This is a genomic window from Terribacillus saccharophilus (assembly GCF_046592595.1).
Lineage (GTDB): Bacteria > Bacillota > Bacilli > Bacillales > Amphibacillaceae > Terribacillus > Terribacillus saccharophilus_C.
In genome coordinates this window covers 111635-169305 of the sequence record NZ_JAWVPF010000005.1, presented here as the reverse complement: position 1 = coordinate 169305, position 57671 = coordinate 111635, and the positions used below count along the sequence as shown (strand labels likewise).

General features: G+C 44.0%; 61 protein-coding genes (2 of these 61 running past the window's edge). 43 read left to right on the top strand and 18 right to left on the bottom strand.

The window, feature by feature from the left end:
• Together SFC25_RS10140 and SFC25_RS10135 are read left to right on the top strand one after the other, a co-directional pair.
• Positions 1-315, top strand: partial view of an SDR family oxidoreductase gene (locus tag SFC25_RS10140; RefSeq protein ID WP_411215151.1) — the final stretch only. Its footprint begins 459 nt before the window's first position; the window shows 315 of its 774 coding nt (coding positions 460-774); the start codon falls outside the window, past its left edge; the stop codon is at positions 313-315.
• Positions 316-422: 107 nt separating this feature from the next.
• The gene (locus SFC25_RS10135) at positions 423-611 is read left to right on the top strand and encodes a hypothetical protein (protein WP_411215150.1); all 189 of its coding nucleotides are present in this window, start codon (positions 423-425) and stop codon (positions 609-611) included.
• Positions 612-1181: 570 nt separating this feature from the next.
• Here the strand turns inward: SFC25_RS10135 and SFC25_RS10130 are convergent.
• Together SFC25_RS10130 and SFC25_RS10125 are read right to left on the bottom strand one after the other, a co-directional pair.
• Complete coding sequence (locus SFC25_RS10130; protein WP_411215149.1) at positions 1182-1700, bottom strand: M15 family metallopeptidase; 519 nt, start codon at positions 1698-1700, stop codon at positions 1182-1184.
• A gap of 135 nt (positions 1701-1835) precedes the next feature.
• Positions 1836-2366 carry an HD domain-containing protein gene (locus SFC25_RS10125; RefSeq protein ID WP_411215148.1) on the bottom strand — a complete coding sequence of 177 codons (531 nt, stop codon included), beginning with the start codon at positions 2364-2366 and terminating at the stop codon, positions 1836-1838.
• 244 nt (positions 2367-2610) lie between these two features.
• Here SFC25_RS10125 and SFC25_RS10120 point away from each other — a divergent pair, with 244 nt between their 5' ends.
• Positions 2611-3570 (top strand): cation diffusion facilitator family transporter, encoded by a 960-nt coding sequence (locus SFC25_RS10120; RefSeq protein ID WP_411215147.1) that lies wholly within the window; start codon positions 2611-2613, stop codon positions 3568-3570.
• Between the two features lie 31 nt (positions 3571-3601).
• Here SFC25_RS10120 and SFC25_RS10115 read toward each other — a convergent pair whose 3' ends face one another.
• A complete protein-coding gene (locus SFC25_RS10115; protein WP_411215146.1) occupies positions 3602-4471 on the bottom strand; it encodes an SDR family oxidoreductase in 870 nt (289 codons plus the stop codon).
• A 155-nt stretch (positions 4472-4626) separates the two neighbouring features.
• Between SFC25_RS10115 and SFC25_RS10110 the strand changes: the two genes are divergently transcribed.
• The 10 genes from SFC25_RS10110 to SFC25_RS10065 all read left to right on the top strand — a co-directional run bounded on the left by SFC25_RS10110 (position 4627) and on the right by SFC25_RS10065 (position 12707).
• Positions 4627-4782, top strand: a complete 156-nt coding sequence (locus SFC25_RS10110; protein ID WP_176465788.1) for a hypothetical protein — start codon at positions 4627-4629, stop codon at positions 4780-4782.
• Positions 4783-4916: 134 nt separating this feature from the next.
• Complete coding sequence (nadE, locus tag SFC25_RS10105; protein WP_411215145.1) at positions 4917-5741, top strand: ammonia-dependent NAD(+) synthetase; 825 nt, start codon at positions 4917-4919, stop codon at positions 5739-5741.
• A gap of 110 nt (positions 5742-5851) precedes the next feature.
• Positions 5852-6247 carry a large conductance mechanosensitive channel protein MscL gene (mscL, locus tag SFC25_RS10100; protein ID WP_411215144.1) on the top strand — a complete coding sequence of 132 codons (396 nt, stop codon included), beginning with the start codon at positions 5852-5854 and terminating at the stop codon, positions 6245-6247.
• A 99-nt stretch (positions 6248-6346) separates the two neighbouring features.
• Positions 6347-7588 carry an MDR family MFS transporter gene (locus SFC25_RS10095; RefSeq protein ID WP_411215143.1) on the top strand — a complete coding sequence of 414 codons (1242 nt, stop codon included), beginning with the start codon at positions 6347-6349 and terminating at the stop codon, positions 7586-7588.
• Positions 7585-8172, top strand: a complete 588-nt coding sequence (locus SFC25_RS10090; RefSeq protein ID WP_411215142.1) for a DNA-3-methyladenine glycosylase — start codon at positions 7585-7587, stop codon at positions 8170-8172. The genes SFC25_RS10095 and SFC25_RS10090 overlap by 4 nt, the downstream gene beginning before the upstream one ends.
• Positions 8173-8259: 87 nt before the next feature.
• The gene (locus SFC25_RS10085; protein ID WP_411215141.1) at positions 8260-9189 is read left to right on the top strand and encodes a manganese-dependent inorganic pyrophosphatase; all 930 of its coding nucleotides are present in this window, start codon (positions 8260-8262) and stop codon (positions 9187-9189) included.
• A gap of 227 nt (positions 9190-9416) precedes the next feature.
• Positions 9417-10388, top strand: coding sequence for an aldo/keto reductase (locus SFC25_RS10080; protein ID WP_411215140.1), 972 nt, complete (start codon positions 9417-9419; stop codon positions 10386-10388).
• A gap of 94 nt (positions 10389-10482) precedes the next feature.
• On the top strand, positions 10483-11043 hold the full coding sequence (locus SFC25_RS10075) for a shikimate kinase (protein ID WP_411215325.1): 561 nt from the start codon (positions 10483-10485) through the stop codon (positions 11041-11043).
• Positions 11044-11220: 177 nt separating this feature from the next.
• Positions 11221-12093 (top strand): glycosyltransferase family 8 protein, encoded by an 873-nt coding sequence (locus SFC25_RS10070; RefSeq protein WP_411215139.1) that lies wholly within the window; start codon positions 11221-11223, stop codon positions 12091-12093.
• Positions 12094-12164: 71 nt separating this feature from the next.
• Entirely contained in the window at positions 12165-12707 is a 543-nt protein-coding gene (locus tag SFC25_RS10065; protein WP_411215138.1) for a transcription repressor NadR, read from the top strand.
• Here the strand turns inward: SFC25_RS10065 and SFC25_RS10060 are convergent, their stop codons facing one another.
• From SFC25_RS10060 to SFC25_RS10050, 3 genes are read right to left on the bottom strand one after another with little or no spacing between them, the layout of a single operon-like run.
• Positions 12708-13550 (bottom strand): SDR family oxidoreductase, encoded by an 843-nt coding sequence (locus SFC25_RS10060; RefSeq protein WP_411215137.1) that lies wholly within the window; start codon positions 13548-13550, stop codon positions 12708-12710.
• 20 nt (positions 13551-13570) lie between these two features.
• On the bottom strand, positions 13571-14191 hold the full coding sequence (locus SFC25_RS10055; RefSeq protein WP_411215136.1) for a flavin reductase family protein: 621 nt from the start codon (positions 14189-14191) through the stop codon (positions 13571-13573).
• 59 nt (positions 14192-14250) lie between these two features.
• Complete coding sequence (locus tag SFC25_RS10050; RefSeq protein ID WP_411215135.1) at positions 14251-14697, bottom strand: YueI family protein; 447 nt, start codon at positions 14695-14697, stop codon at positions 14251-14253.
• Between the two features lie 79 nt (positions 14698-14776).
• On the opposite strand from SFC25_RS10050, the gene SFC25_RS10045 reads away from it, so the two are divergent.
• The 3 genes from SFC25_RS10045 (at position 14777) to SFC25_RS10035 (ending at position 17496) form a co-directional block, all read left to right on the top strand.
• Positions 14777-15793 (top strand): LytTR family transcriptional regulator DNA-binding domain-containing protein, encoded by a 1017-nt coding sequence (locus tag SFC25_RS10045; RefSeq protein ID WP_411215134.1) that lies wholly within the window; start codon positions 14777-14779, stop codon positions 15791-15793.
• A 156-nt stretch (positions 15794-15949) separates the two neighbouring features.
• The gene (locus SFC25_RS10040; RefSeq protein ID WP_411215133.1) at positions 15950-16795 is read left to right on the top strand and encodes an ABC transporter ATP-binding protein; all 846 of its coding nucleotides are present in this window, start codon (positions 15950-15952) and stop codon (positions 16793-16795) included.
• The gene (locus tag SFC25_RS10035) at positions 16792-17496 is read left to right on the top strand and encodes an ABC transporter permease (protein ID WP_411215132.1); all 705 of its coding nucleotides are present in this window, start codon (positions 16792-16794) and stop codon (positions 17494-17496) included. Before SFC25_RS10040 ends, SFC25_RS10035 begins: the two co-directional genes overlap by 4 nt.
• Positions 17497-17526: 30 nt before the next feature.
• On the opposite strand, the gene SFC25_RS10030 is transcribed toward SFC25_RS10035, so the two are convergent.
• Positions 17527-18873 carry a sugar porter family MFS transporter gene (locus SFC25_RS10030; RefSeq protein ID WP_411215131.1) on the bottom strand — a complete coding sequence of 449 codons (1347 nt, stop codon included), beginning with the start codon at positions 18871-18873 and terminating at the stop codon, positions 17527-17529.
• Positions 18874-19060: 187 nt separating this feature from the next.
• On the opposite strand from SFC25_RS10030, the gene SFC25_RS10025 reads away from it, so the two are divergent.
• From SFC25_RS10025 to SFC25_RS10000, 6 genes are all read left to right on the top strand, one after another.
• Positions 19061-19945, top strand: coding sequence for a Cof-type HAD-IIB family hydrolase (locus SFC25_RS10025; RefSeq protein ID WP_411215324.1), 885 nt, complete (start codon positions 19061-19063; stop codon positions 19943-19945).
• 136 nt (positions 19946-20081) lie between these two features.
• Positions 20082-21797, top strand: a complete 1716-nt coding sequence (locus SFC25_RS10020; protein ID WP_411215130.1) for an ABC transporter ATP-binding protein — start codon at positions 20082-20084, stop codon at positions 21795-21797.
• Positions 21798-22022: 225 nt separating this feature from the next.
• Positions 22023-23462, top strand: a complete 1440-nt coding sequence (locus tag SFC25_RS10015) for a M20 family metallopeptidase (RefSeq protein ID WP_411215129.1) — start codon at positions 22023-22025, stop codon at positions 23460-23462.
• A gap of 22 nt (positions 23463-23484) precedes the next feature.
• Complete coding sequence (locus tag SFC25_RS10010) at positions 23485-25047, top strand: AbgT family transporter (RefSeq protein WP_411215128.1); 1563 nt, start codon at positions 23485-23487, stop codon at positions 25045-25047.
• Between the two features lie 165 nt (positions 25048-25212).
• A complete protein-coding gene (locus SFC25_RS10005) occupies positions 25213-25812 on the top strand; it encodes a nitroreductase family protein (protein ID WP_411215127.1) in 600 nt (199 codons plus the stop codon).
• Positions 25813-25967: 155 nt separating this feature from the next.
• Positions 25968-26114, top strand: a complete 147-nt coding sequence (locus SFC25_RS10000; protein WP_411215126.1) for a hypothetical protein — start codon at positions 25968-25970, stop codon at positions 26112-26114.
• A gap of 37 nt (positions 26115-26151) precedes the next feature.
• Here SFC25_RS10000 and SFC25_RS09995 read toward each other — a convergent pair whose 3' ends face one another.
• Both SFC25_RS09995 and SFC25_RS09990 read right to left on the bottom strand, forming a co-directional pair.
• A complete protein-coding gene (locus SFC25_RS09995) occupies positions 26152-27117 on the bottom strand; it encodes an AEC family transporter (RefSeq protein ID WP_411215125.1) in 966 nt (321 codons plus the stop codon).
• Between the two features lie 107 nt (positions 27118-27224).
• Positions 27225-28916 carry an NAD-dependent malic enzyme gene (locus SFC25_RS09990; RefSeq protein WP_411215124.1) on the bottom strand — a complete coding sequence of 564 codons (1692 nt, stop codon included), beginning with the start codon at positions 28914-28916 and terminating at the stop codon, positions 27225-27227.
• A gap of 349 nt (positions 28917-29265) precedes the next feature.
• Here SFC25_RS09990 and SFC25_RS09985 point away from each other — a divergent pair, with 349 nt between their 5' ends.
• Positions 29266-30627, top strand: a complete 1362-nt coding sequence (locus SFC25_RS09985) for an FAD-binding oxidoreductase (RefSeq protein WP_411215123.1) — start codon at positions 29266-29268, stop codon at positions 30625-30627.
• A 220-nt stretch (positions 30628-30847) separates the two neighbouring features.
• Here SFC25_RS09985 and SFC25_RS09980 read toward each other — a convergent pair whose 3' ends face one another.
• Together SFC25_RS09980 and SFC25_RS09975 are read right to left on the bottom strand one after the other, a co-directional pair.
• Positions 30848-31150, bottom strand: a complete 303-nt coding sequence (locus SFC25_RS09980) for a hypothetical protein (RefSeq protein ID WP_411215122.1) — start codon at positions 31148-31150, stop codon at positions 30848-30850.
• Between the two features lie 151 nt (positions 31151-31301).
• Positions 31302-31634, bottom strand: coding sequence for a winged helix-turn-helix transcriptional regulator (locus tag SFC25_RS09975; RefSeq protein WP_411215121.1), 333 nt, complete (start codon positions 31632-31634; stop codon positions 31302-31304).
• Positions 31635-31813: 179 nt separating this feature from the next.
• Here SFC25_RS09975 and SFC25_RS09970 point away from each other — a divergent pair, with 179 nt between their 5' ends.
• Entirely contained in the window at positions 31814-32284 is a 471-nt protein-coding gene (locus SFC25_RS09970; RefSeq protein WP_411215120.1) for a nucleoside deaminase, read from the top strand.
• Between the two features lie 18 nt (positions 32285-32302).
• Here SFC25_RS09970 and SFC25_RS09965 read toward each other — a convergent pair whose 3' ends face one another.
• A complete protein-coding gene (locus SFC25_RS09965; RefSeq protein WP_411215119.1) occupies positions 32303-34363 on the bottom strand; it encodes a bifunctional diguanylate cyclase/phosphodiesterase in 2061 nt (686 codons plus the stop codon).
• Between the two features lie 127 nt (positions 34364-34490).
• On the opposite strand from SFC25_RS09965, the gene SFC25_RS09960 reads away from it, so the two are divergent.
• A complete protein-coding gene (locus tag SFC25_RS09960) occupies positions 34491-35492 on the top strand; it encodes an NAD(P)/FAD-dependent oxidoreductase (protein ID WP_411215118.1) in 1002 nt (333 codons plus the stop codon).
• A gap of 9 nt (positions 35493-35501) precedes the next feature.
• On the opposite strand, the gene SFC25_RS09955 is transcribed toward SFC25_RS09960, so the two are convergent.
• The gene (locus tag SFC25_RS09955; RefSeq protein ID WP_411215117.1) at positions 35502-36350 is read right to left on the bottom strand and encodes a Cof-type HAD-IIB family hydrolase; all 849 of its coding nucleotides are present in this window, start codon (positions 36348-36350) and stop codon (positions 35502-35504) included.
• Between the two features lie 156 nt (positions 36351-36506).
• On the opposite strand from SFC25_RS09955, the gene SFC25_RS09950 reads away from it, so the two are divergent.
• The 4 genes from SFC25_RS09950 to SFC25_RS09935 are packed head-to-tail and all read left to right on the top strand — an operon-like array spanning position 36507 to position 41081.
• Positions 36507-37469 carry a glycosyltransferase family 2 protein gene (locus SFC25_RS09950; RefSeq protein ID WP_411215116.1) on the top strand — a complete coding sequence of 321 codons (963 nt, stop codon included), beginning with the start codon at positions 36507-36509 and terminating at the stop codon, positions 37467-37469.
• Positions 37447-37851: a GtrA family protein gene (locus SFC25_RS09945; protein ID WP_411215115.1), complete on the top strand. Its 405-nt coding sequence runs from the start codon at positions 37447-37449 to the stop codon at positions 37849-37851. Before SFC25_RS09950 ends, SFC25_RS09945 begins: the two co-directional genes overlap by 23 nt.
• Positions 37841-40453 (top strand): YfhO family protein, encoded by a 2613-nt coding sequence (locus tag SFC25_RS09940; RefSeq protein ID WP_411215114.1) that lies wholly within the window; start codon positions 37841-37843, stop codon positions 40451-40453. The genes SFC25_RS09945 and SFC25_RS09940 overlap by 11 nt, the downstream gene beginning before the upstream one ends.
• Positions 40437-41081, top strand: coding sequence for a lysozyme family protein (locus SFC25_RS09935; protein WP_411215113.1), 645 nt, complete (start codon positions 40437-40439; stop codon positions 41079-41081). The genes SFC25_RS09940 and SFC25_RS09935 overlap by 17 nt, the downstream gene beginning before the upstream one ends.
• Positions 41082-41090: 9 nt before the next feature.
• On the opposite strand, the gene SFC25_RS09930 is transcribed toward SFC25_RS09935, so the two are convergent.
• Together SFC25_RS09930 and coaA are read right to left on the bottom strand one after the other, a co-directional pair.
• The gene (locus SFC25_RS09930; protein ID WP_411215112.1) at positions 41091-41957 is read right to left on the bottom strand and encodes a MurR/RpiR family transcriptional regulator; all 867 of its coding nucleotides are present in this window, start codon (positions 41955-41957) and stop codon (positions 41091-41093) included.
• Between the two features lie 23 nt (positions 41958-41980).
• Positions 41981-42904, bottom strand: a complete 924-nt coding sequence (gene coaA, locus SFC25_RS09925) for a type I pantothenate kinase (protein ID WP_411215111.1) — start codon at positions 42902-42904, stop codon at positions 41981-41983.
• Positions 42905-43114: 210 nt separating this feature from the next.
• Here coaA and treP point away from each other — a divergent pair, with 210 nt between their 5' ends.
• Genes treP through treR form a run of 3 tightly spaced genes read left to right on the top strand, consistent with a single transcriptional unit; the run spans position 43115 to position 46944 of the window.
• Positions 43115-44524 (top strand): PTS system trehalose-specific EIIBC component, encoded by a 1410-nt coding sequence (treP, locus tag SFC25_RS09920; RefSeq protein ID WP_411215110.1) that lies wholly within the window; start codon positions 43115-43117, stop codon positions 44522-44524.
• Between the two features lie 19 nt (positions 44525-44543).
• The gene (gene treC, locus SFC25_RS09915; RefSeq protein ID WP_411215109.1) at positions 44544-46217 is read left to right on the top strand and encodes an alpha,alpha-phosphotrehalase; all 1674 of its coding nucleotides are present in this window, start codon (positions 44544-44546) and stop codon (positions 46215-46217) included.
• A 13-nt stretch (positions 46218-46230) separates the two neighbouring features.
• Complete coding sequence (gene treR / locus SFC25_RS09910; RefSeq protein WP_411215108.1) at positions 46231-46944, top strand: trehalose operon repressor; 714 nt, start codon at positions 46231-46233, stop codon at positions 46942-46944.
• 175 nt (positions 46945-47119) lie between these two features.
• Here the strand turns inward: treR and SFC25_RS09905 are convergent, their stop codons facing one another.
• Complete coding sequence (locus tag SFC25_RS09905) at positions 47120-47617, bottom strand: GNAT family N-acetyltransferase (protein WP_411215107.1); 498 nt, start codon at positions 47615-47617, stop codon at positions 47120-47122.
• 110 nt (positions 47618-47727) lie between these two features.
• Between SFC25_RS09905 and SFC25_RS09900 the strand changes: the two genes are divergently transcribed.
• The 7 genes from SFC25_RS09900 (at position 47728) to SFC25_RS09870 (ending at position 51950) form a co-directional block, all read left to right on the top strand.
• Positions 47728-47961 carry a hypothetical protein gene (locus tag SFC25_RS09900; protein ID WP_366248669.1) on the top strand — a complete coding sequence of 78 codons (234 nt, stop codon included), beginning with the start codon at positions 47728-47730 and terminating at the stop codon, positions 47959-47961.
• 118 nt (positions 47962-48079) lie between these two features.
• Positions 48080-48484 (top strand): MarR family winged helix-turn-helix transcriptional regulator, encoded by a 405-nt coding sequence (locus SFC25_RS09895; RefSeq protein WP_411215106.1) that lies wholly within the window; start codon positions 48080-48082, stop codon positions 48482-48484.
• Between the two features lie 81 nt (positions 48485-48565).
• Positions 48566-49741 (top strand): MFS transporter, encoded by a 1176-nt coding sequence (locus SFC25_RS09890; protein WP_411215323.1) that lies wholly within the window; start codon positions 48566-48568, stop codon positions 49739-49741.
• Positions 49742-49865: 124 nt separating this feature from the next.
• Positions 49866-50171 (top strand): antibiotic biosynthesis monooxygenase family protein, encoded by a 306-nt coding sequence (locus SFC25_RS09885; protein ID WP_411215105.1) that lies wholly within the window; start codon positions 49866-49868, stop codon positions 50169-50171.
• Positions 50168-50542, top strand: a complete 375-nt coding sequence (locus SFC25_RS09880) for a hypothetical protein (RefSeq protein ID WP_411215104.1) — start codon at positions 50168-50170, stop codon at positions 50540-50542. Before SFC25_RS09885 ends, SFC25_RS09880 begins: the two co-directional genes overlap by 4 nt.
• 12 nt (positions 50543-50554) lie before the next feature.
• Complete coding sequence (locus SFC25_RS09875; RefSeq protein ID WP_411215103.1) at positions 50555-51202, top strand: cobalamin B12-binding domain-containing protein; 648 nt, start codon at positions 50555-50557, stop codon at positions 51200-51202.
• Positions 51189-51950, top strand: a complete 762-nt coding sequence (locus SFC25_RS09870; RefSeq protein WP_411215102.1) for an STAS domain-containing protein — start codon at positions 51189-51191, stop codon at positions 51948-51950. The genes SFC25_RS09875 and SFC25_RS09870 overlap by 14 nt, the downstream gene beginning before the upstream one ends.
• Positions 51951-51964: 14 nt before the next feature.
• Here SFC25_RS09870 and SFC25_RS09865 read toward each other — a convergent pair whose 3' ends face one another.
• Positions 51965-52390 (bottom strand): pyridoxamine 5'-phosphate oxidase family protein, encoded by a 426-nt coding sequence (locus tag SFC25_RS09865; RefSeq protein WP_411215101.1) that lies wholly within the window; start codon positions 52388-52390, stop codon positions 51965-51967.
• A 127-nt stretch (positions 52391-52517) separates the two neighbouring features.
• Between SFC25_RS09865 and SFC25_RS09860 the strand changes: the two genes are divergently transcribed.
• Together SFC25_RS09860 and SFC25_RS09855 are read left to right on the top strand one after the other, a co-directional pair.
• The gene (locus tag SFC25_RS09860) at positions 52518-53375 is read left to right on the top strand and encodes a dimethylarginine dimethylaminohydrolase family protein (protein ID WP_411215100.1); all 858 of its coding nucleotides are present in this window, start codon (positions 52518-52520) and stop codon (positions 53373-53375) included.
• A gap of 107 nt (positions 53376-53482) precedes the next feature.
• Positions 53483-54649, top strand: a complete 1167-nt coding sequence (locus tag SFC25_RS09855; RefSeq protein WP_411215099.1) for an iron-containing alcohol dehydrogenase — start codon at positions 53483-53485, stop codon at positions 54647-54649.
• 44 nt (positions 54650-54693) lie between these two features.
• Here the strand turns inward: SFC25_RS09855 and SFC25_RS09850 are convergent, their stop codons facing one another.
• Positions 54694-55596, bottom strand: a complete 903-nt coding sequence (locus SFC25_RS09850) for an SDR family oxidoreductase (protein ID WP_411215098.1) — start codon at positions 55594-55596, stop codon at positions 54694-54696.
• 154 nt (positions 55597-55750) lie between these two features.
• Here SFC25_RS09850 and SFC25_RS09845 point away from each other — a divergent pair, with 154 nt between their 5' ends.
• Together SFC25_RS09845 and SFC25_RS09840 are read left to right on the top strand one after the other, a co-directional pair.
• Positions 55751-56860, top strand: coding sequence for a glycerol dehydrogenase (locus SFC25_RS09845; protein ID WP_411215097.1), 1110 nt, complete (start codon positions 55751-55753; stop codon positions 56858-56860).
• A 125-nt stretch (positions 56861-56985) separates the two neighbouring features.
• On the top strand, positions 56986-57671 hold the 5' portion of the coding sequence (locus SFC25_RS09840; protein WP_411215096.1) for a hypothetical protein. 100 nt of this gene lie beyond the right edge of the window; only the first 686 of its 786 coding nucleotides appear in the window; the start codon lies at positions 56986-56988; its stop codon lies beyond the right edge, outside the window.

Sequence of the window (57671 nt, the reverse complement as noted above, 5' to 3'; positions counted from 1 at the left end):
TCGGACAGTCATTATGCTGCGTCTAAAGGCGGTATCAAGCTGTTGACTGAAACGATGGCACTTGAGTATGCTGCTAAAGGTATCCGAGTAAATGCCATCGCACCAGGAACAATCGCTACGGAGCGGAACGAAGATACCAAGCCGGAAAACGAAGAAAAGCAGATGAAAAAAATACCGATGCAATCCTTTGGAAAACCAGAAGAGATTGCAGCAGCAGCTGCGTGGCTTGCATCTAAGGAAGCGAGCTATGTCACAGGCACTACATTATTCGTTGATGGCGGTATGACGCTGTACCCGTCTCAATTAGAGCTGTAAAAAGTGACAAAATCGTCACTTCCTGGCAAATGATGTTACCGGAACAACAGGAGCTTATGCTGCTTTCCTTCTATTATAAAGTGTATAGAAACAGAAGGAGAATCCAAATGGAGCATATTATCTTTCTTGGTGCGATGATGATGTTAGGAATTACCTTTGTGCTTACTATAGCAGCTATCTTGTCCAATGGATGGAAGGTATTGTTCGACCTGACGAGTAACTACATGCGAGTTGCTGTTTTTTGTTTTGCTATCTATATCATCAGTTTTAGCACCTATCTTGTCATAGCTAACTGAAAAAGCGTCCATGAGGGCGCTTTTTTTATTAAAAATAGGACGCGTAATATAACCCTGTTAGGATCGCGCTTATCAGAACAAATAGGAGAACGCCCATTATGACGGGAGATATTTGGAAACGAAAAAGTTGTATATCTCCTGTTTTATATACGAGAAAAGCTTTATTGTGAGCATGGGACTGATTGCTGGAATTTCTGACAGCTAAGGAGAGTATCCATATGACAGCAAAAACAAATATACCCGCCAAGAAAAGTATTTCTACCAGATTAATTGAAAAAGTGATTGCAATCAGCCAAATAAGCAGGAACTCTACTATAATTGTAAGACTTACGGCAATTGATTTTTTCATTTCATCCTTCCATATAAAATGTTCTGCATGCAGGGTCTAAAATAGTGGACTGATTTTTGTGTTCCGAAGCAGGATGGGGAAAGGAGTAAGGGCTATAGTGTAAGTGGTATTTAAATCGCAAAACGATTTCATTCTGATTTACCTAACTTTGTTAATGATGACCTATTTTTCAATGCATGCCTTTTATAAAGAAAAAAAAGCGCCATCAGGCACTTTTTCCTTTAATCGATATGCATCTCCAGATGAGGGTAATCCTTGAATCCTGGCCAGTCTCCGCCCCATTCGAAGCCGAGATCCTTGGCGATTTCGACTACTTCCATCCAGTCGGATTCGCCGTTTTTATTCCCGTCATACTCCATGTCCCAGATCACATTGCCTGGTTCCGGTTCCAAAGCGAAGTCAATAGCAAGTCCGTAATTATGCATGGACTCCCCGCCTTGGACTTGGGTGACAATCTGTCCCTCCGTTGTCCTGCCTTGGGCGTACAGCTTGTCTTGTTCTTCCTTGGATCGATAGTCATCCGTAATGATGATGGAGATGCCGACGTCAGAAGTTTTTTCTATCAATTCATTCATATTCTTTTCTACTGTTGGATGGAGTCCGGTAATGTCATCTGCATTCATGGAATCAGCGGGAGTGGATGGATTAGGCGGAAGCTGCTCTATATGCAAAAAGCCGAATAGGATCAACGCTGCAACTGTCATTAGCAAAGTAGTTACTATAATCCTTTTCCAGTGCAAATTCGCTATTCTCCTTTATAAATCTCATATATTATATTCTAGCATAGCGGAATGGGTGCTAGATTGCACGTTTTGAAGCGAAGTTTTGAAAGGAAGATCAGGAGATTTAAGGAAGGGGGGAGGAAGCGGACATGATCAGCTTGTCTGGACTTGTCTCATCATGCGCTTCTCGATGCTTGCGTCCAATTTCCGGATGCGTTTCAATGCTTCTTGCTGAGAGATGGTCTTGTAATGATGTGCACCGCCTGTTTCTTCATCTGCTGTATCTGCTTCCGCTACTACTTGCTGTAGTGGGTCAAGTTTTAGATTGTGCTCGGGAAGGTAAGAGTCTGTGTGCAAAAGGATAGCCAAGGATATCGCTTTGGCAGCCTGCGGATCTTCACCTAAACGGATCAAAAGCTTGTGTGCTCGAGCAGCGCCTTTGATAGCGTGAATATCATTTTGTTTATACAAATCATAATCCCATTTACCATCACTATACCATTCGTAATGACCGATATCATGAAGCAATGCAGCTTTGACTGCCGTGTCTGGATCAACCTTCTTTTTCTCACTGATGACGAGTGCGTGCTCTGCCACTGCAATGGCATGTGCCTGCCCGGAACGACCGAGGTATTTCTGTGCGATGGGATGTGTATAAATTTGCTCCAAAGTCACTTTTCTCATATTTATTTCTCCTTTCTCTGTAAAAGTATATTGTTCAAGATATTAACACGTTAAACGAAAGACTGCAAGTGAAAAAAACTCAGATTTCATGTATATGGAATAACCGTTTCTACTCAAACTAAAACATACTGTCTTCCCATTCCTTGAGCATAAGGGGGCGGCGTTGCATTCAATGTATGCTATGCTAAAAATATTGTTACCATAAACTGCTACATATAAAAATCACAAAGAAGGAAGAGACAGCATGAAGGAATATGTAAGCCTGTTACGTCAGGGAAGTAAATCAGCCGCATTGGCTGCGGTGGTCAATCTGGTCATTGCACTTGTCAAAGGAGGAGCTTTCTTATTGACGGGAAATGTGGCAATGTTTGCAGAAACGATGCATAGTTTTGGGGATGCCGCTAACCAGCTTTTCGTCTATGTCGGTTCAGCACTCAGTAAAAAAGCACCTACGGAGCGGTTCCCAGGAGGTTTCGGCCGGGCTGTCAACCTTGTGCTGCTTGGAGCAGTCTTAATCGTTGGTATCCTTGCTTACGAAACTATACGTGAGGGAATTACGCATCTTGCTCATCCATCAGAATCTGAGGGACTATGGATCAGTATTACTGTTCTTGCACTCGGCTGTATCCTTGAAGGATATGTGCTGTTGAAAGCAATGCGCGAGATTGCCCACGAAAGCGAGTCAGGAGCGAAAGGACTTGCGGTTATTCCAATGAGCTTTGTCCATGTGAAACGAGCAAAACCAGCTACAAAATTGGTATTCATGGAAGATTTGGTTGCTACTAGCGGCGGATTGGTTGCCATCATTGCCATATTGATTGCTGCTTACACACCGTTTTACCAAGCGGAAGGAATCGCTTCCATCATCATTGGTGCGATGATGTTTCTTGTCGTAGGGCGTGTTTTCCTTGATAATGCAGCTGGTGTCATCGGGGAAGCTGATGAAGAGATGGCTGATAAGATCGGGAACATCTTATTTGCGGATAAAGATGTACGAGATATCCAGGAAATGACAGTAGTGAAGGAAGGCGAGTCTTTCCATGTCGAAGCTAAACTGGAAATTGACCCAACAATCACGGTAGCTGCTGCTGATGATATCAAGGATCGCCTGGAAGCCCAGATAATGGAGCATAGAGGCGTAACGGATGTCATTATTGAATTTGATGAAGATGATAAAACACAAGCTTGGAAGAGCAAAGAATAAGGAAGCCGTATATGCGGCTTCCTTATTTTTATTAAGATGACATATAATCTCCGCCGTTGACGTGGATGAACTGTCCAGTAATGTAGGCCGATTCATCAGAAGCGAGCAGAACATAGCTGCCGATGAGATCGACAGGCTGGCCGGGCCTTCCGAGCGGAGTCTGTGTACCGAAGTTTTTTATTCCTTCTTGCGGCAAGGTTGCCGGAATGAGCGGCGTCCAAATTGGTCCAGGTGCAACGCCATTCACACGTATCCCTTTACCGGCCAAGCCTTTAGCCAATGATCGAGTGAAGGCAACGATTGCTCCTTTTGTGGACGTATAATCGATCAGTGTAGGGTTGCCGATATATGGTGTGACGGAAGATGTATTAATAATACAATTACCTTTTCCAAGATGCGGCAGGGCAGCACGAGTCAGGTAAAAGTAACTGAAGAAGTTGGTTCGGAAAGTCCGTTCAAGCTGCTCCGGCGTGATATCCGTCAAGTCATTTTGAACTTCCTGGCGTGCAGCATTGTTAACCAGTACATCAAGCTTATTGAAGTCCTGTATGACTTGTTTGATAAGATCTTCGCAAAAAGCAGCGTCACTTATATCTCCAGGATACAGCGCGCATTTGACACCTTCCTGTTCAATCCGCTTCTTCGCGTATTCTGCGTCTTCCTGTTCATCCAGATAGGAAATGGCTACGTCGGCACCTTCTTTTGCATAAGCGATAGCTACAGCACGCCCAATGCCGCTATCCCCACCTGTGATAAGGATGACCTTGCCCTGCAGTTTTCCGCTTCCCTTCCAATGTTCGAATTCTTCAATCGGTAGCGGATCCATTTCTTGCTGGATTCCTGGCTGGCGGTTTTGCTTTCTTCCAGGGTTGCCGTCTTTCATAAAATCATATAAATCCATTTTCTTAACCTCCTTATATTCCATAAAGATAGTTATTTGCAAAACAGCATGTTCTAAAACGCCAGGCCCGCGAATAAGTTCCTTTGGATGGGTTTTTTTCGGCAGGGATTTAGGCTAGAATAGACGAAAGAAGAATTGGAAAGGAGATGGTTGCGATGCGAGCTTATGAAAACTACATTGCAGAGCTTTTCACATTTGACGATCCATTCTTTCGTTCAACAGACCTTGATTTTGATATAGATGTCCAGCGTATGGAAAAGACAATGGAGGATATGGAAGCGTATCTGAACAGCAAGCCCGCGGAGAACTGATCCGCGGGTTTTATTTTTCGTCTTTTATGGTGTGATTGGTTTATACTAGAAAAAGAGAGCATGATACATAAATAGATTACGTTCCAGGCTGAGAGGGAAAAGAGTACTATCAACATTATCGAGGAGGCAAAATTATGTCTAATCAATCCAGAATTATTTCGGAGCTGCAAGTAAAACCAACTATAGACGCTAAACAGGAGATCCGCAGCCGAATCGACTTCCTGAAAGATTACCTGCTGAAGACAGGTGCAAAAGGATTTGTCCTTGGTATCAGCGGTGGTCAGGATTCTACTTTGGCTGGACGTCTTGCGCAATTGGCAATCGAAGAGCTGAAGAAGGAAGGCAAGGATGTGACCTTTGCAGCTGTTCGTCTTCCGCATGGTGAGCAAGCGGATGAAGAAGATGCACAGCTGGCACTTGATTTCATTGATCCGGCTGAATCTTATGTTTACAATATCAAATCCCCAGTTTCAGAAGCAGCAAAAGCGTACGAAGATGCAACTGGAGACAAGCTTGCAGATTATCATAAAGGAAATATCAAGGCGCGTATGCGCATGATCGCCCAATATGCTATCGGAGGTCAGGAAGGGCTGCTGGTGATTGGTACAGATCACGCTGCTGAAGCTATTACCGGTTTCTACACGAAGTACGGCGATGGCGGCGCAGACATTCTTCCGCTAAGCGGACTGAATAAACGTCAGGGTAAACAGCTTCTCATCGAGTTGGGTGCACCAGAACGTTTATATGAAAAAGCACCGACAGCCGACTTGCTTGATGAAAATCCAGGACAAGCAGATGAAACAGAACTAGGCCTCTCCTATGAGGATATCGATGATTATCTCGAAGGGAAGATCATCGAAGAAAAGACAGCTGAGTTGCTGGAAGACCGTTATTTCAAAACAACGCATAAACGGCATATGCCTGCCTCCATCCACGATGACTGGTGGAAGGAATTATAATGAAAAAGACGAGACTCCCGCGGGGTCTCGTCTTTTTTTGTAATGGCTATACTTGAAAAAGGGTAATAGATGCGTAAAAATGGTACTAGCTTTAAGGAGGTATACATACGATGTTCAAGGAATTTAAGGAATTTGCTTTACGCGGCAACGTCGTGGATTTGGCGGTAGCCGTAGTAATCGGTTCTGCATTCAGTGCCATCACGACTTCCCTCGTCAACGATATCATCATGCCGCTCATCGGTATCATTACCGGAGGACATGACTTTAGCGGGCTGCAGTTCACTGTTGGCAATGCTGTAGTGAAGTATGGCGTATTCATACAGACTGTCATCAACTTCTTCTTGATAGCCGCAGCACTATTCATGGTTGTCAAAGTCATGAACAGATTGAAGCGCAAGCAGCCTCAGACAGAAGAGGTTGTCCATAAGCTTACTGTAGAGCAGGAATTGCTGGCCGAAATCCGTGATTTATTGAAAAAAGAAGAGCAAATGAAGGATCAGACATGAGTCTGATCCTTTTTTGATTAATTTATAAGCAGTCCGGGAATGCAAAGAACAGAAGCCTTGTAATCTGCTATAATTTGGATTACGAGGAGTTGAGACAGCATGCATGTTTTACGCACACTCCATCCTTACAGCTGGACAATCATCATCGGAACGGTGTTCGGCAGGATGGCTACTAGTATGAGTATTCCTTTTTTAGCAATTTATCTGACGCAGGAGAAAGGGGCATCAGCAGGATTCACAGGTCTGATCATCGCTATCAGTTCCTTGGTGGGGATCTTGTCCAGCTTCTACGGCGGATACTTTTCTGATCGATTCGGCAGAAAGAAAATCATTGGTATCAGTATATTTGGCTGGTGCGGCGTATTTGTTGGGTTTGCCATGGCGGATGCTATCTGGGTATTCTTTGTCATGAATGCACTGAATGGGTTATGCCGTTCTTTATTCGAACCAACGTCCAAAGCTCTTTTATCTGATGTGACCGATCAAAAGAATCGTTTGCTCGTTTTCAATATGCGCTATACCGCAATCAATATAGGTGTCGTATTCGGACCGCTTTTAGGTCTGTACTTTGGTTCCGCTTCTTCTACAGCGCCGTTTTTGATTGCAGCCTTGGTTTATTTCGCCTACGGATTTGTACTTATTTTTCAATTTTTGCGTGTCAAAGTGGAAGAAACAGCTCCAGCAGGAGCAAACAGGATCAGTGTCCGCGAAGCCTTTGATGTGACACGAAAGGATACAATATTTATGTTCCTTCTGATCGGTGTCACCATCAGTGTGTTCGGGTATTCGCATTTCAGCGCCACCTTGCCTCAGTTTTTCGCAGCGACGCCAAGTATGGAAGATGGTGCTAAAGTTTTCAGTATGATGCTCACACTGAATGCTTTGACAGTACTGATTGTACAATATCCGATTGTTGCTATCGCGAAAAAGTATTCACTCGTATTATCGTTGATGCTTGGAAATGTACTGATTGCCCTCAGTCTGCTAAGTATGGCCTTTTTGCATGAAATCATATGGATTGCAGCTGCGGTCATTCTGTTCACGATTGGGGAAGTGCTGTTATTCTCCATGTCGGATATGTTCATTGATGAAATTGCCCATCCAGACATGAAGGGAACCTATTTCGGAGCAATGGGCTTTACGGGCTTTGGAAGTGTGGCAGGACCGCTGATTGGAGGAATGCTGCTGGACCATTTCGGTGCTGTTCATCCAATTCCGATATTTACGATTATAGCGTTCCTTGTCATTATTGGTGCCCCATTCTTATTCCGAGTTTGGGTAATGCTAAAAGGGAAGGAGCAAAATCCGAAACCTGTATTAAAGAAGGAGCATGTTAGATGACAAGTTATCCTCCGCTGCCGCAGTCATTTTACGAGCAGCCTACACTGGATCTGGCTCAAAGCTTATTGGGATGTCTGCTTGTACACGAAACGCCGGAAGGGATGACATCCGGTTATATCGTAGAGACCGAAGCGTACCGCGGTGCACTCGATCGCGCCGCACATAGCTTCAATAACCGGCGAACAAAACGGACGGAAATCATGTTCCATAGCCCGGGCCATATTTACACGTATACGATGCATCGTCAAGTACTGCTCAATGTAGTTAGTGCCGATGCCGAGATACCGGAGGCGGTCCTGATACGGGCGCTCGAACCAAAGGACGGTATAGAGCTTATGGAAACGCGAAGGCCTGGACGAAAGCCAAGGGAGCTGACGAATGGACCGGGGAAGCTGTGTCAGGCGATGGGCATCATCCAGTCGCACTACGGCGGTCATTTTACCAAGCCTCCATTGTATATAGCATCCGGCTATACACCAGAGCAAGTGGAAATCGGGCCGAGAATCGGGATTCCGAATGCGCAGGAAGCCAAAGATTTCCCGTGGCGCTTCTGGGTCCACGGGAACAGGTATGTTTCCAGGTGAGTCCCTTTTTAAAACGGCTATAATCATGTAAAATGAATACATCATGTCCGGCACTTGCCGGCAATGCAAAAAAAGGAGAGATAGGCAGTGGGTAAAGTACTCGTCTTCGGACATAAGAACCCGGATACAGATGCGGTTACATCCGCAATTGCATACGCGCATTTGAAAAATAAACTAGGTGTGGAAGCAGAAGCAGTCCGCCTGGGAGAATTGAATGAAGAAACAGCATTCGCTTTGAAGACTTTCGGAATGGAAGCACCTCGTGTAATTGAGGCAATTGATGGAGATGCTGATCAAGTCATCTTAGTCGACCACAATGAAAAACAGCAAAGTGTTTCAGATATCGATACAGTTTCTGTAATTGAAGTTGTTGACCATCATCGTATTGCCAACTTTGAAACAGCTGATCCGCTTTATTATCGTGCAGAGCCAGTCGGATGTACAGCAACCATTATCAAGAAGATTTACAAAGAGCATGATGTGGAGATTCCAAAAGAAATCGCAGGTATCATGCTGAGTGCTATCATCTCTGATTCACTATTGTTCAAATCCCCTACATGTACAGAACAGGATATTAAAGCCGCGAAGGAACTTGCAGAAATTGCGGATGTCGATGTGGATACATACGGCTTGGATATGCTGAAAGCTGGAGCGGATGTCAGCAAGAAAACTCCTGAAGAATTGATCACACTTGATGCGAAAGAATTCCAGATGGGTAATGCAACAGTGGAAATCGCGCAAGTCAACGTTGTGGATGAACAGGATGTCCTTGTACGTCAGGCTGAAGTAGAAGCTGCTATGAAGCAAAAGATAACAGATAAAGGCTTGAAGCTTTATCTCTTCGCTATCACGAATATCCTGACAAATGACTCCACTGCCATCGCAATCGGAGCGGATACAGAAGCTGTCGAAAAAGCGTTCCAAGTGAAGCTTTCCAATAACACAGCTACACTAAAAGGTGTTGTATCCCGTAAAAAACAAATCGTGCCAGTTCTGACAGAAGTCATGAATGGCTAATGTATGGTGAGCAGTCACACTATGTGATTGCTCATTTTATTTGCTGTAGGCATGGCTATAATGCTAAAGTGAATATACACACCCCAATAGGAACAACCCCGTAATAGCTTCTTCCAATCAAAGACTCTGTTTTTTCTGTATTAGCATAGGATATTTTTCTTATCAATAAGGGAATAAGAATGTAAACTGCTTACTTACTTTTCAGAATAAAAGGGAGGTTTTTCAGGATGAAATATACAGCTATACCAGGAATTGAGCGCCCGCTATCAAAATTGATCCTGGGAACAACAAAATTCTTCGAAGATAATAAAAATGATGTATTTGCTGTTCTGGATGCCTTCTTACAGGCAGGCGGCAATACGATTGATACAGGGCCGAAATACGCAAAATACCAAGCTGAGAAGCTGATTGGCCAGTGGATGCAGGAGCGTGGTAATCGTGAGGATGTAATTCTTATTTCCAAAGGCGGTCATTACCACATTGATAAGGATGGTACACATCACCCGGAAATGAAACGGGTCGATCCCGCCGAAATTACAAAAGACCTGCATGACAGCTTGGAAAATCTGCAGACGGATTTCATCGACATCTATCTCATACATCGGGATGATCGAAGTGTTCCTGTCCAGGTGCTGATGGATATGCTGCATGAGCATCAGCAGGCAGGAAAGATAGGCATCTATGGCGTGTCCAATTGGGAGTCCGACCGAATTGAGGAGGCTAATGCTTATGCGGATGCCAAAGGGTATGACCGGCTGTTCGTGAATAGTCCGAACTTGAGCCTTGCACAGCTGAATGAGGTGCGCTGGGCTGAGACAGTGGCTTTGGACAATGACGACCTCGCTTGGCATCGCCGTACAAGGATGCCGGTCATTTCGTGGGCGTCCCAGGCAGGCGGTTTCTTTACCGGTACTTACGATAGGAATCACGTGACAGATGAGGAGATTGCCCGAGTTTATTACAATGATGATAACTGGGAGCGCTATGACCGTGCAGCAGTAATAGCAAGCAGAAAAGGTGTGACGGCTAATCAGATTGCTGTCGCTTATGTACTGCATCAAGATTTCCCGACATGTGCCATCGTCGGATGTAAAAATGTACAGCGATTGGAAGAAGCGCTGCCGGCAGTTGATATCGAACTGACAGAAGAAGAAGTGAAGTGGCTGAATCTGGAGCTTGAGGATGCTGCGGTTAAGTAGGGTATTTCTCTCTTACGATTTTTTGATTTATCGTATACAATAGAACATAATGAAATGTATACGACGTAAGGAGAGGAGTTTCAGCGTGCGGACAATGAGCGGACAGCATATACCCGTGCGGGCGAAGAATATCGTCCTGATCGGATTCATGGGTGTCGGGAAAACGACCATCGGCAAGCTGGTTGCCGATAAACTATACAGGGACTTCATCGATGTCGATATCGAAATCGAACGCCGTTACAACAAGACAATACCAGAAATATTCGCACAGCATGGCGAAGGGTATTTTCGGGAGATTGAACGGAATACGGTTATTGATATTTGTAATAATAAACAATGTAATATCGTTTCTCTCGGCGGTGGTGCGTTCAAACAAGAGGCCATTCGTGAAAAATGTCTCGACAGCTGTCTGGTGCTTTTCCTTGATTTAAGCTGGGACCGCTGGAAGGAACGTATGGATTTGCTGATTGAAAACCGTCCTGTACTGCATAATAAGTCTGTCGACGAAGTCCAGCAGATCTTCGATGAACGGCAGGCGATTTATGCAGAACATAATGCGCGGGTCACAACCGATAATCTTAATCCAGAGGAAGTTGCGGATTATATCGTAGAAATATTGAAGCTGGGCTGGGAACTTCATCAGCCGCTATCCTGATCATTTCTGATCAAAGAGCTATTGCAATTACCTTGTTGTGATAGCTCTTTTTAACCAGAATAATTGTCCTAATTGTCAAACGATTAACGATTCTATCTGCTTATTTATGCTATGAAAGGTTTCCCGGAAGAAAAAGCAGGGTACAGGAATGTACGAATTTAAAGGAGGATGAACGTATTGCATCACAAAGATACGATCCATGTTGTTTCCAGTGCGGATGATAACTACGCCCACCACCTTGGTGTGATGCTGGCATCCCTGCTTACAAATGTCGATAAGAGCAGACGAGTCATGCTATATGTAATAGACGGGGGCATTACCAAGCCAAATAAAAGAATGCTCATGAAAACGACGATGCAATTCGGTGTTCCGATTCGTTTTCTTTCCATAGATACAGAATCCTATAAGAATGCAACTGAAAGCAGATATATTAATAAAACGGCGTACTATCGTATCTCCATTCCGGAGGTCATAACAGATCCAAGTGTAGAACGAGTCATCTATATCGACTGTGACACACTTGTATTGACGGATATTTCCCAGCTGCATGATATCGAGCTGGATGGAAATCTGATGGCGGCAGTAGAAGATGCCGGCCAGCTGCAGCGTTTGGAGAAAATGAATATTACCACAGAAGGTAAATACTTCAATTCCGGCATGATGATCATTGATATGGAAGGCTGGCGCAACCATAACATCTCGAACAGAGTGCTGCAATTCATTGATGAAAACAATGATCCGGAATTCCTTTACTTGCATGATCAGGATGCCTTGAATGCAATCCTTTGGGACAAATGGAAGCCGATCCACCCAAGATGGAATGCGCAATCCTTCATCATCCTAAAGACGAAAACGCCAAGGGAATTAGCAGAGCGGAAGCGTTATAAGGAAGCTTGCCAATCGCCGGCCATCGTTCATTTTACGGGTGCGAATAAACCGTGGAACTCAGATGTCGGGCACCCATTTGCGCCGCTTTACTTCGAATTCCTGCAGCAGACACCGTGGAAAGTACTTCCCGAAAAAAAGGAGCAGGAAGTGTACGCAGACTAAGGCACAGCCAGTATGGCTGTGTCTTTTTTATTTGCTATAATACAGGAAACGATAAAAAGGACGGATTTAAGATGGGCCAAGAAAAAAAGAAATTACTGGGAAGTACACGCAGAAAGTGGTTATTGAATAAGCTGCAGACAGCAAACGGTCCGCTTAAAGGGAGTGAACTGGCAGAGGAAGCTAATGTCAGCAGGCAAGTGATCGTAGGGGATGTTACGCTGCTGAAAGCAGAGCAGCATCCGATCATCGCCACGAGTGAGGGGTATGTACTACAGCAGCATCCTGTTTATTCAGTTGAAAGGATCGTAGCTTGTCAGCATGCGCCTGAACGGACAGAAGAAGAGCTGCAATTGCTTGTCGACTTAGGTGTGACAGTGAAGGATGTCCGGGTGGAGCATCCTGTTTATGGACAAATAACGGCTGCTATCATGGTCTCCAGCCGAAGGGAAGTAAAAAAGTTCATTGAAAGGATCGCAAACAGCAAAGCGGGTTACTTATCCGAATTGACGGATGGTATCCATCTTCATACATTGGCAGCAAATGATGAATCGATAATGACGGAAGCCATCGATTTGTTGAACCACCACGGCTTTTTGGTACCGGAGTGGGATTGATCATACCGTCAATCCCACTTTTCTTTCGCTGATTGCCCAAAGCTGCTTGGCTAGCTCAGCATCATCTGCTTGACCCTTCACCTCCTGGATTTGACGTTTATAAAAATATCCTCCAGATACATGCCGCACTTCTGTGCTTTCCGCTAAATACAGAGCTGTATCTGCCCCATTGGCAGGTGATTGGAAAAATGGACGGAGGACCTGATGAATTTTTTTGCCAAAGCCAGTCTGTCTGTCCACACCAAGACTAGTACTCACCGCGCCAGGGTGTACGGCATTTGCCGTAGCATTTGAATGATGCAGACGCAGAGAAAGTTCTTTGGTGAATAAGAGGTTAGCAAGCTTGCTGTGACCGTAGTTCTGCCAGGGGGTAAAGGATTCAGCTCCGCCTAGATCATCCAGATTGATTTTCCCGATTTTATAAGCGCCGGAAGATACAATGACTACTCGCCCCTGTGGCGCTGCTTTGATCTGTTCCAATAGCAAATTGGTCAAGAGGAAGTGGCCAAGATGATTCACACCCATCATCATCTCCAAGCCATCTGCAGTGAATTGTTTTTTTGTTGTTACAACGCCGGCATTGTTTATGAGTACATCGATAACAGGATGGTGTGATTTCAATGCTTCTGCACAGGCGTGAATACTATTGAATGACGCTAAATCGCATACATATAAATATATGTTCTCCGAGCTGCTATGCTGTTTAGCTTCCTTCAGGGCTTGCATGCCGCGCTCTTCAGAACGACAAAGCATACATACGCTATATCCTCTTCTGGCTAACGATACAGTTGTGGCAAATCCCATACCTGAGTTAGCGCCGGTGATTACGACTGTTTTCTGCATATTGTACACCACTTTCCTAGTTATTCTGGGCGTTTCAGTGTGAACAGCTCGCCAAGCTTACTGTAATCATTACCTGCCAAGCGGCTGATTGGTTGAATCGCTTTTGCATTCAGATAGCCTGTGCTGTCATCATAGACTTCGGGTGAAAGATGGTACCCAGCCACCTTTGCAAGCAGCAAGTCTGCCGTAATAGCTCCATCATCATCCTTTATCTCGATATGGTCGTACAAGGTGCATTCCATCCTGATGGATGCTTCTGCAATTCCAGGGACTGAGACATATGTGCTTGGAACGAGTGTCAAGCTGGTATGATCAAGCTCGCTTTCTTCAGGAGGAAGCGTTGCTGCGGTTTTGTTCAATTCCTCTGCGATCGGCTCTGTACTGATATGGACAACAAGTTCGCCGGAGCGAATAGCATGACGGGCTGTATCCTTTTGTTTGGCACCTGCACGCTGGATGGAAATACTGATGACAGGCGGGTTCGCACTGACAATCGAAAAGTAGCTGAATGGAGCTGCGTTGACGACTTCTGAATCAGCTGACTTTGTTGTTACGAAAGCTACAGGTCTCGGAATGATGCTCCCTGTGAGTATTTTATAATGCGTTTTAGCTGGTATGTCTTTTGCGTTGAATGTGAACATGATTATTGCTCCTCTCTGTCAGGCTATCATAGTAACCTTACATGCACTTAACAGTTCTATTACCTTTTGAAGATATTCTTAAGCATGTGTGTAAAGGAGGAGTGCTCCGATTTTTCAGGGTTTTCTGTTGGTTTCCCCAGCTCTTCGTGTAAGAAAATTTCCGGTTTATCTATCGCATGATCGGCATGCAAAACGAGCGCGATATCCACATCTGCACCTTGGTTTGTTACAGAAGTGTAGGGTATATGATGTGATGAAGCAAGTGTCTTGTACGGCTTGAAGAATCGCATCGTAACTTCTCCAGAAAATCGTAAAGATGCATCTGGATAGTTTTTCATCGCTTCTTCCAGCTGCTTTAAGCCCTTCTGCTGGACGACTTCTCCCTCAGTCAATGCGAGTATGGTCCTTTCCCGCAAAGTTCCCAGATATTCTTTCCTTTCATTTGCTTTTGTTTCTTTAATCCCATATATTCCTTCGTTCAGATAATCATCTATATCTTTTTTCAATGGTCTTCATCTCCGATTCGGTATTTCCAATTCATGGAGTTAGCTTTACAATAAAAGTAAAATAGGGGGCGAATACATAATGGCTACACTTCAATTCGAAAATATTAGTAAAACTTCCCATAATACGATGCTCCTGCCTCCAGTCGATATTGAAATGAACGCTGGTGAATGCTATGTCATTCGCTGTAATAAAGTGATTGGAAGCCAGCTGCTCAACATAATTAGGAAACAAGAAAACCCATCTACCGGTAGTGTACTACTATTCGGTGAAAATATCGAAAAACTGCATTCTGTGCATGATCGAATTGGTTTTCTGTACCTTCATGATGCGACGTATACAAGAATGAAGGTAAAGGAGTATTTGAACTTCTTTCGAAAGCTCTACGGCAGCAAGGTCGAAGTGGATGAGGTCATTCAGCAAGTCGGGCTGCGTGAGTATGAAAGTACAAAAATCAGTAAACTGACTTATTCACAAGAGCGAAGGGTGCAAATTGGCAGACTGATTGTCCAAGACCAGCCAATTTTCATCATGGAAGAACCAGAACAGAATGTGGATCTTGAAACCAGTTTGATCATTCATCGTATTATTAGTGAGCTCAAGGAAAGAGGTAAAACGATCCTTCTTACTACTATAGACTTGGAGAATGCGTTAGCGCTCACCAATTATGTCTATACTTTGTCGGATAAAAGCTGTAAACGGATAGCTGTGGAGGAGGAAAACGAAGAACCGACAGCTGCTGAAGAAACTATGGAGCCCGTAAGGCTGGAGAAGATTCCGGCAAAAATAGATGATAAGATCATTCTTTTCAATCCTTTTGATATTAACTTTATCGAGAGCAGTGAAGGAGTGGCGCAGCTTCATCTGCAAGACGGGGTCTATCCATGTACATATACGCTCCAGGAATTGGAGGAGCGGCTGAGAGCTTTTGGCTTTTTTCGCTGTCATCGTTCTTATCTTGTAAATCTTCAGCAGGTCAAGGAAGTGGTAACCTGGACGCGAAACAGCTTCAGCTTGATCCTTGATGATCATTCACGCAGCTCGGTTCCGTTGTCTAAAAACCGTTTTGAGGAATTAAAGGGTATGCTCGGTCTGTAGCCTGCTCCACTGAGCCTGGAATTCTGCATGATTCATCCTGCTATTTGCTCCATTCAGCGTTTTTTGGTTCTGTTAAGCCTGATTTTACAGTGTTTTTCTCAAAAGACTAGTAAGCTTTGACTATCAACCGTTATGAACGGAAAGGAGCATCATACTATGGACTATGCATTACAAGTGAAAGATTTATCCAAGGTATTCGGCCAGCAGCGGGCGTTACAGCAAGTCTCATTCAATGTGAAAAAAGGAGAGGTTTTCGGTTTCCTGGGACCAAGCGGATCGGGAAAGACGACGACAGTCAAAATCCTCACAGGCCAGCTTCTTCAAACAGCAGGAGAGGTTAATATTCTAGGGAAACCAGCCTCTAAGATGAAAGATGCTGACTTAGGAAGAATAGGTATACTGACTGACAACAGCGGACTATATGAGCGGATGACGGTACAGCAGAATCTGGATTTCTATGCAAAGCTATATAGAGCTGCACCAGGCAGAGTGGAAGAGGTGCTGCAGCTGGTGGGCTTGGCAGAAGATAAGAAAAAGCCGGTTAAAAAGCTGTCTAAAGGTATGAAGCAGCGTGTGCTTCTTGCTCGTGCTGTTCTGCACAAGCCGGAAGTTTTATTCCTGGATGAACCGACTTCTGCTTTGGATCCTGGAAATGTGCAAAAGATGCATGATCTATTGCGGGATTTAAATCGTGAGGGAACGACGATTTTCCTTACCACACACAATATGGAGGAAGCTGCGCAGCTTTGTGATCGCGTTGCGTTCCTGCATGAAGGACAAATCCGGGAAATGGATGCACCGAACCAATTGCAGCGTAAATATGCCAAAAATACAATCCATTTGGAATTGAAAAATGGTCGTAATGAAACGATCGACAATGATCCAGCTGGAGCAGAACGACTGTATCGATACATGCAGGCCGAGGAAGTCATAGCTGTTCATTCCGATCAGCCGACACTGGGAGATATATTCATTGAAGTGACAGGGAGGAAATTAGCATGAATGCTGCACGGATATCCGCAATGCTTGTAAAAGAGTACCATGATATGAAATCTAACGTTCAGGTGCTGTCCATTTTAATTGTACCTATATTTCTGGCGGTCCTTTATAGTCGGATGGATGGAGAACAGGAATTTGCAGCATCCTTTGTTTTTATCATTACTGTAACGTTTGTCACCATGTATGTTCAGGCGCTGTTGCTGGCAGAAGAAAAGGAAAAGAACACGCTGCAGGTCTTATTGCTTTCGCCTGCTAGTTCTGCTGATATTATGATCGGTAAAAGCATCATTTCAGTTATCTTGACAATTATTATGTTCGTGGTTTCTATGCTGATAATAAATACTAGTGTAGAAAGTCCGATTATACTCTCTATTATCCTGTTAATCGCTGTTATATTATTTGTTGCATTAGGTACCTTAGTCGGTTTGCTTAGTGATAACCTGGTTCAGACTACGGTGTATCTATTGCCGCTAAGCTTTGTATTTGGATTTGGTCCTATGATCCAGATGTATTTCTCTGAGGGTGTAATTGCAGATATTTTGGCTTATACACCAGGCAGTTTCATGATGGAAGCTTGTTTGGCAGCAATTGGCGGGGAAGCATTCCCTTCTTACCGAGAGGACATTATCTGGCTTGTTGGCTGGACGGCAGCGGCCTTAGTTGTAACTTTTATTACCTTCAAAAAGAAAAGTCTATCCAATTAAGAAAGCCGCCCATACCGGGCGGCTTTTCATTTATCCTGCAGTGCTGCGTTTTCGGAGATCTTGCTCGATTTGCTCCAAGCTCTTTCCGCGTGTTTCTGTTGTGAAGAATTTTACAAATAGGAAGGCAAGGACGCCGATGACAGCGAAAATATAAAATAGGTAGCTGATACCAATCGCATTAAGCAAAATCGGAAACAGCAAGGATACAATCAAGTTCGCACCATGCAGAGCGAAGGTTGCTACACCTGTACCAATTCCTCGAACCTTTGTTGGGAATAGCTCTGGAAGCATAATCCAGACAACTGGACCCCAAGTTGTTGAGAACGATACGATAAAGGTACCGAGGCAGATGATGATTGCCCATGTTGCAGCTGTAGAATCAGGTGCAAGCAAGTTAACGGTGGACAGAATGACCAAGCTGATTACCATTCCGATATTACCTGCCATAAGCAACGTTTTACGATTAATTTTATCCACAAAACGGATAGCGATGATTGTCATTAATACATTGACTGCTCCGATACCGACAGTACCAAGAATAGCAGCGGAGTCTGCAAATCCTGCATTCTCCAGTGTAATCGGCGTGTAGTAAATGATCGTGTTGATACCGATGAACTGCTGGAAGAAAGCGATACCCATTCCGGCAATCAATGCAGGGCGCACCCAGCTGGAAAACAGCTCTTTCATGCCGCCTTCATCTTCTTTTTCTGCTTTTTTAACTTCGGAGACTTCTTCATCAATCGAAGCATTTTCTCCTCGTACACGTTTCAGGATTGCGCGTGCTTGTTCTTCTTTTCCTGCTGTTAGAAGCCAGCGCGGACTTTCTGGCATGAAGAACATACCGATGATCAAGATGAGTGCTGGGATAACAGCCAGTCCAAGCATCCAGCGCCATGCGCCTGCATCAGACAGGGCATAGTTTACAAGGTAGGAAGACAAAATACCAATTGTAATCAAAAGTTGGTTCAAAGAAGCGAGTGAGCCGCGTTTTTCTTTTGGAGCAAGTTCTGATAAGTATAGCGGGACGATTGTCGTGGAACATCCGACTGCTAAACCAAGAATGACCCGTGCAATAACCATCATGGTCACATTGGCAGCAAGTCCAGCGGCTAATGCACCGATAAGGAATAAGATCCCGGCTCCTATTATCGTCTTTTTACGTCCGATTTTATCTGTTACACGGCCAGTGATGGCAGCGCTGATAATAGCTCCTACCAATAGTGAGCTTACAACGAGCCCCTCCGTGAAGGAATTCAGGCCAAGGTCTTCATCGATGTATAGCAGTGCACCAGAGATTACTCCAGTATCATATCCATACAGCAAGCCGCCGAGTGCACCAAAAAAATACAATAAGCCATTGGATTGCTTTTTCTGCATATATTGCTACCTCCTAAGTTGTGCGAAAACTATGTTATAATATGTAAGCCTTTTCCTCTTTCGGTATAAGATGAAACCTTTCCATCTGCTCTCGATTGAAAAGTCCCACAATAAACCATTATAATTTATTGGTAATAGAATTGACTACATAAAAATGTTAATAGGAGGTTTTTGCTTGGCTAAAAAAATGATAGCAATTGACCTGGATGGAACATTACTGAACACTGAGAGTCAAATCCCTGAAGAAAATAAAGCGGCAATCAAGCGTGCCATCGATGCGGATATGCTGGTTTCCATCAGTACTGGACGCGCAACGTTCGATGTGAAGTCCCTTGTTGGAGATGATTTGGATATCCCGATCATTGCTTCCAACGGCGGTACGATACACGACGTTGGCTATAAATTACTAAACACGATTACATTTGAAAAAGAACTTGCAAGGGAAATCGCGACATTCCTCATTGAACAAGATATCTATTTTGAAGTGTATACAGAAACGGAGCTGCTTTCCCCTTATAACGGGCAAGAGAAGCTGCAGGCAGAATTGGACAAAGTAATATCTGCCAACCCTGATGAAAGCCTGGAGAAGCTTTGGATTGGTGCCATGTCCCAGTTCAAGCAATCCGGCATACGCTTCGTACCGAATATTGACCATATTTTCACTGATGAGAATACGATATTCAAGATCCTTGTCTTCAGTTTCGATTTGCAGAATCTGGCTAAAGTGTATAAGGCAATCAGACAGAATACGAAAATAACGGTGACATCTTCTGGAGAGCATATTCTTGAAATATTGCCTGAGAAATCTGGGAAAGGCTATGCAGTTACGATGCTTGCAGAAAAATATGGGATTCAAAAGGAAGATATCTACGCGGTTGGAGACAGCCCGAATGATATCAGTATGTTTGAGGTCGCTGGCAACGGTGTCGCCATGAAGAATGCGATGACAGAGCTGATGGAAATTGCTACGCATGTTACAAAAACGAATGATGAGCTTGGTGTAGCATACTTTATTGATAAGCTGATCGCTGGCAAACAGGAAGAGCTTCGCCGAGTCGAAGAAGGCGTATGAGGAAGACCCGATGCATTGCTGCATCGGGTTTTATATTTCCCGCTAATTGTTATGAATTATCCAATAAAGGGGTGCGTAAGCTGCTTGTAACATGTAGAATAGAGTGATAATCATTCTCAGAAAGAAGTGTTGGTTCTTGTTAAAGGAGTTTTTCGCTTTTTATAAACCATATAAACGGCTGTTCATGCTGGACTTCGGCAGTGCTGTCTTTGTAGCCATATTGGAGCTGGCTTTCCCGATTGGCGTGAATATGATGGTCGACCGATTGCTTCCGACGCAAAACTGGAACTGGATTGTGACAGCTTGTATTTTGCTGTTCATTGTCTATGGTCTGAGTACAATCACGCAATACATAGTCACCTACTGGGGCCATAAGCTTGGCATCAATATCGAGCGGGATATGCGCAAACAGCTATTTGAGCATATCCAGAAGTTAAGCTTTCGCTTCTTCGATAATACAAAGGTAGGGAATCTGATTTCCCGGTTGACGAACGATTTGTTCATGATTGGAGAAATGGCTCACCATGGACCCGAAGATTTGTTTATTGCATTAATGACGATTGCTGGTGCATTGACAATTATGTTCTTCATCAATTGGCCTCTGGCGCTGATGACAATGCTTGTCGTACCGATTCTTTTCTGGATCGTTCTCTATTGCAATAAGAAGATGACGGAAGCTTCCAGAAGGATGAACGAAGATACAGCTGATTTCAGTTCCCGTATCGAGAATACAGTCGGCGGTATTCGCGTTGTTCAGGCTTTTACGAATGAAGCACATGAAGAAGCCCGATTTGAGGTCAACAATGAACGTTACCGTCTGACGAAATTACTTTCTTATAAAATCATGGCGCTGAATTTATCTGTCACGTATATGCTGATGCGATTCATTGCAGTGTTCCAGTTAGTTGCCGGAGCGTGGTTCATTATCGAAGGAAGGATGTCTTACGGAGATCTTGTAGCCTTCATTCTACTGACAAATGTATTCTTCCAGCCGATTCAGAAAATCGGTGCAATCATCGAGCTTTATCCAAAAGGAATCGCAGGATTCCAGCGCTATATGGACATCATGCGGCTTGATCCTGATATTAAGGATGCACCAAATGCCAAGCATGTTGATGGCCTTACAGGGAATATCCGGTATGATAATGTCTCTTTTGGGTACAAAGAAGGCAGTTCAATTCTAAAAAATATCAGTTTCTCTATAAATGCAGGGGAGACGGTCGCTTTTGTCGGTCCATCTGGAGCGGGTAAATCGACTATATGCAGTTTGCTGCCCCGCTTTTATGAGCGGAATGAGGGGGAAATCACCATTGATGGTCTTCCGACTGACGAGATGACATTGGCCTCTTTGCGCAGTCAAATCGGCATCGTACAGCAGGATGTATACTTGTTCGGCGGTACGATAAGGGAGAATATCGCATACGGCAAGCTGGGTGCTACTGATGCTGAAATCGAGGAAGCGGCTAGAAGAGCCCAGCTGACTGATTTTCTTGCTGAATTGCCGAAAGGCTTGGATACCGTCATAGGGGAGCGTGGAGTGATGATTTCCGGCGGTCAGAAGCAACGTATTTCAATAGCCCGCGTATTCCTGAAGAATCCGCCAATTCTTATACTGGATGAAGCAACATCCGCATTGGATACTGAAACGGAAGTCAAGATACAGGAAGCGCTGGATGAGTTGTCAGCGGGGCGTACCACTTTAGTAATTGCCCACCGTTTGGCAACAATCAAGCACGCTGATAAAATCATCATGGTGACCAAACAAGGTATAACGGAAGAAGGAAAGCATAACGAGCTTTTGGAAAAAGAGGGTGCTTACCGCCGCCTTTATGATGCGCAGTTCGCTCATTGATTCACTCAAAAACAGGAAGTTTTCTTCCATGAGGGAGAAGTAACTTCCTGTTTTTTTTGTAAGAAATGAAAGCGTTTTCCCTACCTTTATGTTAGAATATTTTACAATGAAATTAGAATTATTAGATTTTTTTGACGATATTCTATTGCGGATTTGCTTGTATTTAGGTAACATCACAGGGAAGGAAAGCTTACATGGATTTTACGTACATAGGAGGAAGAGCTAATGAGCACTATTTCGATTGATAGTCTTATAAGAAATAAAGCGGAAAAACTATGCACGGTAAGTGAACGTATTTGGGAGTTCGCGGAACTGCGTTTTCAAGAGAAACGATCAGCAGCGCTCCTTGCGGAAGTGCTGGAAGAGGAAGGGTTTGACGTCCAGCGCGGTATTGCAGGTATCGAAACAGCATTCGTAGCAAACTTTGGTACAGGAAAACCTGTAATTTCCTTTTTAGGTGAATTCGATGCGCTATCCGACTTGAGTCAGGAAGCTGGTGTGATTGAACAGAAAGCGATTGTACCTGGAGGTGCAGGTCATGGCTGCGGTCATAACTTGCTTGGTACAAGTGCACTTGGGGCAGCATTGGCAGTAAAGGAGTATTTACAGGAGAACGGATTGAGCGGTACTGTTCGTTACTATGGCTGCCCAGGAGAAGAAGGTGGATCAGGCAAAACCTTCATGGCTAAAGAAGGCGTCTTTGATGATGCAGATGCAGCTATTACATGGCATCCATTTACGCATAGCGGGGTCCAAAGAGCCGAGACGCTGGCCAACTATCAAGTCTATTTCAAATTCAAAGGTAAAAGTGCACACGCAGCAGGCGGGCCTCATTTAGGGCGCAGTGCGCTGGATGCAGTCGAGCTGATGAATATCGGCTCCAATTTCCTGCGGGAGCACGTTATACAGGATGCACGTTTGCATTACGCGATTACGAATGCTGGGGGTGTTTCTCCAAACGTTGTCCAGCCAGAAGCGGAAGTTCTGTATTTGGTCAGGGCTCCGGAAACAGAGCAAGTAGAAAGTATCTACCAGCGTGTAGTGAAGATTGCCAAAGGAGCTGCGCTGATGACAGAAACAGAGCTGGAGATAACATTTGATAAGGCTTGTTCCGGCTTCATCCGTAATACAGTCCTTGAACAAGTGATGCAGGAACAGGTGGAAAGAGTTCAGGTACCTGAATATTCAAAAGAAGAACTTGATTTTGCAAGAGGTATTCAAACGACGCTAAGTGAAGAGGATATCGCTTCCGATAAGCGATCCATCCTGCAGCTTATCGGCAAGGATGCAGGATTGTGGGAAGAGGAAATGGAGGCATCACCAATCCTTGCAACACCAATTCCTTATCATGATGCAGACAATTTCCAATACGGTTCAACTGATGTAGGAGATGTGAGCAGAATAACACCTACTATCCAGTTCCATGCAGCTTGCTTTGCCCTTGGTACACCATTGCATACATGGCAAGTAGTATCTCAGGGCAAAACGCCTCTGGCTCAAAAAGGAATGCTTTATGCATCTGAGGTAATGGCGGCTACTGCATTGTCTCTATTTGATAAACCGGAAGAGCTGGAAGCTGCGAAGCTTGAACTGCAAAAACGACTAGGGCCAAATGGATATACGAGTCCTATCCCGGATGGTGTCAAGCCAACCATTTTAGCTTAACTAACAGATTGGGGGTAAAGAGATGGAAAATCAAACACAGAATGGCGGCTCGCAAAAGCCTCAAAAAGAAGAGGGGAAGGTCTTAAGATTTCTCTCAGCGATAGAACGGGCTGGGAACAAGCTGCCTGATCCATTTATGCTTTTCATTTATCTGGCAGTTTTTATTGCCATTGTTTCCTGGATTATGAGCGCGCTTGGTGTATCCGTCACCACACCGGAAAATGAGGTAGTGGAAGTAAACAACATGATATCGGAAGAAGGATTGATTTTCGCTTTATCCTCTATGCTGGAGAACTTCACAGGATTTGCTCCGCTTGGTCTTGTGTTAGTTATGATGTTTGGAATCGGGCTTGCGCAGCATGTAGGATTCTTTGAGGTGGTAATGCGCGGGATGGTAATGAATATCCCGAAGAGTCTTGTAACGTATATGATTATTTTCACAGGTATTTTAGGAAATATTGCCTCGGATGCTGCAATGGTAATTATACCGCCGCTTGCCGCAATGATATATTATTCTATCGGAAAGCATCCGATTGCGGGACTCCTGACATCCTTTGTTGCTGTATCTGCTGGTTTTACGGCAAACTTCCTGATTGCGGGAACGGATGTCTTGCTCTCAGGTATCTCAACAGAAGTCATTCAAGGACAGTATCCTGATGCGCGTGCAGTTTCACCGCTTGATAACTGGTATTTCATGGCTGCATCTACTATCATGCTCGTCTTTGTTGTTTCATTTGTTTCTAAGAAATTGATTGAACCGCGTTTGGGCAATTATGATCCTTCTTTTGCGGATAAAGGCATCCTGAATGAGCAAATAGAAAAACTTCGTCCAGAGCAAAAGCGCGGTATTCGGAATGCTTTGGTTGCTGCCGGGATCTATATCATCCTTGTTTCTCTGCTCATTGTTCCGTCCAATGGTATTCTGCGTGGGGAAGAGGGCACGATTATCCCTTCACCATTTTTAAGTAATATCGTTCCGTTGATTTTAGTCCTCTTCATTATTTTGGCTGTTGCTTATGGATTTACTGCAGGTACCTTGAAGAAGATATCCGATATTCCGGAGAAAATGGGCATTGCAATGAAAGAGATGTCTGGCTTCATTGTCCTTGTTTTTGCTGCTGCGCAGTTCATCGCATATTTCGAATGGACAAATATAAGTACGATCATCGCGGTAAACGGAAGTATTGCTTTGGAGAATATGAATGTGACAGGTGTAGGAGCGATGGTTGGCTTTACATTGATCAGCGCGATCGTCAATCTGTTTATTACAAGTGGATCTGCACTTTGGGCACTGCTTGCTCCGGTGTTCTTGCCAATGTTCTACCAATTGGGTTATGATCCGGCTTATACGCAGGTAGCTTTCCGTATAGGAGACTCTGCGTTTAATATTCTGTCTCCGATGAGCCCTTATGTCGTAATGCTGCTCGGATTCATGAAGCGCTATGATAAACGAGCAGGACTTGGTACGTTGATGTCGCTCATGCTGCCATTTGCAGTTATCATATTGATTGCCTGGATCATTATGTTCGTCGTTTGGAGCTTGCTTGGGCTGCAGGTTGGTCCAGGGGTCGATATTCGCTTATAAGAAATTTAGGGTGCAGGTATATGCTGCGCCCTTTTTTATTGACGTTTTCTTTAGAATGCGATACATTAATTACCGAAAGTAACCAAATTATCATAGGTAACTAATAAGCTGTTGGCTACTTGGGAATGCTATCAAGCGGTAATACATTTTTTGGAGGGATATATAATGACTCAAGGTTTTTTCAAAGCGTTGGAAAACAGAAGATCCATCTACGGATTATCAAAAGAATCTCCGGTTTCTGATGATCGTATTCAGGAAATTGTGGAATTTGCAGTTAAATACACACCATCAGCGTTCAACTCTCAAAGCACACGTGTAATCGTGCTTCTTGGAGATAATCATGACCGTTTCTGGGATCTTACAGAAGAGCAGCTTCGTGCGGTTGTGCCGGCTGATAACTTTGCCCCAACTGAAGAAAAAATCGCATCTTTCCGTAATGGATATGGTACGGTTCTATTCTTTGAAGATGAGACTGTTGTAAAAGGTTTGCAAGAACAATTCGCGCTTTATGCGGAAAACTTCCCAATCTGGTCTGAACAGACTTCTGGTATGCATCAGCTTGTTGTCTGGACTGCATTGGAAATGGAAGGCCTTGGTGCAAGCCTGCAGCACTATAACCCGCTAGTGGACGAAGCAATTCAAAAAGAATGGGATATTCCATCCAATTGGAAGCTTCGCGGTCAAATGCCATTCGGTACACCGACCATGCCAGCTGGGGATAAGGAATTCAAACCGCTGGAAGAGCGCGTTAAAATCATAAAATAATAAAAAAGTGCTATTGTCATTTATGGACAATAGCACTTTTTTTAGGTATAATTATTTGAAAATTCTGTTACAAATATATTACATACGTTTTTCCTGTGGAAAGCCGGGGTATATAATAGCTACCACTATCAATATTACGAAAGGAAGGAAATAAAGTGAGTGCATATCCATACAAAAAGTTGCAGCATGCTGGTGACTTGTCGGAAGATGAACGAGATGAGATTCTGACTACCTTGGAGCGATACATGGATTACTTGCGAGATGAATTGTCGAAATCAGATGACCTTCCTGCTGTTAAATAAAAAAAGGAGTATCCCTTATTGGGATACTCCTTTTCTCTTACATGATTGCCGTAATCAAGAATGGCAAAGTGACGATAGACAAGATCGCACTGATAACGAAAGCAGATGCAACCTCTGTTTCCAAGCTCTTGAAACGAATTGCAATCATAGTTGCAACAGCAGAACCTGGGAAAGATACAAGCAATACTGCTTGAACGAAATCATTATGTGCCAAACCAAGCGCAAGTGCAATTCCCACCATTACAAGCGGTTGAACAACTGCTTTTAGAATAGCAATTGAAAATGCAGAGAAGCTAAGTTTGATTTTGTTGATACCGATTGTCACACCAACTGCGAATAGTGCAACCCCAGATACAACATCCCCGATTTGGTCAAGAGATTTCTCGCCTAGTTCCGGAAGATGGAAGTTGAATACTAGAACAAGAATAAGACCAATGATCGGTACACATGCAAGCGGTTCTGTAAGACCGTGTGCAATGGATTTCATTGTTACTTTGAATAGGCTCTCTTTGTTTTCAGCTGATTCAGCATCTTTATTACGAGTTCCGATAGTACCGAAGATAGTAGACATTGGGTCAAGCACAGCATTTACGATGATACCCATAAGGGCAATCGGAATTGCGATGGCGTCTGCACCAAAGATACTTCCCATTACTGGGATACCCATAAAGGCGAATGTCGGTTGTGTTGAATTCAGTGAGAACATCGTTGACGTAACAAAGTCATATTTAGTAGTCCATTTTGTGATAAGAAGCAAAACGATAAAGAATCCAATAACACCAATTAACAAAGCAACAAGGAATGAAGCTTTATCAAAGATTGTTTCACGTGAAGTTGTTGTAATACCAACGAATAAGTGTGCTGGCAACGCGATTTTAGTTACAAGTGTGTTAATCCCTTTAGATGTTTCTTTGTTGAAAATGCCGCGATTCCCTGCGATGAATCCAAGAAGGATAACGAAGAAAATCGGGACTAGTATGATGAAAATTTCACCAAAACTCATGTTCTTTCCACTCCCTACAGTAGTTATATTGCTCATGTTGTCAAAATTAATACAGGTGCCTCCTTTTGGAAGGAGTCACCTGCACCATTAGAAATACGTTTAAAGGCTTAGCCTCTGATGGATTTGTATTCTGGTTTCCAAACAGATTTAGCTATTAGGTCTTTGATTTCTTCAGGTTTTGCATCAGATACGCCATCTTCGATTGCAGCTTTGGCAACTGCTTCTGCAACAGCGGTTGAAACTGGTTGAAGCTCATCGATTGCTGGAAGCAAAGAGCCGCCTTGTGTGTTGCTGTTAACCATGTCTGCAATTGCATTCGCTGCTGCTGCGAACATTGGAGCTGTGATCAAGTTCGCTTTAACAGCGATAGATCCTAGTCCAAGACCAGGGAATGCGAATGCGTTGTTTGCTTGACCAATATGGTAAGTAGTACCTTTGTACTCAACAGGGTCAAACGGGCTTCCTGTTGCGATTAGTGCTTTACCGTCAGTCCACTCAAGCAAGTCTTTTGGAATTGCTTCTGCAAGTGGTGTCGGGTTGGACATAGGCATGATTACTGGATGCTCAACGTGTTTCGCCATTTCTTTGATGATTTCTGCACTGAAAGCACCAGCTTGGCCAGATGTACCAATCAAGATAGTTGGTTTCACTTGGCGGATAACTTCAGCAAGACCAATGATGCCATCTTCTTTATTCCAGTCCTTCACTTCATCAGCGGAACGAAGGTAAGGTTTCTGGAAGTCAGCAATGCCGTCCATGTCATCAGTCAGAAGACCACGCTGGTCGATTGCCCAGAAGTTTTTCAATGCGTCTTCTTTAGAGATACCGTCAAGTACCATAGTAGCCGCGATTTGGTCTGCATTACCGATACCAGCAGAACCAGGTCCGAAGACAACTACACGCTGCTCGCTGATTGGTGTGCCAGTAACTTTGGAAGCACTCATAACAGCTGCAAGTGTGATTGCGCCAGTACCTTGGATATCATCGTTGAAAGTAAGGATTTTGTCGCCGTACTTATCGATGATGTTACGTGCGTTACGATTACCGAAGTCTTCCCAGTGAAGAAGTACGTTAGGGAATTTCTCAACTGTTTTGCTGATGAAGGCATCGATGAACTGATCGTATTGCTCACCGCGTACACGTTTATGACGGTTACCGACGTAAAGTGGATCGTTAAGCAATGTTTCATTGTCTGTACCAGCATCAATTACGACAGGAAGTACGCGGTTAGGGTCGATACCAGCAGCAGCTGTGTAAACAGCCAATTTACCAATAGCGATATTCAGACCGCCGACACCCCAGTCACCAATTCCAAGAATGCTCTCAGAGTCAGTTACTACGATCAAATCGATTTCATCTGTATTAAGCAATGTATTGTCGTAAGCTTGCTCAATGTTGTCCGGGTTGTTGATATCAAGATAAACACCGCCTGGACGTTGGTACTCATGGCTGTATTCCTGGATAGCTTGTCCTACAGTTGGAGTATAAACGACTGGAAGCATTTCGCTTAGATGATCAGTCAATAGACGGTAGTAAAGAACAACGTTACGGTTGTACAGCTGGTTCAAAGTGTTGTTTTTCAACAAATTGTTAGGCTGTGCATTGAACTGTTCGTAAGCGCGTTTTACTTGCTCATCCAATGTTAGAACGGTTGCTGGCAAAACACCTTCAAGACCAAGCTCAGCTCGTTCTTCTTTAGTAAAAGCAACACCTTTATTTAGAAAAGGATTTGAAATTAAGTTCTTACCTCTTAGAGAAGTGGATATAGATCCATCTTCGTTATTGCGATATGTGTTCATATCTGATTCCACCTTTTCGAATGATTACTTACCTTTTGTAACTGCCACAATCAATTCTATCACTAATCAATTGTTAATCAATTTTAACAAAGTATTTAAAATAGCTATTGCATTTAATTAGTTTGTGTGATATTTCACATACTAAATAGCCGTCAGGAAAACCGCGGTATCAAAGTATTTTACTGATGTGAAGTAAATTTGATTTTTACTTTTTTATTGTTTTTTTTATTTATAAAAATATACATCTTGCGGTTTGATTTATTATATTTAATTATTCTGACTGTTCGGCTTTTTAAAATGTTACCTTCATGATAAGCTTGTTTGTAGAAGATTGAAGGGGGATATAGTCATGGACATTGTGAAAGAATTGAACAAATTGATTCACCCAGGGAGGATATCGACAGCGGCAGCAGTTATCAGCCAGCATAACCATGATGCATCCTATCACCCGGCGGCCAATCCGGATGTCGTCGTATTTCCGGAAAATGCACAAGAAGTCAGCGCAATCCTCTCGTTTGCCAACGAACATGGAATACCGGTTACTCCTTTTGGAAAAGGCTCCAGTCTGGAAGGTCACGCAATACCATATGACGGAGGAATCTCTCTGGATTTAGGTTTGATGAATGACCTCAAGACAGTCGGAGATAAGGAGGGTATTGTCGTTGTCGGAGCAGGTTTGACACAGTTTCAATTGAATGATGCCCTGAAAAAGCATGGATTATTCTTCAGTGTAGATCCTGGAGCTGAAGCAACACTCGGCGGGATGGCAGGCACGAATGCAAGCGGTTCGTACACGGTCAAATACGGCACTATGCGGAACAATATATTGGATATGGAAGTTGTATTACCGAGTGGGAAAATCATACATACAGGTTCAAAAGCTGTGAAGTCCTCTTCCGGACTGCATCTATCAGGTTTATTTGCCGGTTCAGAGGGTACGCTAGGCGTCATTACAGAACTCACTCTCCGCGTGTATCCAATACCTGAGGCAAGTGTAGCGGCCCGTGCTGTATTCAATGATTTTGAAGAAGCCGTTAATGCTGTAGTAAGACTTCGTACCGCAGGACTCGATCTTGCAAGGATTGAGTTTGTTGATGCGGCTTCCGTGGCCCATGTCAATCGGTTCGCAGATACATCTTATATCGAGCAGCCTACCATTTTTTTCGAATTGAATGGAGAGGTCGAGCATCTTGAACATCAAGTCAAGCGGATGGAGGAGTTACTGAAACCATTCCAAGTGGCGGAATTCCTTACAGAAACCGATCAGGCATCGCAGGAACGGTTATGGGATGCAAGGCATAATCTTGCTTATTACTACATACAGGCTGCACCAACAAAACGAATGCTTGTCACAGATGTATGCCTGCCGATATCAGAGCTTGCGGAGGCAATTTTGCACGCAAGGCAGGCGGTTAAAGAAAGCGGCTTGGAAGCAGGTATTGTCGGGCATGTAGGCGACGGAAATTTCCATATCATTGCGATGGCGGATTTTGATGATGCAGATGAAGTGACTGCAGCGAAGCAGCTCCATAAAGAAATAGTGGACTATGCGCTTTTGCATGATGGAACATGCACAGGTGAACATGGAGTAGGAGTGGGTAAGAAGAGCTATCAGCCTAAAGAACACGGCACAGCTTACGAATTGATGCGGACCATTAAAAAAGCAATTGATCCTCGAGGTATCATGAATCCTGGCAAATTAGTTGATTGATATAGAAAAAGAGCGTATTCCCCCTCAAGAATACGCTCTTTTTTGTTTATCCTTTTTTGCTGAATAGGTCTGTTACTGCGTGCACCAATTCAATGCCTTGGAAAGCAAAGATGGATAGCGCGCTAATGGAAAATGCTACGACGATGATCGCTCTTGCCACAAACATTTTCGTCCCCTCCTTTGGAATGCTAAGAAACCTTCAAGCAAAAGGGAAGACTATTCAGCGGTAACTCGATTGATAGAAGACGGCCAGCAGGAAATGCCGGACCGCCTGTTTAGTCTGCATCATACGTGCTTGCGTCATACTTATGACAAGCAGTACAGGCAGAAAAGTCAGGACTGCTGTTTGTGCAATAATCGGGAACCAGTGTTTTTCATCATCCGGCAAATCGGCCTTATGGATGACGACGTGCTGTGCCTGTATATCATTTGCTTCCCAATGATACATTGGATGCAGTACCATTACTTGCACCATGATGGACAGCACGAGTCCGCTAAACAAAAGAGCAGCTTTACGTTGCATTTCCTCCCCACCTCCTATCCGTTTTGATTTCTTTACTATATACCCATTGTGGGAGATTGTAAATGGTTATTTATTAATATTCTTACTATTCGGACATTGTGGTGAATAAAAAAACCTGTCCTATCAAAAGGGCAGGTTGCTTGGAATAATATTATTTTGTTGGGGCTGGTTCGTCCGGTGTAACCCATTTTTCCGCCCATTCTCTTATGGAAGTAATCACAGGGCGCAATGCATGACCCTTTTCAGTCAGTTCATATTCAATACGGACTGGAGTGTCCGGATATACTGTTCTTGTTGCAATGCCAGCTGCTTCCAGCTCTTTAAGACGTTCGGAAAGCAAACGGCCGCTGATCGGCAGGGACGATTCTAATTCAGAGAATCGCTGTGATCCTTCTAAGAGGCGGAAAATGATAAGGCCAGTCCAGCGTTTGCTTAAAAGCTCCATTCCTGACTCAAAGCGTGGACATAATTCTTCGGATTTCATCTATCATCACCTCTGTAAAAACACTGTATACTTCATCTGTTGTTTTTCATTATATATGAGGTTACGAAAAGTAACAAGTATATTGTTCCTACAAGCAGAGGATTCTATACAGACTTTCTGGCTAAAAATTAAGAAAAATTCTATAATTAAAAGGAAAGTATGATGTAGGAGGAGATAAGATGGATCATCATTATTACATAGATTATGCGTGTAAATTAGCAGTCGCGAATGTGAACAGCGGTAAGGGCGGCCCCTTTGGTGCTGTCATCGTCAAGGATGGGAAAATCGTCGGTGAAGGAACCAACTTGGTGACGAGCTTGCATGATCCAACGGCACATGCGGAAATACAAGCTATACGGAATGCGACAAGCAACTTGGATCACTTCGAGCTAGAGGACTGTATCATTTATTCCAGCTGTGAGCCTTGTCCGATGTGTTTGGGAGCAATTTATTGGGCTCGCCCGAAAGCATTGTACTTCGCTTATACGAAAAAAGATGCTGCAGCAATTGGTTTCGATGACGATTTCATCTATCAGGAAATTGAAAAACCGTATGAGGAACGAAAGATTTATACGGTGCAGCTTCGTGATGATCAGACCGCTGATCCAATGAAAGCATGGACGGAGAAAGAAGATAAGGTGGAGTATTAAAAAAGGAAGGCGACCCCTCTATACAAGGGTCGCCTTATTTTTATGTGCTGCATTGAAAGCGTCAAGATAGGTTAGAAACTCTGATACTTGCAGCGGTTTGCTGAACATATAACCTTGTGCATAATCACATTGTAAGTTTTGCACCCACGTCAGCTGTTCTTGGCTTTCCACCCCTTCTGCCACTATAGAAAGCTGAAGCTTTTTTGCTAACGTTACGATAGAAGAGACAATGGCCTGATCCTGAAAATCCTCAGGGAGATTAGCAATGAAGGCACGATCGATTTTTAGTGTGTCGACAGGCAATTGTTTTAAGTAGTTTAGGCTGTTGAAGCCTTTGCCGAAGTCATCCAGCGCGATTCGGATGCCTAATTTCTTCAGTTCCATAATTGTATGGGCAGCACCTTCCACGTCCTGAATAGCAGTTTCCTCCGTTATCTCGATTTCCAGTTTCGTTACATCTACTTCCGGATATTTCTCTATTTGTTTGCGAATGAAGCTTAAGAAGCGATTGTTATAAAATTGCTGGGTGCTGATGTTAACCGCAACATGCAGATCCCTGAACGCCTCTTTATCCATTTCATCAAAGACAAGTTCAATCATCTTCTTATCTAGTGCGATGATATCTCCATTCTTTTCTGCCAGAGGAATGAACTGACCGGGCGGAATAATGCCATGCGTCGGATGAACCCAGCGGCATAGGGCTTCAACACCATATACTCGGTCGCCGGAACTTGCCATTTTGGGCTGAAAGTACACTTGTATTTCTCCATTGGCAATGGCGCTGCATAATTCTGATTCCAGTAAAAGAGGCTGGGAGTCATGCAAGCTGTCATTGGCAAAGAACTTGTAATTCGACCTGCCGCTTTCTTTGGCTAAATACATGGCGATATCGGCAAATCGCATCACTTCCTTGCTGGTTGTTCCGTTATCTGGAATCAAAGCGATGCCGATGCTAGTGCTGACAGTTACTTTTCGGCCTTCAATGAAAAAGGGCTCTTCTACACTTTGTATGATTGCTTGTGCCAGCTGTGTTGCGCCTTCTTTTTTAGCATTTGGATAAAGCAGCGTGAACTCATCTCCGCCAAGCCGAGCCAGCATGCTCCGTTCCGGGAGCATTCGTGAAAGTCGTAATGTGACAAGCTGCAGCAGCTTGTCACCGAATTTATGACCAAGCGTATCATTCACTGCTTTAAAACGATCCAAATCCATGAAGAACAAAGCGGCGGGTTCACTTGTACGCTCTTCTAAATAGCCAAGCAGCTGCTGTTCGAAATAACGGCGGTTCGGAATATTCGTCAACTCATCATGATTTGCGATATATTGTAATCGGTCTGCTTGTTCGGCCAGCTTTTGATCAGTTGAAGTGGAAACAAAAGCTAATACCTGTGTCAGCAGGATAACGAGCATCACGCTGATCGCTAGGTTTATATTATTAGGTGTGAACACCGGTTCCGGCAAAATAGAGCCGCTATTCACGTGTACGACAGCTGCTTTCATTGCTGTATAGTGCATGCCGCAAATGGCAGTGCCCATTGTAATTGCGCTGGCAAACTTCAGTAGATGCTGTGTTTGTCCAGTTTGGTTTTGGAAGTAGTGGAACAATAGCAGTGCGACGCAGGATGCTATAATAGCAATTATGATAGATAAGTAATAGTATGGTCCGCCATGATGCATCATGCCGTCCAAGCGCATGGCCATCATGCCTGTGTAATGCATACTTACGATGGCCGCTCCCATAGAGATGCTTCCTGCAAAGAGCCGGAACGCAGTCAGTTTTATGGTAGCCAGATAAAATGCAATGGATGTCCCGGCAAAAGCGAAAATCACAGATAAAATGACAATGCCGGGATCATAAGTAACTACCACGGGCAGCTTATATGCCAGCATAGATAAGAAATGCATCGACCAGATGCCTAGTGCCATCAGGAGTGAGCTGGAAATGAACCAAAAGAATTTTCGCCAGCCTGTTGTACGGTTTATCCTGGAGCACATATCCAGGGCGATATAGGATGAAAGAATGGCAATAAATATAGAAACGACAACAAAGGTGACGTTATATGTACCAGTGACTTCCTGCATGGAAAACCTCCGAGTTGTTATATAGTCAAATAGTCATAGGGATATTGTATACCCAAGGTTTGAAAAAGCAAACCAATATCATTGAAATTATAGTAAATATTTCTTAAGCATCAGGGAGGATTTGTCATTGCGAAATGATTTTATATACGATGTTATCATTGTCGGCGGCGGAACAACTGGACTGTACACGTCCTTTTATACAAAGCTGCGGAAAATGACAACTTTATTGATCGAAGCTACGTCGGATTTCGGTGGGAAAGTAGCACAATTTTATCCGGAAAAACACATTTATGATGTGGGTGCTTTTCCTGTTGCAACCGGCGAGGAAATGGTTGGTAAATTGCTTGAGCAAAGCAGGAAGGCAGAACCGGAGATTATAACAGGTGAGTTTGTCGAGCAGGTAAGGAAGATGGAGAATAATGTGTTCGAAATCAGAACTTCTGCCGGCAAGCTGTATATGGCTCGGACAATCATCCTTGCCAGCGGAATGGGAACTTACCAGATGAAGCCATTGCGGCTTGAGGAAGCCCCTTTATATGAAGGGAAGAATCTTCATTATTATTTGAAGTCACCTGAGAACTTCCGTGATAAGCGTGTAATGGTTTATGCCATGAACCGGACAGGAATCGATTGGGCGATGGCACTTGAAAAGACTGCGAAAGAAGTGACGTTGATTAACCAGCGGGATTATTTCCTATATACACCGCCGCAAGTGATTGAAGCACTTGAAGAGACTTCCATACGCGTAAAATACAATCATAAAGTAACCAAATTATTAGGGAACAGCCAAGGCTTGCATACACTATTAGTCGAACAGGATGGACTGCAGATGATGTATGAGACAGATGCGCTGTTATATTATGAAAATGTAAATCTTACACAGACACCATTTGCAAGCTGGGGTATCGATACAGATAAGAATAAGGTTGTCGTGGATCATAGTATGGCAACGAATGTACCGGGAATCTATGCAGCAGGAGATGCTGTACATTATGACAATAAAAATATGCTTATTGCCACAGGGTTTGCGGAAGCAATTACTGCAGTAAACAGTGCGAAGCTGTATCTGGATCCATCAGCAAGTGCCCAAGTATATAGTACAATTGAATACCAAAAAAATAGAGGCTGATAACAGCCTCTATTTTTGTAGTATTTCGCGTTCCAGCATACGGGCAACGCCATCTTTCTCGTTCGTCTCGGTTGTATAGTCGCAATGCTGTTTTACTTCTTCTGTTGCATTGCCCATTGCTACCTTCGTTCCTGCTACTTCGAGCATTGGCAGATCATTCATGCTGTCTCCGATTGCAATGATATCCTCTTGTTTCACGTCTAATTTTTTTGCTAGTTTCTTCAATGCATGTCCTTTTGAAGCTTTGCCATCAACTATTTCTAAATTGAAATCGGCCGATGAAAATAAATTCAGCCCTTTCTTGCTTAATGTGTCTGCCGCAACACGTCGTCTTTCTTCGTCAAAGCTGACAATCGTTATTTTGAATATTTCTTCTTCCGATTGGAAGACATCGATATAGTCCGCAATCTCTTGGAGATTCGCCTGACCCAGCTGTCGCTCACGGGCTCTTTCCATCTCACTTCTGTCCATGTCCCGGACGATATCCATTTCATCCTGGAGCAGCTGTTTTGCTTTACTCGTGATGAAAATGTGATTCTCTGTAACAATCTCATAATAATAGTTCTCTTCATTAAGCCAAGTGATAATTTCTTTTGCGTATATGGTTTCCATAGGCAAGGCAACTGTCAAATTTCCTTCTGGATCGTAAGTGGCAGCCCCGTTTGCACCGATAACCCAAGTGGAAAGCTGCTCATTTCGGAAGAGTCGCCGCACGTCAAAGTTTGCTCTGCCTGTTGCTATGACAATCTCAGCTCCTTTTTGCTGCGCTTTTTTAACAGCGTCTGCATGCAATGAAGATATCGTGTAATTCTGATTAAGAAATGTTCCATCTAGGTCTATTGCTACTAATTTGCGCATTTTCTTCTGCTCCTTTACACCTTTTTTACACATATTCCCTCTATTAAACAGGATGTAAACTGACGAAATAAGGGTAGTAAAGTATAATAAGGAGTCAAGCCGCTCACAATTTTAACAATACATATAGAATGGTTCATACCTAATGGAGGGAAAAGAATGGCTGGGAAATTACTATCCGTAATTGTGCCTTCGTTTAATGAAGCGGAAAATGTTAAGCTCTTCTATGAAGAACTTGCCAAAGAATTACAATACTCATCTTATGACTACGAAGTGATTTATGTAGATGACGGCAGTTCTGATACGACACTACTGGAACTGAAAGAATTGGCTCATACCTATTACAATGTGCAGTATGTGTCCTTCACCCGGAATTTCGGAAAAGAAGCGGCAATTTTGGCCGGATTCCAACATGCGAAAGGTGACTGTGCTGTCGTCATCGATGCAGATTTGCAGCATCCTGTTGCACTGCTGCATGAATTGCTGGCAGGATTTGAAGAAGGCTATGATCAAGTTATCGCACGAAGAAACAGGAAAGGGGAAAGCCTTCCACGCAAAGTGCTTTCGACTATGTACTATAAGATCATCAATCGGTTCATCGATGTCCGTATCCAAAATGGAGTCGGGGACTTCCGCTTGCTCAGTCGCCGCGCTATCGATGCCCTGCTGATCTTGAGTGAGGGAAACCGTTTTTCGAAAGGGTTATTCTCCTGGATCGGGTTTGAGCAGAAAACGGTTTATTATGACAATGTCAACCGTCAAAACGGTGAATCAAAATGGTCGTTCGGAAAACTTTTCGATTATGGTATAGATGGTATTGTTTCCTTCAATACAAAACCGTTGCGTGCCTGCTTGTATGCTGGTTTTATCGTGCTGTTCCTGTCACTTGCGTATATTCTATACACGTTCGTTGAGGTGCTTATCAGAGGAGTAGTCACACCTGGTTATTTCACAATGATTACCGCTATTCTGTTCTTAGGCGGTGTACAGCTGGTTAGTCTTGGCGTGATTGGGGAGTATATTGGAAGGATTTACAATGAAACAAAACGCAGACCGCATTACCTAGTTAAAGATACAAATATCGAGGCAAGGAAACATTATGAAAAAAATATGGAAGCTTGAATTCACACGTTTTATCATAGTCGGTGTGCTGAACACGCTCTGCTATTATCTGGTATACCTGCTCTTTTATCAGCTGGCAGATGTTTATTATCTCGTATCTCACTGGATCGGGATCATAATCAGCATGATTTTCTCGTTTTTCTTGAACAGTTATTTCACATACGGTGTACGACCGACGTGGCGGAAGTTTTTACAATTTCCGCTGACACAGGCAGTCAATATAGCCGTGTCTTCTGTTTTGGTGTACATATTCGTTGAAGGCTTCGGTTGGAGCGGCACAGTGGCGCCGATTGCAGCTGTTTTCTTCACTGTGCCGATCACGTTTGTCATCACAAGTAAAATCATGAAGAATGGACGTGAGGATGTAACACATGAAGCGTAGTTGGAAAGTGGTGCTGCTCGTTTTAGCAGCACTCACATTTGCTATTCTGGTACATATACATTTCATCCAAGAATATTTTGATGGCCGTTTCATGTTGGGACCGAATGATGGAATGGCGCAAATGCTGCCATTTAAGCAGCACTTATATGAACAATATACGCAGGGGAATTTTTTCTACTCCTTCTCCTTTGGACTTGGCGGCGGCATTTACAGTCAGTTGGCTTACTATTTCTCAACGAGCATCGTTTATCTGCTCACATTGCTCGTGATAAGGCTCCTGGATATCGTCAATGTGGTTGGAAGTCCTGATGTCATCACGTGGGCAAAAGCCATCCTGCCTGTCAGTATCATCAGACTTTCAGCGGCGCTCTTATTGGCAGTTGGTGTGTTTCGATACTTGCGGATACCGCTTGTACCTGCATTTATCGGTGCGTGCTTTTATGCCGGCAGTGCTATTTATTTCCGGCATGTCGTATATTGGGAGTTTTTCGCCAATGCTTTTCTTTGGCTGCCGCTCCTGGTGCTTGGAGTGGAGAAGATTATCCGGGAGCGGAAACCGTATTGGTTCATTAGCGCTGTGGCCATATCCGTTTTCGATAACTTCTATTTTTCATACATAAGCTTTGTTTTTATTGGAATCTATGTGATAGCTCGATGGTTCATCAAGTTATCAGAAGATGAGCTGCCTATCAAATCCCAGCTTCTCTATTTCATCCCGGCCGTACTTCTTGGTTTCGGGATCGGTTCTATTTCATTCATCCCGTCTGTCTATGCCTTTTTAAATAATTACCGACCGGCATTTGATGACCCGATACCTTTTTATGGGAATGATGATAACATCTTATTCACCAGCAGAACATTACTTCTGCCAGTATTATTTGTATTTTTAATCTGTGTAGCCGGATTTTATAAGAACAAGCTGTTCCGATTGTTTGCGCTGTTGAGCATCTTGTTCATTTTCTTCCAGGGAAGTCCTCGAATAGCGAGTATCTTCAACGGTTTTTCAGCCCCGCAATACCGTTTTGAGTACTTATCGATGTTCGTTGTTGCTGGGACTATCGCTGTAGGACTGACACTATTGCATAAAGTGAAGAGATGGCATCTGCTGATCGCGATAGGACTTACAGTTCTGTTATACAGTCTTTATCTGCACCATGATACAACACTCGATTTGACAGATGATTGGGCGAAGTATGTCTGGACTGGAGCGGCGCTTGTGCTGCTTACTTTCCTTTTCTATAGTTTAAAAAGAAAAGCTTGGATGTTAGGAATTTGTATGGCCGTTGTATTTGCAACATATATACCGCTGATCAATGCCCATCAGGAAAAGCAGCTCTCTGGTGCGGGGAATGTAGAGAATTCCACGCTACAGCTCCTGACAAGCGATAAATATGCCAGCAAGGAACAGCAGGAACTGATACACGAAGTGCTTGCATCAGATGACAGCTTTACCAGAATCGAATGGAAGACAGATGATAGCAATAATACAAATATGGTCCAAGGTTTTCCGGGGATCAGTATTTATTCGAGCATTTTGAATAAGGAGCTGCTGTTTTTCTATTATCATGATTTGAACATTGATATGAAGCGGGAAAGCGTCAGCCGCTATTCCGGCTTTGGAAACAGAGCGAATTTGTACAGCATGCTGAACGGAAAATATATAATGTTCGATAAACAAGAAGCAATTGCTGCACCGTATGGCTTTAGACCGTATATGGAAAGCAGTAATTATATTGTTTACCAGAATGAAAACTTACTGCCATTCGCTAGAGTTACTGCGAATGTGTTCCAGGAGGATGATCTGGAAAGTCATACACCGCTTGAACGGGAGCATAGCATGCTCGATGGTATCGTTCTTTCAGAAGGCACATCGACCGAAGAGGCCGAATCACTTCCGAATCTGATGGATAAAGTGTCAGTGGAAGCAGCTGGCGGTACCTACAAGGATGGTCAGCTCCAAGTAGAACAAACAGAAGGCGGCCTTGATCTGCAGCTTCATGATGATTTACCGCAGACAGGCGATTATTATATTAGTTTCTATTTGAAAAACAACGATAGCAGCGCACCTTTATATGCGTTGACTGTCAATGAGTTTGAAACAGACCGAAAATCGCAACAGTCCATTTATCGTACAAAAGTCGATGAATTGACAATTCGAGTGCAAGCAGCTGATACAATACGGATACGTGTACCGGAAGGAAGCTATACTATCGAAGATTTTCGTCTGCAGCATGAAGACTATCAAAAGCTCGATTCAGCTGCAGCTGACGCGGAAGATATTCCGTTTTCCATCGGACGCAGTCAGGTGACAGTGGATTATGACAATCAACAGGAAAACAGCTATTTAAAAATACCAGTACCTTACGAAAAGGGCTGGCAAGTATCAGTCAATGGTGAAGAGCAAGAACTTTTGAAAGCAGACTACGCATTCCTTGGCGTGCAGCTGCAAAGCGGGGACAATCACATCGTCTTCACGTATCGACCTCCTTATTGGAATTTGCTGCTGGTTATATGTATCGGAAGTCTGCTCATTTCATTAACATGGGGAATCTTCTTACGAAAACGTCGTATGGCGGGTGAGAAAGGTGAAAAAGAAGCGTAAAAGAAAACAGCAATCTCTTTTTACAGCATTCAGAACCGTACTTTTATTTGGGCTGGGTCTCTTCTTTCTGTTGTTCGTGCTGTCTGTTGTTGTAGAGAATGACAGCGATGAGCAGCAGGGAAGAAGAGTACTATCTGGGGATGTATTAGCTTATCGGGATACGATTGAACAGGAATTGGCTAAGTCGGGTCAGGAGTCTCTTGCACCGCTCGTTCTCTCTATCATGATGCAGGAATCCGGCGGCAGGGGAAATGATCCGATGCAGTCTTCTGAAAGCAGATGCGGTGAGGTTGGCTGCATCGAGGACCCAGAAGAATCAGTCGCCTACGGAATTGACCATTTCCTCCGTATGCTGGAAGAAGCAAATGGAGAGGAAGCTGTCGCTATACAGGCTTATAATTTCGGCAGGGGTTTCATCGGTTTTGTTTTAGAAAATGGCGGCGAGTTCAGTGAGGACTTGGCAATTCAATTCGCTCAGCAGCAATATGAAAAAGTGGACAATCCAGAAGACTACCGCTGTATACGCCCTGAGTCAGAAGAGCTGGATGCATGTTACGGAGACATTCATTATGTGGAAGCGGTCTACAGCTACTTGTCCGCTGCCGAAGAGGCATATCAAGAAAAATAACCCCCATGCTTAAGCAGATGGGGGCTTAAAATTAGAAAATACATTAAAATCACGCCACGCCTCCTCGATTGTCCGGAGGCGTTTTTTTACGTCGGCAGCCTTTTCTTTTCCGATCAAGGCGATAAAGGCATGAATCAAACTGATCGGAGCAGTCAAGGAGTGCGTCAGTGATGGAGACTTACTGGAAGCCATGAATGAATAATCAGCCGCTGTAAGCAATGGGGATGACAGCCCATCTGTAATGGCAATTGCTTTGGCACCACGATCCTTGGCCATTTGGAACAAGCGCAGCGTGTGATTGGAATAACGCACAAAGCTTAATGCAATAAGCGCATCATCCTCCCGTATCGTGGAGATCTGATCAATTGCTCTGTCAGATGGTTCTACAATCTCGACATTCTCGAAAATGAAAGAGAGATGATAATGCAATAGATCGGCTACACTTACGGCACTGCGGTTCGCTAAAATGAAAATTCGTTTTGAGTTGATCACCGTATCAGCAGCTTCGTGGAAGGCATGCATATCGATTGCCTCCATCGTTTCCTGGATGTTCGCTTGATCACGCAGGAAGATGGCGTACAAGTCCTGGTCCTCTGACTGAGCTTCTTCTGAAGGGAGTTTGAATCGTTCGGTTGCATTCAGCTGTTCCTGCATAGCATTCTGCAGGGCGAGCTGCATCTCCGGAAACCCACGGTAACCCATAAAAGCAGCAAAACGAACAATCGTTGCATCACTCACTCCTGCTGCATTCGCCAGTCCCTCAACATTGAGGAAAGGTGCCTGATTCGGATGTTCGATAATGAAATTGGCAATTTTCTTCTGGGACTTCGACATCTGCTCCCGCTGACTGGAAATACGATGGTATATATCCGGCATGACGGAAAAGACCCCTTTCGCTATCAGAGTTTACGTAAATATACGTCTTCGACCTCGTGATTGTTTCCCTTGCGGAGAATAAGATCGGAACGGCCTTTTGTCGGTAGTATGTTCTCATGTAAGTTTTTCGCGTTGATTTCCTCCCAAATTTTATCCGCTGACTCCAATGCTTCTTCAATGGAAACTTCTGCATAATGGCGGAAGTAGGATTTGGGATCCTGGAAGGCTGTGGCGCGCAGCATGAGGAAACGCTCTTTATACCATTTTTCAATGTTAGATTCGTCAGCATCGATATAGATCGAGAAATCGAAGAAGTCGCTGACAAAGAATTGATATTCTTTCTTCACTTGCAGTACATTCACACCCTCAACGATCAGAATATCCGGATCGGATACCAATTCTGTCTGCTTGGGAAGCACATCGTAAGTGAGATGGGAGTACTGCGGCCCCATGATATTTGTGTTTCCGGCTTTCACTTGTCCCATAAAATCGATTAAAGCCTTTATATCGTAGCTCTCTGGAAATCCTTTACGCTGCATCAGCTGCTTTTCCTTAAGAACGGCATTCGGATACAGAAATCCATCGGTCGTCACAAGCTCCGTTTTCTTATCAGGCAGGGCACGGGAGAGCAGTAGTTGAAGCAGTCGTGCAATTGTGCTTTTCCCAACAGCTACACTTCCGGCAATACCTATGATGAAAGGAACTTTTTTCTCGTTTGTACCAAGGAAGCTACCTGCTTTTGCGTGAAGCATTTCAGCTGCCTCAAGATAGTAGGAAACCAGCTTTGTAAGCGGCATATAGGCAGTTTCTACCTCGGATAAAGAAATTCTTGTATTTATTCCCCGGATCTCTTCCAGCTCTGTTTGTGTCAGGGGCAGTGTTTTTGTCTCTGATAGAGATGCCCACGCCTGCCGGGGGAAATGATAATAAGGTTTATATGTATGCATGATTACCCTCAACTTTTGTCTGCGGATTTGAGAAATAGTGCAAAGTAAAAACGTTTACAAATACTTTTCCATTTTACTACGACAAAATTTAATAATCCAGAACAGAATCTTGGGGTATAGAAGAGTAGGTATTTCTTGCATAACTTGTATATACAAGTTATGCTATCATTGTATTCGCTTACATTACAAAACTAAGATGAGGTGACAGAGGTGGATCTAAGACAGCAGGCAGAAGAAATACTGGCAGCGCTTGGAGGAAAAGAGAATATCCAGGCTGCGACACACTGTGTCACGCGGCTGCGGCTGGCGTTGGCAGATGAAGGGAAAGTAGACAAAGAAGCACTGCAAAATATTGATGTTGTAAAGGGTTCTTTTTCAGCAAATAACCAGTACCAGGTTGTTATCGGTCAAGGTACAGTTGATAAAGTATATAAGGAATTCATTCAGGTTGCCGAAGTCGGGGAATCTACAAAGGATGAAGTAAAGGCAACAGTGAGTAAGAGGGGCAATCCACTGCAGCGTGCATTAAAAACGCTTGGCGACATTTTCATTCCGATTTTGCCGGCCATTGTAACTGCGGGTTTATTGCTAGGTATTCATAACATCTTAAATAATCCAGGTATCTTCTTCGACAGTGCATCTATCATTGAGGTTTATCCACAATGGGCTGGTATTGCTGATATGATTTATGTAATCGCTAACACGGCTTTTGCCTTCCTGCCCGCACTGATAGGCTGGTCGGCAGTCAAGAAATTCGGTGGAAGTCCATTGCTCGGGATGGTACTCGGTTTGGCTTTGATTCACCCATCCCTGTTGAATCCGACAGATTATGCCAGTGCAGCCTTGGAAGGAAATGCGCCGGTATGGAATTTGTTCGGGCTTGAAATTCAGCGTATCGGCTATCAAGGGCAAGTACTGCCGGTACTCTTCGCGGCTTGGGTTTTAGCCAAGATAGAGATATTCCTTCGGCGTAAAGTGCCTGACAGTTTTCAACTGCTCGTTGTTGCCCCTGTCGCGCTGCTGCTTACCGGTATTGTAAGCTTCATCGTGATCGGACCTATTATGTTCATCGTCGGGAATGCCATCACTGATGGATTCGTAGCCGTATTCGATACAGTCGCACCGGTTGGCGGATTGCTGTATGGCGCTTTGTACGGGGCTTTGGTCGTTACCGGACTGCATCATACATTCCTTGCACTGGATCTGCAGCTGATCGCTAATACAGGAGCAACCTTCTTATGGCCGATACTGGCACTGTCCAATATATCCCAAGGCTCCGCAACACTTGGTGTGATGCTGGCAACGAAGGATGAGAAGCTGCGGGGATTGTCACTGACATCCTGGATCAGTGCTTGGCTCGGTGTAACAGAACCAGCAGTGTTTGGTGTCAATTTGCGATTCCGCTATCCATTCTTCCTTGCTCTTGGAGCTTCGGCTGTTGCTGGGACATTCATAGCTTGGAGGGGTGTGGAGGCAAGTTCGGTAGGAATCGGCGGCGTACCTGGTATCTTTTCTATCCTGCCGGGAAGCTGGGGGGCATTTGCCATCGGAATGGTAATAGTCATTGTCGTACCGTTTGTCACAACGTATTTAGTAGCTAAAAGAAAAAAGAACGTGTAACCAAGGAAAGGAGATTATAATGCGCGAACCATGGTGGAAAAGAAGTACTGTTTATCAGATTTACCCGAAAAGCTTTTATGATACCAAAGGTGACGGAACCGGGGATTTGCAGGGAATAATCAAAAAGCTTGATTATTTGAAGGAGCTTGGTGTTGATATGGTGTGGCTGACGCCAATCTATCAATCTCCGCAGCGAGATAATGGATATGATATTAGTGATTATTACGAGATAGAGCCGGCTTACGGCACGATGGAAGACGTGGAGCAATTAATAGAAGAATTGCATGATCGAGATATGAAGCTGATGATGGACATTGTCATCAATCATACGTCAACAGATCACGAGTGGTTCCATCAGGCGAAGTCTTCAAAGGAAAATCCTTACCGGGACTATTATATCTGGCGAGATCCGAATGAGGGTGCCGAACCGAACAACTGGGTATCCAAGTTTGGCGGCAGTGCCTGGAGTTTGGAGGAACATACGAATCAGTATTATTTGCATCTTTTTGACAAGACACAGGCAGATCTTAACTGGGAAAATGAAAACGTACGGAAAGATTTGTACGAAATGATGAATTTCTGGGCAAGGAAAGGTCTTGATGGTTTCCGTCTGGATGTTATCAATCTTGTTTCAAAAGTCCAGAACTTCCCAAATGACCATGATGCTCCAGATGGTCAATATGGGAAAGCATACTACACAGACGGACCTCGTATTCATGAATTTATGCATGAAATGAATCAAGAAGTATTCACACCTAACAGTCTGGTAACAGTCGGGGAAATGTCGTCCACAAGCTTGGCTGCCTGCCAGCAGTATACCAAACCCGATGCCCAGGAGTTGAGCATGACATTCAATTTCCATCATCTGAAGGTGGATTATGAAAACGGCATGAAATGGACAGATGGCAAGCTGGAATTCATTAAGCTGAAGCAGATTTTATCAGACTGGCAAATAGGTATGCATGAAGTAGGCGGATGGAATGCCCTCTTTTGGTGCAATCATGATCAGCCGCGCATTGTCAGCAGGTTTGGAGATGACGGTCAGTATTGGAAAGAATCAGCAAAAATGCTGGCAACAGTCCTGCACATGATGCAGGGAACTCCTTATATCTATCAAGGAGAAGAGATAGGAATGACTGATCCGAAGTTTTCCAGCATTAATGATTATAATGATGTGGAAACCCACAATGCATTCCAGGCGCTGAAGGAAGAAGGTATGGACAGTGAACAGGCTTTAAGAATTATTCAGCGCCGTTCCAGGGATAATTCACGGACGCCGATGCAGTGGAATGAAAGCAAAAATGCTGGCTTCTCTGACGGGAATCCGTGGCTTGCAGTTGCTTCGAATTATGCAGATATCAATGTTGAAAAGGCGCTGCAGGATGATGGTTCGATTTTTTATCATTATCAAAAGCTGATTCGCTTGCGGAAGGAATATGCTATCATAACCAATGGAGACTATGAACCGATATGTATGGATGATGAACGTCTCTTCTGTTATGAGCGGAAGTGGAATGGGGAAAAACTGCTTGTCGTTGCGAATTTTTACGGAGACACAGCGGAATTTTCCTACCCGAAAGAACACATGGCCAAAGCAGAAATATTGCTTTCCAATTATGAAGACAGTCCGTCAGATTACAGAAAGATACGGCTTCGTCCATTCGAAGCGGTCATTTACCATAGTAAAGCGTAAAGGCCTGATGTGGATGGAGAAGAAATTTCAAGCAATCTATGATTTGTTGGCAAAAGAAATCCAAACAGAAAAAATCAAGGCGGGACAGCTGCTTCCTTCTGAAAATGAACTGACGGAGAGATTTGCGACATCCAGGGAAACTGTTCGGAAAGCCTTGCAATTGCTTTCCCAGAATGGGTACATCCAAAAGCTGCAAGGAAAAGGCTCGATCGTTCTTGAACAGGATAAGCTGCCTTTGCCGGTCAGCGGACTGACGAGTTTCAAAGAGCTGGCCCGCTCAATGTCGCAGAAGGTGGAAACATGTGTAACGTCACTTGATTGTAAGGAAGCGAGCGGTTTTATCCAGCAGATGCTGCAATGCGAAGAAGGTGTGCCTGTATGGGATCTGCATCGCTTGCGTAAACTGGATGGCGAAGCGGTTATCCATGATAGAGATTTACTATTGAAGGAGCTTGCGCCTGGTTTGACAGAAGAAATTGCAGCTGACTCAATCTATGATTATTTGGAACAGGAGCTGGGACTGTCCATCAGTTATGCAAAAAAGGAAGTAGTCGTTGAAGAAGCTCGAGCAGAAGATAAAGCTATCATGGATTTAGGAAGTTATCAACAGCTTGTGGTTGTACGCAGTGCAGTTTATCTAGAGGATACAACTTTATTCCAATATACAGAGTCGAAACATCGACCGGACAAGTTTAGATTTGTCGATTTTGCTCGACGAACAAAATAAGAAAATAAATAAAATGTGCATAGCTTAAAGGCTATGCACATTTTATTGTGGGTAAAGAAAGGCTTGTACACAGAAAAATTCTGTTTGTTCACATAATTTGTGAGTAACATAAGTTATACACAGAAAAATTTGACGAATGCTGGTGTGCTCTATTTTATCCACAAGTGGATAGCAATCAAGGGCGAATTCGTTTACCTAAAATAACTAAATCCCGCTCAACCCCATCTAGTTCCGCCACGTTTGGCATATCTGCCCAACGTTCAAATCCAAAGCGCTCAAAGAGTTTAATGCTAGGTTCATTATGTCCGAAAACAAAACCTAAGACGGTCTTGAAATCCAAAATTTCGGACTGGTCAAGAACGAACTGGAGCATGCTTTTCCCTAATCCTTTCCCTCTGGCATCCTGGTGGATATAGATGCTGACTTCCACGGTTTTGTGATAAGCTGCTCGGCCATAAAACGGTTCCAAGCTTATCCAGCCAAGTACGTTTCCATCTTCCTCCACTACCCAAAGGGGTCGCTGTTCCGTGTGATGCTGGAACCATTCCAATCTGCTTTCCACTGAAATCTCTTCCAAATCTGCGGTGACCATCCTGCCGGCAATAGTAGAATTATAAATGGAAACAATTGCAGGTAAATCGTGAATCTCTGCGATGCGGTATTGCATGTCCATTCCCCCAAGGTTTTTGACTAATTATACTAAACGATTGGATGGAAGAATAGTCTGATTCGGTTTGGGGTACTAGGTAAGCAGGTGAACAGGCAGATGAGAGGATGTGGATTATGTATTCTGTAACATTCGGTAAATTGCTGCAATTCGCTGCTATTGGTTTAGTGATTGGCTTCATTATCGGTATGGTTGCTATGCTAGGCTTTGACTTGAACTTTATGGCTATGATTCTAAGTGTATTGCTTAGCATCATTGGAGCATTTGCGGCAGGAATGTACGCGGAGCTGTATCATATCAGGCAAGCAGTGAATGAACAGACGGAAAAGACTTTGAAAAAAAGAGGGTAATAAGAAATTTCAGCTGCCACTTTTAGCAGCTGAATTTTTTTTGATGAAATTTATTTCACATGTATGAAATAATAATGTATACTAATACTAGTAGAAAGCAGTAATTGGGGGTCTGTAAGTGGAAAGCAGAGATATGATTGATTTTATCGAATTAGTACGCAATGTCAATAAAGCGTTGCGAAAGGAATGGGATTTTCAAATTTCCGGGCCGCAGCTTGTGCTGCTGAGATTATTAAAAAATAATGGTCCGATGCGTATGTCTGATTTAGCCGAAGAAGTTGGTATCAGCTATAGCGGAGCAACGAATTTGGGAAATCGCATGATCAAGGATGGTTATTTGCAGCGAAGCCATTCGGAAAAAGATCGCCGGGTGGTCATGCTTGCGATTACGCAAAAGGGATCTGACTTCTATGAAAGTTTTTCGGGAGCGAGGGACAAAGCATTCAGTTCTTTCCTTGGCAAACTGACGGAAGAAGAGAAAAATGAGTTCATACGGCTCAGCCGTAAGATGCTCGCTGATTAATAGAAAGGGGATGAGTGTATGTCGGACATTCGTAACGAAACGATACCCGATGGACACGAAATCGAACAAGCGGAAAAAGTTATAAAGGAAGATTCACATAGTATAAAGCGGATTTTCCGGCAACCGAAGGCGGCATGGGCGGTTGCTTTTGCATGTGTCGTTGCGTTTATGGGGATTGGTCTTGTCGATCCAATCCTTCCATCCATTGCAGCACAGATGGATGCAACACCAAGTCAGGTAGAATTACTATTCACAAGTTATTTGCTCGTTACTGGTATCATGATGCTGATCACAGGCTGGTTATCCAGCCGGATCGGTCCGAAAATGACCCTGCTTATCGGGTTGGTAATCATCATTATATTCTCGACTCTAGGAGGGCTTGCGGGCAGTGTGGACGAATTGGTCGGACTCCGTGCTGGCTGGGGACTAGGTAATGCATTGTTTATCTCTACTGCACTTGCCGTAATCGTCAGTGTTGCCAGCGGTGGTTCGGCAGTTGCGATTATGCTTTATGAAGCAGCTCTTGGATTAGGAATGTCAGTAGGTCCGCTTTTGGGCGGGCTGCTTGGATCCATTCACTGGCGCGCACCGTTCTTTGGTGTAGCAGTATTGATGCTGATTGGTTTGCTGGCAGTGTGGATATTGCTGACAGATGTACCGAAACCAGCAAAGAAAAGCCCGCTTTCAGCACCATTTCAGGCCTTGCGGCACCCAGGACTCTTGGCGATTGGATTGACAGCTTTATTTTATAACTTTGGATTCTTCACGCTGTTGACATATTCCCCATTTGTCTTGCATCTTGGTGAATTTGGTATTGGATTTGTCTTCTTTGTCTGGGGTGTCATGCTGGCAATAGGATCTATCTTCATTGCACCATCCTTTGAGTCAAAACTAGGTACTAAGAAATCACTTGGTTTGGTGATGGTCGGTATCATTATTACGTTGGCTTTAATGGGGATTGGCGCTGATTGGCCGGTATTCCTGATTGTGATGATCGCAGTAATGGGTCTGCTTTTAGGTATCAATAATACTGTCATGACAACAGCTGTTATGGAAGTCTCACCCGTTGAGCGTTCTACAGCTTCAGCTGCATATAGTTTTCTGCGATTCACAGGTGGCTCGATTTCACCGTGGCTCGCCGGGAAAGTGTCAGAGCATATCTCGATTGGGGCTCCGTATTATGTCGCAGCTGCCGCAGTACTAGTCGGATTGTTGTTATTCACCGCCAGAAGAGGTGCGATGGATCGTTTAAGTTAAAAGGAGAGCCATGATCATGTGATCATGGCTTTTTTGTATGGAGATCCAAGTGAAATGCTATAAACGTATATTGGATTATGATACCCTATTTGTAATAGAAACTATGTCGCTTGGGGGGAATTCCGTGTATATCGTCCATTCCATTTTTGATGTTCCAGTTGAAAAGGCAGAAGAAGTTATTGCTATTTATCGTAATCGATCGAAATTGGTTGATCAAGCGCCTGGTTTCCGGCAGTTCCAGCTGCTTCATAATCAAAAAAAACCTGGTGAGCTGACAGTGGAAATTACTTGGGAGGACAAGCAGAGCTATTTGAACTGGGTGAGCGGAGAGGACTTTAAACGCATCCACGATTTGGAGAAAAAGTATCCGGATCAGGAGCTTGCAGCTATCCGGCCGATTGTTAAGATGTACGAGGTGGTTGCTCGATGAAACAGCCAAACAAAGAGGCATTACTCGATAAAATCGTGGAGGAGATTTTCGCTGCTTATCCCTCTTTATATGAGCGATACGGCGAGAACGGGAAAAAGCGGACACGGGAAGACAATCAGCATCACCTGGATTATTTGCAAACTGCTTATGAAGCAGGAGACCCCCAGCTGTTCGTGGACTACACGATATGGCTGCACGAACTGCTGTCTGCCCGTGGTATGAATGAAAAAATCATTATTGATAATTATGAGCGGCTCAACCTGCTTTTGGAAGATTATATGGAAGAGGAGCAATACCTCTTTTTTAAAGGATGCCTGGAGGAAGGAATTCAGATATTGCGTGCAGAAAAAAACAAAGACGAAGACAACTGAGGGTGATACGCGATGACAGAAGCATGGCAGCGTTTTGCTGCTGCGTTGCTTGCGGGCGATGAGCGGCAGGCGTACACAGTTTTAGCAGAGGATACAAGACCGAGTATACGTGTGTACAAGGAAATCATCACGCCGGCAATGTATGATATAGGGGAGAAATGGCTGCGTAATGAAATTACAGTAGCGGACGAGCATTTGGCGACAAGCGTCTGTGATTTTGCATTGGCCCAGTATATCTTTCCATTCAAACGGCAAAACAGACAATCGGAGAAAAAAGCAATGTTTCTATGTCTGGAGGATGAACAGCATGTGATCGGTTCAAAGATGGTCGCAGCTTTATTCGAGGAGAATCATTGGCAGGTCAGGCATTTGGGGCCAAATCTCCCATTATCACATGCATTGGATAGTGCAGAGCAATGGCAGCCGGATGTAGTTGGTTTATCCGCGGCTATTCCATACCGAATTACAGCCTTAAAGGAATATATAGCTGCCTTTGAGCAATTATCCTGGGAACCTTGGATACTCGTCGGAGGAAGGGTTGTCTCTATGCACGATTTAAGAGCTCATTGCGGCAGACAGACAAGCATCATTTATGATCTGGAAGAAGTCACTGCCTGGCTTGGGAATAAAACGGAGGCACCAGCAGATGGTGTCCGGTAGATTCCTTCCTCTTCCATACTTTCTTCTTGATGAGGAGTTTACCATACTGGATTATTCCCTTTCTGCCAGCGATATTTTTATGATCGATGATAATTTCATCACGCTGGTCGATGAAGAGAACAGGCAGAAAGTCAGCCAGTATATACAGCCTGATTTCTCGGAGATGGAATTAGAACTTAATATGAAAACGAAAGATGATCCTTTAGCGGTTTTCGGAATTTCTGTGCAATGGGAAGGCAATAAAGTGCATATATTATGTGTGGAGAAAACGAAAGAAGTGGATAATCTCTCGGATCAGCTAATAAAGCTAAGGAGCCGATTGTCAGAAACTGATTTTGAACTGCTTGAAAAGAAGGAAGAGCTCGAGGATGCGATAGCTCGAATTAATAAGTTGAGCGGTCCGTTCATCCCGCTGTATGCAGAAGCGGGGCTTGTACCGTTGTTTGGAGATCTTCAAGCAGATAAACTGCAGGTGATTGAGGAGAACATCTTGTATCGTATCGAAGAAGGAGATTATGAGCACGTATTCTTCGATTTCCATGCGGTAGGAGAAATAACGGAAGATGGGAAAAAGCAATTGGGTCAGCTGTTCGAGACAATCCAGCTGATGGGGACAAAAACAGTCATCGTCGGACTATCTCCATCTCAGGTCAGCGGACTCAAGTCAAAAGGAACGCTGCAGGCTGCTTCGATGGCCAGCTTAAAACAAGCGATATCTAAATATGTAAAAAAGCAGAACCGAGAGTAGTTCTGCTTTTTTCCTTATACATCGACTGTATACACATCGCTTTTGTTTACATTCTTCAAATAAATTTTGTCAGGTTTGATTTCCAATACGACATAATCCGGATCATCTGGGCCGTCAAGCCAAGCGCTGAAGCTATCCTTCCAAAGCTGCTGTTTCAGCTCAGAAGATTCGCTGACTTTCGCATCAGCCTCGATTTCAACATATTCATCTCCGACACCATCGCCGTTATACCCTAGCAGGATATGAACATTATGGTTTTTCTCGATATCATCTACCTTGTGTGAACTGCCGCTTGTTGCGCAATATAATGTATATCCTTCATTGAAGAAGGCCATATAGCGAGTATAGGGTTTACCGCCTTGAACGGTAGCAAGTGTGCCGATCTTTTGGTTTTCCAGGATTTGTTCTACATGTTTTTTGACTTCTGCTTGTTCCATCATGATCTCCTCCTTCTGATTTCTACAGGTAGTATCCCTTTTTTGACAGCTTATTAAACCCGAAAAAAGGGAAGTGTATATGGAGTGGAAGGAAGACTAGTCTAAAAGCCAACTATTTGGAGGGAATCGTATGACAAAGATGCAGGAAGAGAAAAAGCCCACAACAAAGTGCCAGTCGGAATTTGGCCAGTTGAGGCATGTCGTTGTCTGTCCGCCGGCGTATATGGAAATACGCAAGATCATCAACGAAACACAAAAGCACTATCTGACAAATAATATCGATCAAGATTTAGCTATGAAACAGCATACTGACTTTGTTACGGCATTACGGGATCATGGAGTGGATGTGATGTCTCTGCCGGCTCATGAACAGTTTAATGAACAAGTTTATACCCGGGATATCGGTTTTTGTATAGGTGACACATTATTTTCTGCAAATATGGGTGATGAAATACGCAAAGGAGAAACGAAGATACTCCAGGAATGGCTGGAAGAACAGGGACTTACATATATGAAGATAAATGACGGAACAATCGAGGGCGGTGATGTCGTCGTTGACGGTCAGCGTGTATGGATCGGCCTCAGCAAACGGACGGACGAGAAAGCCGTGCAGCAAGTGCAGCAGCAGCTGCCGAACTATGAAGTGATTCCAGTCAGGATCCGCGAAGACATCCTGCATTTGGACTGTGTCTTCAATTTGGTGCGGGATAACTTGGCGATACTTTATCCGGATGCATTTGAACAAGACGATTTAGAAAGGTTCCGTCAGCTGTATAAAACAATAGAAATCTCGGAAGAGGAACAATTCTATATGGGAACGAATATCCTCTCCTTTGCACCGGATAAGCTATTAAGCCTGCCTTCCAATAAGCGGGTGAACGAGGCATTGCGTAAAGAAGGAGTGACTGTCATTGAAGTGAACTTCTCTGAAATCATCAAGTCCGGCGGCTCTTTCCGATGCTGCTCTCTGCCGCTGCAGCGGCAATGAGCGAATAAAAAAGAAAAAAATATATATCCTAAGGTTTGGCTGGCATGAGCGGATTGCTTTACTTCTGTTCCAAGCCTTTAGCATAATAAAATGTGGAGGCGATCAGATTGGATAATTTTACGTTTTATAACCCAACGAAATTGATTTTCGGTAAAGACCAATTAGATAAATTGAAAGCAGAAATACCTGCATACGGCAAGAAAGTATTGCTTGTCTATGGCGGCGGCAGCATTAAGCGCAGCGGCTTATATGAAAAAGTACTAAAAGAATTGGAAGAAATCGGTGCAGAAGTATTCGAGCTTTCTGGAGTAGAACCAAACCCGCGTGTTTCTACAGCACGTAAAGGTGTGGAAATCTGCAAAACAGAAGGAATCGATGTATTGCTTGCGGTTGGCGGCGGCAGTGTAATCGACTGTACGAAAGCTATTGCAGCGGGTGCCAAGTATGATGGAGATGTATGGGATATCGTAACGAAAAAAGCATTTGCAGAAGATGCTCTTCCATTCGGTACGGTACTTACACTTGCAGCGACAGGTTCTGAAATGAACTCTGGTTCTGTCATCACAAACTGGGAAACAAATGAGAAATATGGCTGGGGAAGTCCTCATACATTCCCGAAATTCTCTATCCTGGACCCGCAGAACACGTTCACGGTCCCGCGTGATCAAACTATTTATGGCATCGTAGACATGATGTCTCACACTTTGGAGCATTATTTCCATACAACAACGAATACAGAATTGCAGGATCGTTTCTGTGAATCCTTACTGCGTACCGTAATGGAAATAGGTCCAAAGCTATTAGAGGATCTGGAGAATTACGATAATCGTGCTGCGATTCTTTACAGCGGAACAATGGCATTGAACGGCGTCTTGAACATGGGCTATCGCGGTGACTGGGCAACGCATAACCTTGAGCACGCTGTATCTGCAGTTCATGACATTCCGCATGGCGGTGGTTTGGCGATTCTATTCCCGAACTGGATGAAGCATGTGCTCGATGATGAGACTGCTCCGCGGTTCAAGCAGCTTGCTGTCCGTGTCTTCGGCATTGATCCGACAGGCAAAACGGATAAGGAAGCAGCGCTTGAAGGGATCGATGCCTTGCGTGCTTTCTGGAACAGCATTGATGCACCAGCTACACTTCGTGACTACGATATTTCCGAAGACAGCTTGGAATTGATGGCTGAAAAAGCTTTCGCGAACGGTGAATTCGGCGGATACCGCAAACTGAATAAAGAAGATTCATTTGAGATCTATAAAGCATCTTTCTGATAATCAGTAAAAGAGCCTGCGCATAATTTGCGCAGGCTCTTTTTTTAGGAGCTTACCATTGTCCCGCCATTCACATGAATGATTTGGCCAGTTACATAGGAAGAGTCTTCCGAAGCAAGGTACACATAAGCAGGAGCAAGCTCATAAGGCTGGCCGGCCCGCTTCATCGGTACATCCTGGCCGAAGGTGGCAACAGCTTCAGCTGAGAAACTGGAAGGGATGAGGGGCGTCCAAATAGGCCCTGGTGCGATACCATTCACCCGGATCCCCTGTGTTGCAAGATTCTGTGATAGAGCTCTAGTGAAACCGACAATGGCACCTTTTGTACAAACATAATCAATCAAATCAGGTCTTCCTTCATATGCAGTCACTGACGTTGTATTTACAATCGTACTTCCTCTCTTCAAGTGCGGCAGTGCAGCTTTTGTGAGATAAAAGAAAGCAAAAATATTCGTATGGAAGGTTGCATCCCATTGAGCCGTGGAGATGTCCGTCAGCGAATCCTGGGGAAACTGGACACCATGATTATTTACTAGAATATCCAATTTCCCATAAGTGTCGATTGTTTGTGCGACAACAGTCCTGCAATGTGCCTCGCTCCGCAAATCACCTACAATCAATGTGCAGCGCTGCCCAAGCTGTTCTATTCTGTTCTTGGTCCGTCTGGCATCTTCATTTTCATATTCATAATAGTAAGCAATAACAATATCGGCACCTTCCTTGGCAAAAGCGATTGCTACAGCAGCACCAATGCCGCTGTCCCCTCCAGTGATGATCGCTGTCTTTCCTTTCAGCTTTCCTGAGCCTTTATACGTGTCTGACTCGATAATCGGCTTTGGCCGCATCAGACCTTCGATTCCAGGCTGCTGGTTTTGATGCTGAGGCGGAAAATAAAAGTTTGTGCCGGGTTGAACCGGCCGGTTTTTGCTATAAGGCTGCTGCGTCAATTCTTGTCCTCCTCTGTATTTTGGCTCCAAATGAAATATATGCACAGAAAGCCTTTGATTTGCCAGAAAAGAGGAATTTTACGTTAGAAAACAGAACAGAAAGGGAAGAGGATTTAGAATGTGATTTATTACGAGTTGGAGAGGGGTCTTATTCATGGAAAAAGTATTTATCAGTCCAAGCCGGTATGTTCAAGGGAAAGATGTACTTCTGAAAGCTGGGGAGTATGTTAAGAAAATCGGGGATCATGCACTTGTCCTGGCAGATGATTTTGTATGGGACTTGGCGGGTAATACAGTCCTTGAGAATCTGGAGCAAGGCGGTATCCAAACGAAGAAGATCGTATTCGGCGGAGAAGCATCGACAGAAGAAATCAAGCGTATTGCTGCTGATGGGAAAGAAAGCAATGTCGTTGTCGGTATCGGTGGCGGAAAGACATTGGACACTGCAAAAGCAGTAGCTGACGAACTGCAGGTTGGTGTTGTCATCATGCCGACAACAGCTTCAACTGATGCTCCAACAAGCGGACTGAGTGTTATCTACTCTGAGGAAGGAACTTTTGAGAGCTATAAGTTCTACGACAAGAACCCGGACCTGGTCCTTGTCGACACAAAAATCATCGCGCAGGCACCACCGCGTTTCCTAGCTTCCGGTATTGCGGATGCAATGGCTACCTGGGTGGAAGCGCGTGCTTCTATCGAAGGGCGCGGCACAAATATGGCTGGCGGACAAGCTACGATTGCCGGACAAGCGATTGCCGAAAAAGCGGAAGAAGTTCTTTTCGAATACGGATTGCTGGCTTATGAGGCCAACAAACGACAAATCGTTACACCTGCGTTAGAAGCAGTAGTCGAAGCGAATACATTGCTTAGCGGACTTGGCTTCGAAAGCGGCGGACTTGGAGCAGCGCATGCGATCCACAATGGCTTCACAGCGCTTCATGGGGAGATCCATAATCTTACTCATGGTGAAAAGGTCGCGTTCGGTACGTTGACACAGCTTGCGCTTGAGGATCGTACACTTGATGAAATCAATACGTACATCGATTTCTATCTCTCCCTAGGTCTCCCAGTTACACTGGAGGACATTAAACTCAAGGACGTGTCGGATGAAGACTTGCTCAAAGTAGCTGAACTTGCGGTGCAGGAAGGGGAATCTATCCATAACCTGCCTGGTACAATCACAGCCGATCAAGTAGTGGATGCGATTAAAGCAGCCGATCAATATGCAAAAGCATATAAAGAACTAATCGGCTACGAAAGCTAATTAGAACATAGAAAAAGCTGGAACAGGAAAAAATGTTCCAGCTTTTTTCTTTTGCCTATTGACGTGTATTTCTGTACTAGTGTACTATCTAATTAATACAGTAATACATCAGGAGGGTTTATTTCATGAAAGCTTGGCTAGCATTAGTAAAGAAGGAATTCCGTGTCGGATTGCCGATCTTGCTTTTGGCAATTGTACTATTCCTTGTCGGCTTGGTTATCGTTACCGTCAGTACCTATCGATTTGGGTATGCGTGGGATGCTGTCGGGATCATTGGTTTAGCCTGGGGCGGCGGACACTTTTTCTTCATGGCTATTTACATGCTTTACAGTCTCGGAGTAGAAAGAAAAAGATTGCATCTTTGGCTCCATAATCCGATGCACGCTTCAGGGCTTCTCGCGGCAAAGCTTGTGACGGGTACCGTTTACATGATCATATCTTTGCTAATGGTAAGTATTGCGGCGTATGTGGGCGGTTTGCACTTTGTTGAATTCTCAGATGGCACGTGGTTCAAGATTGGTATGATTGCCTTCGTGCATGTTCTTATGTTCGCAATAGATTTTTCTGTATACGTCATTCTTGCATACATTGTCTTTCTATTATTGGAAAGATACATGCCGGCATTCCTTAGTGGAACAGTGGTTTTCATCGGCTGGTGGTTGTTCGCTTATCTCTACTTTGGACTCCTTGCAGATTCAAAATTTTATTACGCTATTACAGAATGGGGAAGAATCGACTTAGGCTTTGTTGCTAATTCGCTTCAATTCGACATTAGTATCAGGGAAGCAATAGTCGATTTTCAAGGTGAAGA

Bases quoted from the DNA above. Each gene is read 5' to 3' on its own strand.
- SFC25_RS10135 (WP_411215150.1), top strand. From the start codon at position 423: ATGGAGCATATTATCTTTCTTGGTGCGATGATGATGTTAGGAATTACC.
- SFC25_RS10125 (WP_411215148.1), bottom strand. From the start codon at position 2,366: ATGAGAAAAGTGACTTTGGAGCAAATTTATACACATCCCATCGCACAG.
- SFC25_RS10120 (WP_411215147.1), top strand. From the start codon at position 2,611: ATGAAGGAATATGTAAGCCTGTTACGTCAGGGAAGTAAATCAGCCGCA.
- SFC25_RS10115 (WP_411215146.1), bottom strand. From the start codon at position 4,471: ATGGATTTATATGATTTTATGAAAGACGGCAACCCTGGAAGAAAGCAA.
- SFC25_RS10110 (WP_176465788.1), top strand. From the start codon at position 4,627: ATGCGAGCTTATGAAAACTACATTGCAGAGCTTTTCACATTTGACGAT.
- nadE (WP_411215145.1), top strand. From the start codon at position 4,917: ATGTCTAATCAATCCAGAATTATTTCGGAGCTGCAAGTAAAACCAACT.
- mscL (WP_411215144.1), top strand. From the start codon at position 5,852: ATGTTCAAGGAATTTAAGGAATTTGCTTTACGCGGCAACGTCGTGGAT.
- SFC25_RS10095 (WP_411215143.1), top strand. From the start codon at position 6,347: ATGCATGTTTTACGCACACTCCATCCTTACAGCTGGACAATCATCATC.
- SFC25_RS10090 (WP_411215142.1), top strand. From the start codon at position 7,585: ATGACAAGTTATCCTCCGCTGCCGCAGTCATTTTACGAGCAGCCTACA.
- SFC25_RS10080 (WP_411215140.1), top strand. From the start codon at position 9,417: ATGAAATATACAGCTATACCAGGAATTGAGCGCCCGCTATCAAAATTG.
- SFC25_RS10075 (WP_411215325.1), top strand. From the start codon at position 10,483: ATGAGCGGACAGCATATACCCGTGCGGGCGAAGAATATCGTCCTGATC.
- SFC25_RS10065 (WP_411215138.1), top strand. From the start codon at position 12,165: ATGGGCCAAGAAAAAAAGAAATTACTGGGAAGTACACGCAGAAAGTGG.
- SFC25_RS10060 (WP_411215137.1), bottom strand. From the start codon at position 13,550: ATGCAGAAAACAGTCGTAATCACCGGCGCTAACTCAGGTATGGGATTT.
- SFC25_RS10055 (WP_411215136.1), bottom strand. From the start codon at position 14,191: ATGTTCACATTCAACGCAAAAGACATACCAGCTAAAACGCATTATAAA.
- SFC25_RS10045 (WP_411215134.1), top strand. From the start codon at position 14,777: ATGGCTACACTTCAATTCGAAAATATTAGTAAAACTTCCCATAATACG.
- SFC25_RS10040 (WP_411215133.1), top strand. From the start codon at position 15,950: ATGGACTATGCATTACAAGTGAAAGATTTATCCAAGGTATTCGGCCAG.
- SFC25_RS10035 (WP_411215132.1), top strand. From the start codon at position 16,792: ATGAATGCTGCACGGATATCCGCAATGCTTGTAAAAGAGTACCATGAT.
- SFC25_RS10030 (WP_411215131.1), bottom strand. From the start codon at position 18,873: ATGCAGAAAAAGCAATCCAATGGCTTATTGTATTTTTTTGGTGCACTC.
- SFC25_RS10025 (WP_411215324.1), top strand. From the start codon at position 19,061: ATGATAGCAATTGACCTGGATGGAACATTACTGAACACTGAGAGTCAA.
- SFC25_RS10015 (WP_411215129.1), top strand. From the start codon at position 22,023: ATGAGCACTATTTCGATTGATAGTCTTATAAGAAATAAAGCGGAAAAA.
- SFC25_RS10010 (WP_411215128.1), top strand. From the start codon at position 23,485: ATGGAAAATCAAACACAGAATGGCGGCTCGCAAAAGCCTCAAAAAGAA.
- SFC25_RS10005 (WP_411215127.1), top strand. From the start codon at position 25,213: ATGACTCAAGGTTTTTTCAAAGCGTTGGAAAACAGAAGATCCATCTAC.
- SFC25_RS09995 (WP_411215125.1), bottom strand. From the start codon at position 27,117: ATGAGTTTTGGTGAAATTTTCATCATACTAGTCCCGATTTTCTTCGTT.
- SFC25_RS09990 (WP_411215124.1), bottom strand. From the start codon at position 28,916: ATGAACACATATCGCAATAACGAAGATGGATCTATATCCACTTCTCTA.
- SFC25_RS09985 (WP_411215123.1), top strand. From the start codon at position 29,266: ATGGACATTGTGAAAGAATTGAACAAATTGATTCACCCAGGGAGGATA.
- SFC25_RS09980 (WP_411215122.1), bottom strand. From the start codon at position 31,150: ATGCAACGTAAAGCTGCTCTTTTGTTTAGCGGACTCGTGCTGTCCATC.
- SFC25_RS09975 (WP_411215121.1), bottom strand. From the start codon at position 31,634: ATGAAATCCGAAGAATTATGTCCACGCTTTGAGTCAGGAATGGAGCTT.
- SFC25_RS09970 (WP_411215120.1), top strand. From the start codon at position 31,814: ATGGATCATCATTATTACATAGATTATGCGTGTAAATTAGCAGTCGCG.
- SFC25_RS09965 (WP_411215119.1), bottom strand. From the start codon at position 34,363: ATGCAGGAAGTCACTGGTACATATAACGTCACCTTTGTTGTCGTTTCT.
- SFC25_RS09955 (WP_411215117.1), bottom strand. From the start codon at position 36,350: ATGCGCAAATTAGTAGCAATAGACCTAGATGGAACATTTCTTAATCAG.
- SFC25_RS09950 (WP_411215116.1), top strand. From the start codon at position 36,507: ATGGCTGGGAAATTACTATCCGTAATTGTGCCTTCGTTTAATGAAGCG.
- SFC25_RS09945 (WP_411215115.1), top strand. From the start codon at position 37,447: ATGAAAAAAATATGGAAGCTTGAATTCACACGTTTTATCATAGTCGGT.
- SFC25_RS09940 (WP_411215114.1), top strand. From the start codon at position 37,841: ATGAAGCGTAGTTGGAAAGTGGTGCTGCTCGTTTTAGCAGCACTCACA.
- SFC25_RS09930 (WP_411215112.1), bottom strand. From the start codon at position 41,957: ATGCCGGATATATACCATCGTATTTCCAGTCAGCGGGAGCAGATGTCG.
- coaA (WP_411215111.1), bottom strand. From the start codon at position 42,904: ATGCATACATATAAACCTTATTATCATTTCCCCCGGCAGGCGTGGGCA.
- treC (WP_411215109.1), top strand. From the start codon at position 44,544: ATGCGCGAACCATGGTGGAAAAGAAGTACTGTTTATCAGATTTACCCG.
- treR (WP_411215108.1), top strand. From the start codon at position 46,231: ATGGAGAAGAAATTTCAAGCAATCTATGATTTGTTGGCAAAAGAAATC.
- SFC25_RS09905 (WP_411215107.1), bottom strand. From the start codon at position 47,617: ATGGACATGCAATACCGCATCGCAGAGATTCACGATTTACCTGCAATT.
- SFC25_RS09900 (WP_366248669.1), top strand. From the start codon at position 47,728: ATGTATTCTGTAACATTCGGTAAATTGCTGCAATTCGCTGCTATTGGT.
- SFC25_RS09880 (WP_411215104.1), top strand. From the start codon at position 50,168: ATGAAACAGCCAAACAAAGAGGCATTACTCGATAAAATCGTGGAGGAG.
- SFC25_RS09875 (WP_411215103.1), top strand. From the start codon at position 50,555: ATGACAGAAGCATGGCAGCGTTTTGCTGCTGCGTTGCTTGCGGGCGAT.
- SFC25_RS09870 (WP_411215102.1), top strand. From the start codon at position 51,189: ATGGTGTCCGGTAGATTCCTTCCTCTTCCATACTTTCTTCTTGATGAG.
- SFC25_RS09865 (WP_411215101.1), bottom strand. From the start codon at position 52,390: ATGATGGAACAAGCAGAAGTCAAAAAACATGTAGAACAAATCCTGGAA.
- SFC25_RS09860 (WP_411215100.1), top strand. From the start codon at position 52,518: ATGACAAAGATGCAGGAAGAGAAAAAGCCCACAACAAAGTGCCAGTCG.
- SFC25_RS09845 (WP_411215097.1), top strand. From the start codon at position 55,751: ATGGAAAAAGTATTTATCAGTCCAAGCCGGTATGTTCAAGGGAAAGAT.